Genomic DNA, 53,430 nt, shown 5'->3' on the forward strand with positions numbered 1-53,430 from the left:
GACGCGATCCTCGCGTCCATCGAACACGGCCTGTCCAACGGCCGGATCGAGTCCGTCAACGCGAAGATCCGCCTGATCACCCGGATGGCCTTCGGATTCCACTCACCCGACGCCCTCATCGCCCTGGCCATGCTCAGCCTCGGCGGCCACCGACCCCAACTACTCCGCCGATGACCACACACGGGCCTACACATCCGTCACAAGACCCATAAATATGACTCTGAGGCATCACGCTCACCGAGGTCATGCCCGACCCTGATCGAGCACCCGTGACCGGGACCGCGACCGGCGGGAGAACGGTGACCAGGTCAGGGCTGGGGCGACCGTCCCCGGCGGAGGGATCAAGCCTGACCGCCCGGAGCCGGGGACGGTCGCCCCAGTCCCACCGCAACCAAGGGCAGGCCGCGACCAAGGGCAGGCCGCGACCACCGGCGACCCGCGACCACCGGCCGGCAACGACAGACCGCCGCACCCGGAGGGGTACGGCGGTCTGCGGGGCGCGGGCCTCAGGAGCCGGGCGTGTTGCCGCCCTGCTTCGTGGTGGCCTTCAGGTAGTCGCGGTTGAGCCGCCCGATGGTGTTCAGCGGGATGCCCTTGGGGCAGACCACGGTGCACTCACCGGCGTTGGTGCAGCCGCCAAAGCCGGCCTCGTCGTGCGCGTCGACCATGCCGATCACCCGGGTGTAGCGCTCCGGCTGGCCCTGCGGCAACAGCGAGAGCTGGGTGAGCTTGGCGGCGGTGAACAGCATGCCGGAGCCGTTCGGGCAGGCTGCCACGCACGCGCCGCAGCCGATGCAGGCCGCGGACTCGAAGGCGGCGTCGGCGTTGGCCTTGGCGACCGGCGTGGAGTGCGCCTCGGGGGCGCTGCCGGTGGGGGCGGTGATGTAGCCACCGGCCGCGATGATCTTGTCGAACGCGTTCCGGTTGACCACCAGGTCCTTGATCACCGGGAAGGCGCGGGCCCGCCACGGCTCGATGTCGATCGTCTCGCCGTCGGAGAACTGCCGCATGTGCAGCTGGCACGCGGTGGTGCCGCGCTGCGGGCCGTGCGCGTCGCCGTTGATCATCAGGCCGCACATGCCGCAGATGCCCTCGCGGCAGTCGTGGTCGAACGCCACCGGCTCCTCGCCCTTGAGGATGAGCCGCTCGTTGAGCACGTCGAGCATCTCCAGGAACGACATGTCCGGGGAGACGTCCTCGACCTGGTAGGTCACCATCCGACCCTTGTCCTCGGGGCCCGACTGGCGCCAGATGCGCAGGGTCAGATTCACTTGTAGCTCCGCTGCGTGGGGTGGACGTATTCGAAGGTCAGGTCTTCCTTGTGCAGCACCGAGGGCTCGCCGGTGGCGGTGAACTCCCAGGCCGCGACGTACGAGAAGTTCTCGTCGTCGCGCTGCGCCTCACCGTCGGGGGTCTGGTGCTCGGCCCGGAAGTGGCCGCCGCAGGACTCCTCCCGGTGCAGGGCGTCGATGCACATGAGCTCGGCCAGCTCGAAGAAGTCGGCCACCCGGCCGGCCTTCTCCAGCGACTGGTTGAGCCCCTCGCCGTCACCGGGCACCCGGACCCGCTGCCAGAACTCGTCACGCAGGGCGCGGATCTCGTCGATCGCCTTGCGCAGCCCGATCGCGCTGCGCTCCATGCCGCAGTGCTCCCACATGATCTGGCCCAGCTCGCGGTGGAACGAGTCCACGGTCCGGTCGCCGTTGACCGCCAGCAGCCGCTGGATCCGGTCCTCGACGTCGGCACGCGCCTCGGCCGCCGCCGGGTGGCTGGCGTCGACCTTCTCCAGCGGGCCGGAGGCCAGGTAGTTGGCGATGGTGGCCGGCAGTACGAAGTAGCCGTCGGCCAGACCCTGCATGAGCGCCGAGGCGCCGAGCCGGTTCGCGCCGTGGTCGGAGAAGTTGGCCTCACCGATCACGAACAGGCCCGGGATGGAGGACTGGAGGTCGTAGTCGACCCAGAGCCCGCCCATCGTGTAGTGCACGGCCGGGTAGATCCGCATCGGGACCTCGTACGGGTCCTCGCCGGTGATCCGCTCGTACATCTCGAAGAGGTTGCCGTACTTGGCCTCGATGGCCGGGCGGCCGAGCCGCTCGATCGCGTCGGCGAAGTCCAGGTAGACGCCGAGCTTGGTCGGGCCGACGCCCCGCCCCTCGTCGCAGACGTTCTTCGCGGCGCGGGAGGCGATGTCGCGGGGGACCAGGTTGCCGAACGACGGGTAGATCCGCTCGAGGTAGTAGTCCCGTTCGTCCTCGGGGATGTCGCGCGGCGAGCGGTCGTCGCCCTTGGCCTTGGGCACCCACACCCGGCCGTCGTTGCGCAGCGACTCGCTCATCAGGGTCAGCTTCGACTGGTGGTCGCCGGAGACCGGGATGCAGGTCGGGTGGATCTGGGTGTAGCAGGGGTTGGCAAAGTACGCGCCCTTGCGGTGCGCCCGCCAGGTGGCGGTGACGTTGCAGCCCTTGGCGTTGGTGGAGAGGTAGAAGACGTTGCCGTAGCCGCCGGAGGCGAGCACCACGGCGTCGGCCATCTCGGTGGTGATCTCGCCGGTGACCAGGTCCCGCACCACGATGCCGCGGGCCTTGCCGTCGACGAGCACCAGCTCCAGCATCTCGTGGCGGGTGTTCATCTCCACGTTGCCGAGGCCGATCTGCCGCTCCAGCGCCTGGTACGCGCCGAGCAGCAGCTGCTGGCCCGTCTGGCCCCGGGCGTAGAAGGTGCGCTGCACCTGGGCGCCGCCGAAGGAACGGGTGTCCAGCAGGCCGCCGTACTCGCGGGCGAACGGCACGCCCTGGGCCACGCACTGGTCGATGATGTTCACCGACACCTCGGCCAGCCGGTGCACGTTCGACTCCCGGGAGCGGAAGTCGCCGCCCTTGACGGTGTCGTAGAAGAGCCGGTGCACCGAGTCGCCGTCGTTGCGGTAGTTCTTCGCGGCGTTGATGCCGCCCTGCGCCGCGATCGAGTGCGCCCGGCGCGGGCTGTCCTGGTAGCAGTAGGACTTGACGTGGTAGCCCTGCTCGGCCAGCGTGGCGGCGGCGGAACCGCCGGCCAGGCCGGTGCCGACCACGATCACCGTCATCTTGCGGCGGTTGGCCGGGTTCACCAGCTTGGCCTCGAAGCGGCGGCGCTCCCAGCGGGTTTCGATCGGGCCGTCGGGGGCCTTGGTGTCGGCGATCGGGTCGCCCTCGGTGTAGAGATCCATCATCACGCGACCAATCCGGTGAGTACGGCGAACGGGATCGCCAGGTAGCCGACGCTGATCGTGACGGCGAGGACCAGCGCGGCGGTGCGCGCCCGGCGCTCACCCTTCGGGGTCTGCTGGCCCAGGCTGCGGAACGCGCTGAAGGCGCCGTGGCGCAGGTGGAAGCCGACCGTGACGATCGCCAGGGTGTAGAAGAGCGTGACGTACCAGCGCTCGGGCGCGAAGTCGGCCACCACGGCGGCGTACGGCTTGGTCGGGTCGTCGGTGGGGTTCAGGTGACCGCTGGACAGGTCCAGCAGGTGGTAGATCACGAAGAGCAGGATGATCACCCCGCCCCAGCGCATCGTGCGGGCCGCGTAGCTGCCCTGGACCTTCGGGCGGTGCGCGTACCGGATCGGGCGGGCGGCGCGGGAGCGCCGGGCCAGCACCGTGGCGGAGGCGATGTGCGCCAGCACGGCGACGAGCAGCCCGGCGCGCATGATCCAGAGGAACCAGACGCCCGGCAGCAGCGGCTTGCCGAGGTCGCGCAGCCAGTGCGCGTAATGGTCGAACGAGGTTTCCCCTGCGAAGGCTTTCAGGTTGCCGACCATGTGCGCGATGAGGAAGAGCACCAGGAGGATGCCCGTCACCGCCATGACGGCCTTCAGGCCGACGTTCGAGCGGATGGGCGACCGAGTTTTCGTGATTACCACAGGACCGACGCTAGGAGGAGTTGGTCCAGTCGTCCAATGCATCGACCCCGCAGTGTTGATAGCCGTAGGCTATGCGAGTGCAGTTGCATCAGCTCAGGTACTTCGTCGCGGTGGCCGAAGTACGACATTTCACCCAAGCCGCCGACCTGGTGGGCATCACCCAGCCCTCGCTCAGTAAGCAAATTCACGCACTGGAGACCGACCTGGGGGCCCCGCTCTTCGAACGGGTAAGGGGCAACATCGCCCTCACCACCGCGGGCGAGGTGCTGCTGCCGTTGGCTAAGCGGATCCTCGCCGACGTCGAGACCGCCACCCGCGAGGTCCAGGAGCTGGTGGGGCTGCGCCGGGGGCGGGTCCGGCTGGGCGCCACACCCAGTCTGGCCACCTCGCTCGCCCCACCGGTGCTGCGCCGGTTCCGCGACGCGCACCCCACCGTCGACCTGCGCATCGAGGAGGGCGGGTCGCAGGACCTGGTGCGTGACCTGCTCCGCGGCGACCTGGACCTGGCCCTGATCATCATGCCGTCCCAGGGGGTCGTCGACCCCGGGCTGCGCGTCGACCCGATCCTGCGCGAGAGCCTGGTGGTCGCCTCGGTGGACGAGGTGCCGACCGCCTCGGCCAGTGGCGAGCTGCGCATCACCGACCTGCGCGGCCAGCCCATGGTGATGTTCCGCGAGGGCTACGACCTGCGCGACGCCACCATCAAGGCGTGCCGGGAGGCGGGCTTCGAGCCGACCTTCGCGGTGGACGGGGGCGAGATGGACGCCGTGCTCAGCTTCGTCGAGGCCGGGCTGGGCATCGCGCTGGTACCCGGCATCGTGCTGGCCCGACGACCGGGTGTGCGGATCACCCCGCTGGCCCCGCCCGGCGTACGGCGGGCCATCGCCGTGGCCCGCCGTCGGGACGTGGTGCCCACGCACGCCGGCCGGGAACTGCGCCGGATCCTGCTCGACTACGTGCAGACCGCGATCGACCAGGGCGACCTGCCCCCGGGCGTCGAGCCGCACTGAGCGCCGTCAGCGACCCTCGGCGTCGTCCATCGCCCGGTAGATCCGCTGCTCGGACACCGGGTACGGGGTGCCCAGCGCCTGGGCGAAGACGTTCACCCGCAACTCCTCGATCATCCAGCGGATCTGCCGGACGGCGGTCTCCTGCCGGCGGGCCGGCGGCAGCGCGGCGAGCAGGTCGGCGTACTCCTTCTGCACCACCGCGATCCGGTCCTGCTGCTGCTTGTCGCGCTGCGGGTTGCCGGGCAGCCGGTCCAGCCGGCGCTCGATCGCGGTCAGGTAGCGCAGCAGGTCGGGCAGGCGGACGTATCCGGCCTCGGTGATGAAGCCGGCGTGCACCAACCCCGCGAGCTGGTTGCGGATGTCGGCCAGGGCGGCCACCACGGCCAGGTTGCGGGTCGCGCCGAGCCGCTGCTCCACCGCGTACGCCGCGGCCAGCACCCGGCGGACCCGGTCCATCACCTCGACCACGGTGTCCACCAGGTCGGCGCGGACCTTGTCGCGCAGCGCGGCGAAGCCCTCGGCGTCCCACGCCGGCCCGCCCGCCTCGCCGATCAGCTTGTCGATCGCGGCACCCGCGGCGTCCTCGATGAGGGCCTGCACGCTGCCGTGCGGGTTGCGGCTCAGTGCCAGTTTCGCCTCGTTGCTCAGCCGGCCCTGGAGGAACTTCGCCGGGGAGGCGACGGTCAGCCGCAGCAGCCGCCGGGTGCCGGCCCAGTGCGCGGCGGCCTGCTCGGCCTCGGAGTCGAAGACCTTCACCCCGACCGTCGTGCCCTCGTCGACCAGCGCCGGGTACGCGGTCACCGCGTAGCCGGCGCGGACCTGCTCGATGGTGCGCGGCAGGGTGCCGATGCTCCACTCGCGCAGCCCGGTGCGGGCCACGTCCGGCGCGGCGGCCGCCACCACCTGGCGTACCTCCTGGCGGAGCTGGCGTTGCAGGGCCGGCAGGTCCTTGCCCTCGGCGACCGGCTTGTTCTCCTCGTCCAGCACCCGGAAGCTCACCCGCAGGTGGGCGGGGAGCCGGCTGGGGTCCCACGCGTCGCGGGGGACGGTGACCCCGGTCATCCGGCGCAGCTCACGGGTCAGCGCGTCGAGCAGCGGCTCGGCGCCCGCCGGCATCGCGGCCAGGGCGGCCCGGGCGTAGTCCGGCACCGGTACGAAGTTGCGGCGCACAGCCTTGGGCAGCGAGCGGATCAGCGCGATCACCAGTTCCTCGCGCAGCCCCGGCACCTGCCAGTCGAAGCTCTCCGCCGGCACCTGGTTGAGCAGCGGCAGCGGGATGTCGACGGTGACGCCGTCGGTCGGCGCGGTCGGGTCGAAGGTGTACGTCAGCGGCAGGGTGACCCCGTCGGCCTGCCACTCGTCCGGGTAGTCGGCCTCGTCCACCCCCGCGCGGCCGGCGTTGACCAGCAGCTCGCGGGTGAAGGTGAGCAGGTCCGGCTGCTCCCGGCGGGTCTTCTTCCACCACGAGTCGAAGTGCCGCCCGGAGACCACGTCGGCGGGGATCCGCTGGTCGTAGAACTGGAAGATCGTCTCGTCGTCGACCAGGATGTCCCGGCGCCGGGCCCGGTTCTCCAGCTCCTCGATCTCGGCGAGCAGCCGCCGGTTGGCGTCCCAGAACTGGTGGTGGGTCTGCCAGTCGCCCTCGACCAGCGCGTGCCGGATGAACAGTTCCCGGCTCAACGCCGGGTCGATCCGGCCAAAGTTGACCTTGCGAGAGGTGACCAGCGGGATGCCGTACAGCGTGACCTTCTCGTAGGCCATCACCGCGGCCTGCTTCTTCTCCCAGTGCGGCTCGCTGTAGCTGCGCTTGACCAGGTGCTGCGCCAGCGGCTCGACCCACTCCGGCTCCACCCGGCCGGCGATCCGCCCCCAGAGCCGGGACGTCTCCACCAGCTCGGCGGCCATCACCCAGCGCGGCGGCTTCTTGAACAGCGCCGAGCCGGGGAAGAGCGCGAACTTCGCCCCCCGGGCGCCCAGGTACTCGTGCTTCTGCGCGTCCTTGAGCCCGACGTGCGACAGCAGGCCGGTCAGCAGCGACTGGTGCACCTTCGGGGTGTCGATCTCCTCCGGCAGGTCCGCGGCCGGTCCGCGCCGGCCGCCGTCCCCCGTGGCCTCCGCCGCGCCGCGCCGCCCGCGCCCGCCGCCGGCCTGTTCCGGGGTACGCAGCACCTGGCGCAACTGGCTGACGATGTCCTGCCACTCGCGTACCCGCAGGTAGTTGAGGTATTCGGCCTTGCACATCCGGCGGAACGCGCTGGAGGACAACTCCCGTTGCTGCTCGCGCAGGTAGCGCCACAGGTTGAGCAGCGCCACGAAGTCCGACTCGCGGTCGGTGAACCGGGCGTGCGCCTGGTCGGCCTGCGCCTGCTTGTCGGCGGGCCGCTCCCGCGGGTCCTGGATGGAGAGCGCGGCGGCGATGACCATGACCTCGGTGGCGCAGCCGTTGCGCTCGCCCTCGACCACCATCCGGGCCAGCCGGGGGTCGACCGGCAGTTGGGCCAGCCGCCGCCCGAGCGCGGTGAGCCGCTTGGTCGGGTCGGTCTCGGCCGGGTTCAGCGCACCCAGCTCGTGCAGCAGGTTGACGCCGTCGGTGACGTTGCGCCGGTCCGGCGGGTCGATGAACGGGAACGCCGCGATGTCGCCCAGCTCGATCGCGGTCATCTGGAGGATGACCGACGCCAGGTTGGTACGCAGGATCTCCGGGTCGGTGAACTCCGGTCGGGAGAGGAAGTCCTGCTCGTCGTAGAGGCGGATGCAGATGCCGTCGGAGGTCCGGCCGCAGCGGCCCTTGCGCTGGTTGGCCGACGCCTGGGAGATCGGCTCGATCGGCAGGCGCTGCACCTTGAGCCGGCTGGAGTAGCGGGAGATGCGGGCGGTGCCCGGGTCCACCACGTACTTGATGCCGGGGACGGTTAGCGAGGTCTCCGCCACGTTGGTGGCCAGCACCACCCGGCGCGAGCTGTGCGCGGCGAAGACCCGGTGCTGCTCGGCGGCGGAGAGGCGCGCGTACAGGGGCAGGATCTCGGTGCCGAGCAGGGACCGCTTCTTCTCCACCAGCCGGGCCAGGGCGTCGGCGGTGTCCCGGATCTCCCGCTCACCGCTGAGGAAGACCAGGATGTCCCCGGGCCCCTCGGCGGCCAGCTCCTCCACGGCGTCGCCGATCGCCTGGATCTGGTCGCGGACGTTCTCCTCGTCGCCGTCCTCCTCGCCGTCGGCGAGTTCGACCAGCGGCCGGTACCGCACCTCGACCGGGTATGTCCGCCCGGAGACCTCCACCACCGGCGCGGGTACGCCGTCGGGCTGCTCGGCGGTGGCCGGCCCGGCGAAGTGCCGGGCGAACCGGTCGGTCTCGATGGTCGCCGAGGTGATGATCACCTTGAGGTCGGGCCGGCGGGGGAGCAGCTCCCGCAGGTATCCGAGGATGAAGTCGATGTTGAGGCTGCGCTCGTGCGCCTCGTCGATGATCAGGGTGTCGTACTGGCGCAGCATCCGGTCGTTCTGCAACTCGGCCAGCAGGATGCCGTCGGTCATCAACTTGACCAGGCTGCGCTCGCTGACCTGGTCGGTGAAGCGCACCTTGTAGCCGACCACGTCGCCCAGCTCGGTGCCCAGCTCCTCGGCGATGCGGTCGGCCACCGTCCGGGCGGCCAGCCGCCGGGGCTGGGTGTGCCCGATCAGGCCGTGCACGCCGCGCCCCAGCTCCAGGCAGATCTTGGGCAGCTGGGTGGTCTTCCCGGAGCCGGTCTCACCGGCCACGATCACCACCTGGTGGTCACGGATCGCGGCGGCGAGGTCGTCCTTGCGCTCGCTGACCGGCAACCCGGCCGGATAGGTGATCACCGGCACCGCGGCCCGGCGGGCGGCGAGGCGCTGCTCGGCCCGCGTCACGTCGGCGCCGATCTCGGTCAACGCCGCCTCCCGGCGCTGCGGGTCGCGCAGTCTCCGGACGCCGTCGAGGCGCCGCTGGAGCCGGCGCTGGTCGCGGAACATCAGGGAGTCGAGGCGGCGGTGCAGCTCGCGTACGGGATCGGTCGCGGCGGGTGCGGCTGGATTCTGCATGTCGTCGCCAAGAATAGGCAGGCGCGGGCCGGACCGCCCCTGGGTTACCGGCGGCCGGCCGGCGGCCGCGGTCGGCGCGGGCGAGTGCGAACGCTCCGACGCGGAAGCCGTGGCCCCCTGGCCTGCCGCACCACCGCCCCCGGCTGCCACCCAGGCCGGCCGCACCACCGCCCGGGCCGCCCCCGGGTCTGCCGCACCACCGGCCAGGCCGCCACCCAGGCCCGGTCCCTTTGCTCTGCTTCAGCCCAGGCAATACCGAAGCGCTCCCAGTGTTGCCGTCGCTGAAGCAGAGCAAAGGGGGTGGTGGGGGACACCCGGTCGCGGCGGCGGCGTGATCCGATCGGGCTAAGGTTGCCGCCGACCGAGGTCGACGAGGAGACGCCGATGACTATGCGGGACACCGACCGAGCGCTGGTGCAGGCCGCCACGGCGGTCGCCAAGCTGCGCTGCCGCAGTGCGAACCATACGGTCGCCACGGCCGTACGCACCTCGGACGGGCGGGTCTTCAGCGGCGTGAACATCCAGCACGTCACCGGCGGCTCCTGCGCCGAACTGGTCGCCGTGGGCGCCGCCGCCACCCAGGGCGTGACCGGGCTGGAGACGATCGTCACGGTGGCCGACCGGGGGCGCGAGGTCATCCCGCCGTGCGGCCGGTGCCTTCAGGTGCTGCGCGACCACCACCCGTCGCTGCGGTTCATTCTCGGGCCGCTGGACGCCCTGCGCGTGGTGCCCATCGGCGAGGTGTTGCCGGAGGGCCACGGCGACGCCGAGCAGCAGGTCGCCCCGGCCGCCCGGACCGCCGCCGACGGCTGACCGGCACCGCCCGCCCGCGGGCGTCAGTCGCCGGACGCCGCCTCCAGCATCGAGCGCGGCATCGGCACGCTCTCGAAGCGGACGTTGCCCTCCGGCACCATCCAGTTCATCACCTGCACCGCGAGCCGGCCGGCCCGTACCGCGGGGTCGTTGTGGTAGAGCTCCCGGGCCCGGTCGCGGTGCACGGCGAGCACCACGAACCCGCGCAGCCGGTCGTCGTCCGCGTCGACGAAGGGGCCGGCCGCGAGGACGAGGCCCTGCTCCACCAGCCCCGCCTGGTGAGCCAGGTGCGCGTCCTGCAACCGGTCGACCGCGTCCTGGGGCAGCTCCGGGGCATCGGCCGGCCGGACCAGGAGGACGACCGTGTGCTGGTCGAATCGCATGTCCCCACCCTAGGGGCGGTGCGGGTCCCTGGTCGGGCTGTCCGCCCTGGTCGTCCGCCCGGATCGACGACCGCCGGTTAGGTCACCCTCAGCGTGTCGGCTAAGGTAAGGCGAACCTAAGCGCGAACGTGCAGGAGACTCGTGACCACCCTCGCCACCCGGCCGACCCCGGCCCCGAGCCGGACCGGCGCCCGAGGTGGCCGCCGCGTGGCGGTCACCGTCGCCGCCGCGCTGGTGCTGCTGCTGACCGTCCTGGCCAGCTTCGCGCTCGGCAGCCGGCCGCTCGGCGTCGACCAGGTCTGGCACGCGCTGGTCGCCCCGGACGGCGGCGACGCCAGCACCATCGTCCGGGAGTTGCGGATGCCGCGTACCGCGCTGGGTCTCGCGGTCGGCCTCGCGCTCGCCGTCGCCGGCGTGCTCTTCCAGGCGCTGACCCGCAACCCGCTGGCCGAGCCACGCATCCTCGGCATCAGCGCCGGCGCGTCGTTCGGCGTCGTGCTGGCCATCTCCGTCTTCGGGGTGGGCACCCTCGCCGGGTACGTCTGGTTCGGCATCGCCGGCGCGCTTCTCGCCGGTCTGCTGGTCTTCGCCGTCGCCACCCAGGCCCGCGAGGGCGCCAGCCCGGTCACCCTCGCGCTGGTCGGCGCGGCGCTCGATGCCAGTCTCGCCTCCGCGGTGTACGCGCTGCTCAGCATCGACGCGCGCACCTTCGAGGAGTACCGGTTCTGGGTGGTCGGCGGGCTGGCCGGCCGGGATATGTCGGTCACCGCGCAGGTGCTGCCCTTCGTGCTCGCCGGTCTGGTGCTGGCCGCCCTCGTGGCCCGGGGCCTGGACGCGCTGGCGCTCGGTGACGACGTGGCCCGCGGCCTCGGCCACCGCATCGGCCTGGTCCGCCTCAGCGGTGGCGTCGCCGCGGTGCTGCTGACCGGGGCGGCGGTCGCCGCGGCCGGGCCGGTCGCCTTCGTCGGGCTCGCCGTGCCACACCTGGCCCGCGCCCTGGTCGGCGCGGACCACCGCTGGACCCTCGCGGTCTCCGCCCTGCTCGGCCCAGCGCTGCTGCTCGGCGCCGACATCGTCGGCCGACTGGTCGCGCCGCCCGGCGAAATCCCGGCGGGCATCGTCACCGCGCTGATCGGCGCCCCGCTGCTGGCCGTGCTGGTCCGCCGCGCCCGGGTGGTGACCGCGTGACCCCGGCCGTGCACACCGCCCCGCTGCCGGGCCGGTCGCTGGTACGCCTCGGGCCGGTGAGTCTGCAGATCCGGCGACGCTCGGTGCTGGTGGCCGTCGTGCTGACCGTGCTGCTCCTGCTGGCCGGCGTGCTCAGCCTCTCGCTCGGCACCCCGTACGTCGCCCCGGCCGACGTGCTGCGCGCGCTCTCCGGCGCCGGCACCCCGTACGACCTGGTGGTCTTCGACCTGCGGCTGCCGCGGGTCGTGCTGGCCGCGGTGGCCGGCGCGGCGTTCGGCGTGGCCGGCACCCTCATCCAGAGCGTCGCCCGTAACCCCCTCGCGAGCCCCGACGTCATCGGCATCACCCAGGGCGCCGGTCTCGCCGCGACCGTGGCGCTCACCAGCGGGGCCGCGGCGGTGCTGGTGGCCCCCACGGCGCTGGTCGGCGGGCTGGTCGCGGCGGTGCTGCTGTTCGCCCTCGGCGCCCGGCACGGGCTGGCCGCCCAGCGCTTCGTGCTCGCCGGGGTGGCGGTCGCCTTCGCCTTCCGCGCGCTCACCGAGGTCGTCATGCTCACCGCCGACCCGATCGACGGGCTGCGCGCGCAGATCTGGTTGATCGGCACGCTGGCCGGAAAGGGCTGGACGGAGGCGGTCTGGATCGCCGGCACGTTACTGGTGCTGCTGCCGGTGCTGGCGTGGGCCGGCTGGGCGTTGAACAGCACCGCGCTGGACGACGACACCGCGCGCGGGGTCGGGCTGCGCCCGGTGGCCCGCCGGGTCGGGCTGGCCGGCACCGGCGTGCTCGTCGCCGCGATGGTCACCGCGCAGGTCGGCGCGGTCGACTTCGTGGCGCTGGTCGCGCCGCAGGTGGCCCGGCGGCTGGTCCGCGCGGAACGACCGCCGCTGGTCTGCTCGGCGCTGCTCGGCGCGTTGCTGCTGGTGCTCGCCGACCTGGCCGGCCGCCGGATCTTCGCGCCCACCCAACTGCCGGCCGGCGTGCTGACCGCCGCGATCGGCGGGCCGTACCTCATGTTCCTGCTGCTGCGCGGCCGTCGGCGGTCCTCGTGACCACCACCGACTGCGGTCCCTCGAAGGAGTCGTGATGCTCTCCACCCGCGACCTGGTCGCCGGCTACGACGAGCGGACCGTGCTCGACGGGCTCGACCTCGACCTGCCCACCGACGCGTTCACCGTGATCGTCGGACCGAACGCGTGCGGCAAGTCCACCCTGCTGCGCACCATGGCCCGGCTGCTCACCCCCCGCCGGGGCACGGTGCTGCTGGACGGCACCGCCATCCGTGACCTGCCCACCCGGGACGTGGCCCGCCGGCTCGGTGTCCTGCCGCAGAGCCCGTTGGTGCCCGAGGGCGTCACCGTCGCCGACCTGGTCGGGCGCGGGCGCCAGCCGTACCAGCGGTGGTGGCGGCAGTGGTCGGAGGAGGACGGCGCGGCGGTGGACCGGGCCATGGCCCTCGCCGACGTGGCCGGCCTCGCCGACCGCCCGGTGGACAGCCTCTCCGGCGGCCAGCGGCAGCGCGTCTGGATCGCCATGACGCTGGCCCAGGACACCGAGGCGCTGCTGCTGGACGAGCCCACCACCTTCCTCGACCTGGCCCACCAGGTGGAGGTGCTGGACCTGCTGCACCGGCTGCGCGTCGAGCGGGGCCGCACCGTGGTCGCCGTCCTGCACGACCTCAACCAGGCCGCCCGGTACGCCGACCACCTGGTCGCGATGCGCGCCGGCGCGGTGGTGGCCGCCGGCCCGCCCCGGGAGATCCTCACCGCCGACCTCGTCCGGGAGGTCTTCGGCCTCGCCTGCGTGGTCGTGCCCTGCCCGGTGACCGGCGCCCCGCTGGTGGTGCCCGCGCTCACCGGCGGCGCACCCGCCGCACCCGCACCGCCCACCCGCTCCACCTCCGACGGCGACAGCAACCCGCTCGCCGGCTCGTACCCCTCGAAAGGAATCTGATGCGTCGTCTCGTCGCCGCTCTCGCCGCGGCCGCCGCCCTCGGCGTCGGACTCACCGCCTGCGGTGAGAGCGACCCGGTCGCCGGCACCACCACCGGGGAGACCCGGGAGATCACCCACGCCATGGGCACCACCAAGGTCCCGGTCGAACCCAAGCGCGTCGTCGTGCTCGACACCGACAAGATCGACACGGCGCTCTCCCTCGGGATCACCCCGGTCGGCGCGGCCACCGCCGGCGAGGCCAAGAGCTGGCCGACCTACTTCGGCGCGGAGAAGCTCGCCGGCATCAAGGAGGTCGGGGTGCTCACCGAGCCCGACCTGGAGGCGATCAACGCCCTGAAGCCGGACCTCATCCTGGGCAGCAAGTTCCGCCAGGAGAAGTTCTACGACGAGCTGGCCGCCATCGCGCCGACGGTGTTCACCGAGAAGGTCGGCATCACCTGGAAGGAGAACCTCCTCCTCGACGGCAAGGCGCTCGGCAAGGAGCAGCAGGCCAAGGACCTCCTGGCCAGCTACGAGAAGCGGGCGAAGGACTTCGGCGCCAAGCTCGGCGACGCCGCCGCGCGCAAGGTCTCCATCGTCCGGTTCATCCCCGGCAACATCCGGGTGTACGGCCCGGACTCCTTCTCCGGCATCGTGGTCGGCGACGTCGGCCTGGGCCGCCCGGAGCGGCAGCTGCTCGCCAACAAGGAGGACAAGCGCTTCGACCTGGTCAGCCCCGAGCGGATCAACGAGGTCGACGGCGACGTCATCTTCGTGACCGCGTACGGCGACAAGGCCGCCGCCGAGCAGGCCAAGGTCACCGGCGGCGCCCTGTGGAAGGGCCTGGGCGCGGTCAAGGCGGGCAAGGCGTACCCGATCTCCGACGAGGTCTGGATGACCGGCATCGGCGTCGGCGCCGCCAACAAGATCCTCGACGACCTGGCGAAGTACCTCCCGGCCGCCTGACCCACCCCCGGGCGTCCAGGTGGCGCTCGGTCCGGATTCGCCCCGCACCCCCTGAGGTAGTGGCCTCCCTCGCGCTTGGGAGGCCACTACCTGCATGTTCGGGCACGACCTGCCGCGAACCGGCCTTGGAGGTGGAAACCGCCCAAGTTTGCCGATACAGCTCGTAACCGCCCACATCTCCGGCCAGTTGTTCCAGCGATGCGGATGGCAATGGGGTGGGGAACGAATGACACGAACGGCCGTGCGACCTGAAGCCCGTTCCCAGGCTGGGTTCCGGGGTGACGTGGAAGGGCTACGTGCCCTCGCCGTGATCCTGGTGCTCGCCGGACATGCCGGCGAGCAACTGGTGCCCGGCGGCTTCGTCGGCGTCGACGTCTTCTTCGTCATCTCCGGTTTCCTGATCACCGGACTGCTGGTGGCCGAGGTGAATCGGACGGGCCGACTCTCCCTGACCGGCTTCTACGCGCGACGCGCCAAGCGGCTGCTGCCGGCCGCCGTGGTGGTTCTCATCGCGAGCCTGCTGCTCACGATCGCCTTCCTGCCGCGCACCCGGTGGTCGGCCACCGGCTGGGACGTCGTGCTCAGCGGCTTGTACGCCATGAACTGGCGGCTCGCCGAACAGTCCGTCGACTACCTGGCGAGCAACCAGGCGCCCAGCATCGTCCAGCACTTCTGGTCCCTCGGCGTGGAGGAACAGTTCTACCTGGTGTGGCCACTGCTCCTGGCCGCCGCGGTGTGGTTCGGCCGAGGCCAGTACGCCCGCACCGGATACCTGCTCGTCGCGCTCGCGCTGGTCGCTCTGCCGTCCTTCGCCTGGTCCGTCTGGCTGACCGAGGACAATCCCGCCCGCGCGTACTTCGTGACCACCACCCGGATGTGGGAGCTGGCCCTCGGAGGCTTCCTGGCCCTGCTGGCCGGACAACTGCAGCGCCTGCTGCCCCGGCTGGTCGCGGCCACACTCGCCTGGTGCGGCCTCGCCGCGATTGTGGCGTCAGCCGCTCTCCTGACGGAGGATTCCGCGTTCCCCGGGTACCTGGCGTTGGCTCCCACCCTCGGCACGGCAGCGGTCATCGCCGGCGGCCCGGCCGCGGGCGGCGTCGGACCGGCCATGCTGCTGGCGCTGCGACCGGTTCGGGCGGTAGGAGCGATCTCCTACTCCCTCTACCTCTGGCACTGGCCCCTTCTCGTCGTCGCCGAGGCTCGGTTCGGGGAACTCACCACCGCCGCCGGCCTCGCCGTTGCCGCGGTCTCGGTGGTGCCGGCCGCGCTCACCTACCGGTTCATCGAGAACCCGATCCGGATGTCGACCACGCTCGCGTGGGAACCGGCGCGGTCACTGCGACTCGGGGCGCTCTGCACCGGAGTGTCCCTCCTGGCGGGGCTGGCATTCCAGTTCACCGTGTGGCCGCCGGCTGGTTCGCCGGCGCCACCCGCTCTGGCTGTGCCGGCGGTCGCCGGTACCGGCGTCCCCGTGGCGGCGAACCCGACGGTGCGTGGCGCCGCGGCTCTGGGCCGCTCTCCGGCCACCAGCGACGCCGGGCTCCCGGTCGACCGGGTGGGACGCTTCGTGCCGGACCCGCTGGTGGCCAGCAAGGACGGCCCGGACGCGTGGCGGGACGGCTGCCATGTGGACCAGCGCAGCAGTGCCGTCAGGTCGTGCCAGTACGGGGACCCGGATGCGTCATTCACCGTCGCTCTCGCCGGAGACTCCCACGCTGGCCAGTGGCTGCCGGCGCTGCAGGGGGTAGCCGGGTCGAAGCAGTGGCGCCTCAAGAGCTACACCAAGTCGTCCTGCCCGTTCATCGACGGCGCGGTCGCGTTGGACAACCGGCCGTACCCCAGTTGCACGGAGTGGAACGACGAGCTTCGCGCACTACTGACCGGGGCCGAGCGGCCCGACGTGCTGGTGGTGAGCACGTCCCTCTATGTGATGATCCGGAACGGTGAGCCAGTCACCAGCCAGGCGCAGGCCGCCTTCGCGGACGCGCTCCGACGGACGTGGGCCGCGATGGCGGCAGCCGGGATTCCCGTGATCGTCTTGCGGGACACCCCGTACCACGACATGGACATCGCGGAGTGCGTGTCGGTGAACCCTCGGAAGTTGACTCGATGCGCCTCGCCGCGGGACAAGGTCCTCGCGGCTGGCGGAGGCCCGGCACACGAAGCGGCCGCCCGCGACAACGACAAAGTGCACCTGGTCGATCTGAACCCCGCGATCTGCCCGCGTGAGCGGTGCGCGCCGGTCATCGGCGGCGCGCTCGTCTACCGCGACAACAACCACATCACCGCCACGTACGCCGCCACCCTCGCGCCACTGTTGGCCACTGCGCTCGACCGCATACTCGGCTGAGTGCGGAGGTCGGCCACCTGCACCGTCAGGCCGCCCGAGCGCCGAGCCGCAGGTCAGCTGCGACAGGACGATCGGGCGGCGGCGTGGGTCAGGCGGCGGTGGACCAGATGGCGCGGAAGGCGGCGGCCTCGCCGGCCAGCCAGCGTTCGATCTGCTCGGGCTTGGCGTCGGTGGGCATGTGGTGGGCCTGGCCGCGGCGGACGTCGACCAGGACCGGCTCGGCGTGCGGGAGCACCGCGTCCATGTGCCGGGCCATCAGGTGCAGGGTGGCGAGCACCGCCTCCTCGCTCGGCGGGGTCTCGTCGAAGTGCAGCCGGATCGCCTCGGCCCGGCCGTCGGCGTGGCGTACCCCGAAGTGAGGGTTGATCTTGACGGGAAGGTCGCCCAGCATGGCCAGGGCGTCGCGGGTCTGGGCCAGGTCGACGGCGGAGGGCTCGCCCAGGGAGTGCAGCCAGGCCGTGGCGCCGGGCACCAGCGCCTGGTAGAGCGGGCGCCAACGCGGCTTGACCACGTCGACCACGCCGGTGAGGTGAGTGCCGCCGGTGTGGAAGGCGATGTCGGCCTTGAGGGCCTTGACGAACTGGCCGTGCGGGTTGAAGCCGGAGCGGCTGGCCCGCTGCTTGCGCAGGCCGCCCACGAAGGTCGCCTTGGTGGGGCCGTTGCGGTCGACGTAGCGGGTGAAGCCGAGCAGGGTGGCGTAGGGGGTGAGGGGCGTGGAGGCGGGCGCGGTCACGGGCGTCCTCCCAGGTCGTAATCTTGCAGGTCAGGATCTCGATTAGTACATACATTCTAATCGACGGGTCTGACATTGCCCAGCGAAGCCGGGGGTGGGAAGGAGCCATCCGCACGCCGCGCTCCGCGATGTACCCGACGAACTGGTCGCCGCCCGCGGCGGTCAGTCGGCCCGGGACGGTACCGGGGCCGTGAAGGCGGCGGTCAGGCGGATGATGCCGAACTCGAAGGCCTCGTCGAGGTCGCCGCCGAGGTTGAAGGCGCCCGCCAACTCCATGCTGACGAAGCCGTTGGCCCAGGCGGTGAACATGCGGGCGGCCTCCAGGGCGTGCTCGGGCCCGGCGAGGTCGGCGGCGACGCGCAGGGCGGGGGCGCTGGCCCTGGTGAGGGCGTCGAGGCTGGGCCGGGTCTCCGCGCGGCCGTTGGCGAAGATCAGCTGATAGCCGGCCGGGTGTGCGTGGGCGAACGTGCGGAAGGCGCGGGCCAGTTCGCCGAGGTCCCTGCCCGGGTCGCCGCTGCTGGCGACGGCGCTGAGCTTTTCGCCCAGGTCCTGGACGGTGGTCTCGGCGACGAGCCGGATCAGGGCGTCGCGGTTGCGGACCCGCTTGTAGAGCGACGGGGCGCGCACACCGACCCGCTCGGCGACCGCCTGCATGGTCAGGCGGGGGAGTCCGTCCGACTCCAGGATGTCGCGGGCGGCCTCGACGATGTCGGCGAGCGACGTCCGATCGGGGGTCGGCATGCGGGTGCTCCTTCCGGGCGGGCGACGGCCGTCACCATGATAGCTATAGCTTTTAGCCATCATAGCTATGTACCGTAGCCATGGACGTGACGTCACTTCGGGAGGCACCCATGAGGCTCGGCCCGCACCTGCACCGCATCGGCAACGACATCGTCGCCGCCTACCTGATCGAAACGGAGGAGGGCGTGACCGTCGTGGACGCCGGGCTCTCCGGCCACTGGTCGGAGCTGGTGGCGGAGCTGTCCGGCATGGGCCGTTCGCTCGCCGACGTCCGCGGCCTGATCCTCACCCACGGCGACACCGACCACATCGGGTTCGCCGAGCGGCTCCGGCGCGATCACGGCGTGCCGGTCCACGTGCACAGCGCGGACGCCGCCCGCGCCCGGGGCGAGGTCAAGCCCGAGGCGTCCTTCGGGAAGTTCAAGGTGGGTGCGACGGCGCGCTTCCTCTGGTACGCGAGCCGCAAGGGCGGGTTGCGCACGACCTACCTCACCGAGGTGACCGCCGTGGAGGACGGTCAGGTGCTCGACCTGCCCGGTGCCCCGCGCGTAATCGGGATGCCCGGCCACTCGCCGGGCAGCATCGCCGTGCACGTGCCGGTCGCCGACGCGGTGTTCGTCGGGGACGCGCTCACCACCCGGAACGTGCTGACCGGCCGGCAGGGTCCGCAGCCGGCGCCGTTCACCGACGACCCGGCGCTGGCGCTCGCCTCACTCGCCCGCGTCGAGGACCTGCGGGCGACGTGGATCCTCCCCGGCCACGGCGCACCGTGGAACGGTGGCGTCCGCGAGGCCGTGCGCCAGATCAAGGCGGTGGCGGAGGCCCGGTGAGTGGAGCCGGGCATCGCCGGTGGTGTGCGCAGCCCGCGCTTCGGAAACGCGTCAGAGCTGGCCGACGTCGGTGATCCGGATGACGGCGGCGCCGATCTCGTCCGAGGCGGCCAGGTCGACCTCGGCGCTGATGCCCCAGTCGTGGTCGCCGTCCGGGTCGTCGAAGATCTGCCGGACGGTCCAGCGCTCCCGACCCTGCTCGATCATCAGCAGCGCCGGGCCACGGGCGTCCGGGCCGACGCGGATCGAGTCGTACGACTCGAAGTACGGCGCCAGGGCGTCGGCCCACGCGTCGTAGTCCCAGCCGTCGGCGGCGTCCAGTTCGGCGAGCAGGTCCCAGCGCCGCAGCGCGGCCAGCTCGACCCGGCGGAAGAGCGCGTTGCGTACCAGCACGCGGAAGGCGCGGGCGTTGCGGGTCACCGCCGGCGGGCGGTCGTCCAGGGCGGCGTGGGCCTTCGCCACCTCGGCCACGTCGGACGGGTTGCGCAGCCGCTCCCACTCGTCGATCAGGCTGGAGTCGACCTGGCGGACCAGCTCGCCCAGCCACTCGATGAGGTCGATCAGCTCCTCGGTCTTGGCGTCCTCGGGCACCGTCTGCCGCAGCGTCTTGTACGCGTCGGCCAGGTAGCGCAGCACGAGACCTTCCGAGCGGGTCAGCCCGTAGAACTGCACGTACTCGGTGAAGGTCATCGCCCGCTCGTACATGTCGCGGACCACGGCCTTGGGGGAGAGCTGGTGGTCGGCGACCCAGGGGTGCCCCTGCCGGTACATCTCGTACGCGGCCTCCAGCAGCTCGGCGAGCGGCTTCGGGTGGGTGACCTCGTCGAGCAGTTCGAGGCGGGCCTCGTACTCGATGCCCTCGGCCTTCATCGCGGCGACCGCCTCGCCGCGCGCCTTGAACTGTTGCGCGGAGAGGATCTGCCGTGGGTCGTCGAGGATCGACTCGATCACCGACAGCACGTCGAGGGCGTACGACGGCGATTCGGAGTCGAGCAGCTCGATGGTGGCCAGGGCGAGGGGAGAGAGCGGCTGGTTCAGCGCGAAGTCGAGCTGGAGGTCGACGGTGAGTCGCACCCGGCGGCCGGTCTCGTCCGGCTCGGCCAGCTCCTCGACCACCCCGCCGGCGCGCAGCGCCCGGTAGATGGCGATGGCGCGGCGGATGTGCCGGCGTTGGGCCGCGGGCTCCTCGTGGTTGTCGGTGAGCAGGTGCCGCATCGCGGTGAACGCGTCCCCGGGGCGGCCGATGACGTTGAGCAGCATCGAGTGGCTGACCTGGAAGCTGGAGGTGAGCGGCTCCGGCTCGGCGTCGACGAGCCGGTCGAAGGTGGGCTGACCCCAGCCGATCGAACCCTCCGGCGGCTTCTTGCGGACCACCTTGCGCCGCTTCTTCGGGTCGTCCCCGGCCTTGGCGAGGGCCTTCTCGTTGTCGATCACGTGCTCGGGGGCCTGCACCACCACCCGGCCGATGGTGTCGAAGCCGGCCCGCCCGGCGCGACCGGCGATCTGGTGGAACTCGCGGGCCTTGAGCAGCCGGGTACGGGTGCCGTCGTACTTGCTCAGGCCGGTGAAGAGCACGGTGCGGATCGGCACGTTGATGCCCACGCCGAGGGTGTCGGTGCCGCAGATCACCTTGAGCAGGCCGGCCTGGGCGAGGGTCTCCACGAGCCGGCGGTACTTCGGCAGCATGCCCGCGTGGTGCACGCCGATGCCGTGCCGGACCAGCCGGGACAGCGTCTTGCCGAAGCCGGAGGTGAACCGGAAACCACCGATCGCCTCGGCGATCATGTCCTTCTCGGCCCGGCTGCACACGTTGACGCTCATCAGCGCCTGGGCCCGCTCCAGCGCGGCGGCCTGGGTGAAGTGCACGACGTACACCGGGGCCTGCTTGGTCTCCAGCAGCTCTTCCAGGGTCTCGTGCAGCGGCGTCATCGCGTACGAGAAGAGCAGCGGGACCGGCCGCTCAGCCGAGCGGACGACGGCGGTCGGCCGCCCGGTGCGCCGGGTCAGGTCGTCGACGAACCGGGTGGTGTCACCGAGCGTGGCGGACATCAGGATGAACTGCGCCTGCGGCAGCTCGATGATCGGCACCTGCCAGGCCCAGCCGCGGTCCGGCTCGGCGTAGAAGTGGAACTCGTCCATGATCACCTGGCCGACGTCGGCCCGGTCGCCCTCGCGCAGCGCGAGGTTGGCCAGGATCTCCGCGGTGCAGCAGATGATCGGGGCGTCGGCGTTGACGCTCGCGTCGCCGGTCAGCATCCCGACGTTCTCGGCGCCGAAGATCTCGCAGAGGGCGAAGAACTTCTCCGACACCAGCGCCTTGATCGGCGCGGTGTAGAAGGTCGTGCGGCTGTCGGCCAGCGCCGCGAAGTGGGCCGCGACGGCGACCAGGCTCTTGCCCGAGCCGGTCGGCGTGTTCATGATCAGGTTGGCGCCGGAGACGATCTCGATGACCGCCTCCTCCTGGTGGGGGTAGAGGTCGAGGCCGCGCTCCTTCGCCCAGCCGGCGAACGCGTCGAAGAGGGTGTCGGGGTCGGCGCTTGTCGGCAGCGCGGCGGTGAGCGTCATAGCGCGTCCATGGTGCCTGGATCATGCCCTCCGGCGCCAACCGGCTGGTGGCCGGACCCCCGTCCGGGCGAGCCGAACGTGCGCGCGGTCACCGCCGCCGGTAGATCAGGTCCGCGATCGGGCGGCCGGCGGTGAGTGCCCGCTGCTCGAACTTGGTCACCGGGCGGTGCGCCGGGCGGGGCGCGAAACCGCCGTGGACGTCGACCAGCTCCGCGTCGGCGTCCAGCGTCTCCCGCATCGCCTCGGCGTACTCCGCCCAGTCGGTCGCGCAGTGCAGTGTGCCGCCCGGTGCCAGCCGGGAGCGCAGCAGCGCCACGTGCGCCGGCTGGATGATCCGCCGCTTGTGGTGGCGGGCCTTGGGCCAGGGGTCCGGGAAGAAGACGTGCACCGCGTCCAGAGAAGCCTCGGGCAGCCGGCGGACCAGCTCCAGCGCGTCGCCCCGGGCCACCCGCACGTTGCCCAGGCCACGACCGTGTGCCAGGTCGAGGAGGTTGGCGATTCCCGGCGTGTGCACCTCGACCGCCAGATAATCTCGATCCGGGTCGGCGGCGGCCATCGCGGCGGTGCTGTCACCCATGCCCGAGCCGATCTCCAGCACCACCGGGGCCCGGCGACCGAACAGCTCGGCCAGGTCGACGGGCGGGCCGGACCCGTCCGGCACGTCCAGGCCGTACGCCGGCCAGAGCCGGTCGAGCGCGTCGGTCTGCCGGTCGCTCATCCGGCCCCGGCGCGGATGGAAGGTACGGATGGTCCGGCTCGTGGGCGCGGCTTCGGCGGCGTGGTCGGTGGAGGTCACAGCGACCCGAGCGTACGCGACGCCGCGGGCGGATCGGGTGTGATGTGCGACCGGGAGTGAGAGGATCCATCTCGTACGGCGAAGCGGGCGGTCCGCCGCCCGGGAGCGTCCTACGGCGTCGGGAGGGGGCATCGTGGCAGCGATCCGCGTGACCCTGTCGGTGGCGACCGCGCTGGCCGGTCCGCTGCTGGCCGTCAGCCCCGCCCTGGCCGCGCCGCAGCCCACCCCGTCCCCGCCCGCTCCGGTGGTGGACGTCTTCGTCGAGGTGAGCCCGGGCACCGTGCAACCCGGCTACCTGGTGGGCATCCGGGCCAGTTGCCGGGACAACTCGGTGGGCGCCATCGTGGTCTCCGACGCCTTCGGGCGGATCGCCGTGCAGCCGCAGGGCGGGGTGCTCACCGCCGCGCCGATGGTGCGCGAGCGCACCCGACCCGGCAACTACCGCGTCAAGCTGGAGTGCCGCGACGGCGAGACCGCGTCGACCATGCTCCAGGTGGTCAGGAAGGTGCAGCCCAGCCGCGGCCCGGCCACCGGCTTCGGTGGCGGTGCCGGTGGCATGACCGGCAACCTGCTGCTGCCCGGCGGCGCGGCGCTGACCATCACCGGGCTGGTCCTCGCCGTGCTGGCCCTGCGCCGGCCGCGTACCGTCCGTGGCGTCGCCCGCCGCTGAGGCCGCCATGGAGATCTTCCGACCCGCGTCCCCGCCCGCCGGCTCCCCGCCGGGCGGGTCTCCGCCGGTGGCGTCCCGCCCGCCGACCGCCGTCGCGCCGCGGCGTAGCCGCCCGCCCGGTCGTAGCCCCTGGTCGGTGCCGCTGGCCGTGGTGCTGGTGCTGGTCGGTGTCTTCGCCACCGGTGCGGGTCTGGGCCGCTCGGTGGACCCGCTCGACTGGGCGGCCGCCGGCGGCGACCGGCCCTCGCGCAGCGAGTCCGTCGGGCTGTCGGCCAGCCGTCCGATCCGGCTCTCCGTACCGTCGATCAGGATCGCCGCGCCGGTGGCGCCGGTCGGGCAGGCGGCCGACGGCTCCATCGCCGTACCGCCGCTGGAGCGGCACAACGAGACCGGCTGGTACGACCGCGGGCCCACCCCCGGTGAACCCGGCCCGGCGGTGATCGTCGGGCATGTGGACACCAAAAGCGGGCCATCGGTCTTCCACGACCTGGGCAAGGTGCGTCCCGGGGACCTGATCGAGGTGACCCGGGCCGACCGGTCGGTGGTGGTCTTCCGGGTCGACACCGTCGAGCACTTCCCGAAGGACCGGCTGCCGGCCGAGCGGATCTACGGTCACGACGGCCCGCCCGGCCTGCGGCTGATCACCTGCGGCGGCGACTGGGTGGGTGGCCGCACCGGCTACGCCGACAACATCATCGTCTTCGCCGCCTACCAGTCGGCCCGCCAGCCGTGACGCGCGCCGCGCCTAGTGGTGGTGCGGCCGGTTGCGGACCAGGGTCACCGCGAGCACCGCGGTGAGCAGGAAGAGGACGCCGTTGACCCGCAGTCCGGCCTGTACGCCGTTGGTCAGGGCCTCGGCGAGCGCCGTCCGCACCGGGTCGGGCAGCGGCTGGCTGCCGGTGGTGCCGGCGGCGGCCGCCGCCTGCACGGCGGTACGGGTGGGCTCGGCCACCTGGTGGGCGGCGAGCCGGCCGGGCAGGTCGCCGAGGAACGTGGTGGTGAGCAGGGTGCCCAGCACCGACGCGCCGAGCACGGCACCGATCTGACGGGCGGCGTTGACCGCGCCGGAGGCCATGCCCGCCTGGGCGGGCGCGACACTGGCGAGCGCCGCCGCGGTGGCCGGGGAGGCCACCAGGGCGCTGGCGACGCCGAACAGCGCCAGCAGCGGCCAGCGCTGGCCGAACGGGGTCGCCGGACCCTGGGCGGCCAAACCGAAGCTGGCCACGGCGCCGAGGACCAGACCGGCGGTGAGTGGCGCCTTGAAGCCGGTGTGGCGGACCGCCCGCCCGACGGCCAGCGCGACGACCGCGTAGGCGCCGAAGAGCACCAGCATCCGCCAGCCGGTGTCCAGCGGGTCGAGGGCCTGGGCGCGCTCGTGGAACAGGACGAGCAGGATCGACACCCCGGTGAAGCCGAACAGCGACACCGCGGCCACGACATTGACGGCGCTGAACGAGGGGGCCCGGAACAACCGCACGTCCAGCATCGGCGCGGTGGCGCGCAACTCGACGAGCACGAACCCGACCAGCGCGGCGGCGGCGACGAGCCAGGTCACGGCCACCGCCGGGCTGGTGTAGCCGTCACGACCGCCCCGGATCAGGGCGTAGACGCAGGCGGCGATGGCGAGGGTGCCGAGCAGCAGGCCGGCCACGTCGAGGCGGCCCGCGCCCTGCCGGGACTCAGCGACCCCGATCGCGGTCACGATGAGGGTCACCACGCCTAGCACGATGGTCGACAGGAACGCGCTGTGCCAGTGGTGGTGCCGCAGCAGGGCGCCAGCGACCAGCGGGCCGATCGACAGGCCGACGCCGGAGGCTCCCGACCAGGCGGTGATGACCTCGGTACGGCGGTGCGGATCGGTGAAGGTCGCGCCGAGGATCGCCAGGCTGTTCGGCAGGATCAGCGCCCCGCCGAGACCGGCCACCAGCTGGCCGGTGATGACCCAGGCCGGGTTGGGGGCCAAGGTCAGGACGGCGCCGCCGAGGATCATGGCGATGACGCCGGTGGCGAACATGCGCCTGCGCCCGTACCTGTTGCCCAGCGTCGAGGCGGACAGCACCAGGCTCGCCACCATCAGGGTGTACGCGCTGGGGATCCAGACCAGGGTGGTCGGGCTCACGTGCAGGTCCCGCTGGATGGTGGTCAGGCTGATCACGGTCGCGGTGAGCTGGAAGAACACGATCAGGGAACCCAGGCACATGGCGACGAGGGTCACCGCGTGGGAGCCGCGAACGGGGGGTCGCCGGGTGGCGGACGGCGCGGCTTCGCTCGCCTGCCGCGGGGTTGCTGATCCGGCCGGGGCCGTGGTGATGCGTTGCTCGGTCACGAGGGATCCTGACGGGTCGGTCCGCGCCGGCAGCCGGTGCGTGCGGCAGCGGGCGGGGAGGCGGGTGGAGCCGGTCATGGCCGCCACGGGCAGCACCGGACGGGCCGAGCTGACTTGCGCATAGGAAAGCTAGCCACGGCCCAGTGAAGCACCTGACTAGCGATTGCGCAAGTCAGCTCGTACGCTGGATGGCATGAACGAGCTACGGGAGAACCGGGACGCCTGGTCGTCGGAGAACTGCTCGATCGCCCGCGCGATGGACATCGTGGGCAGCAGGTCGACGATTCTGATCATGCGCGAAGCCCTGCTCGGCACGCGCCGTTTCGACGACTTCGTCCACCGGGTCGGGATCGGTGAGCCCGCGATGGCGGCCCGACTCAAGGAGATGGTCGCCGCGGGCGTACTCGAACGGATCCCCTATCGGGAGCCGGGACAGCGCACCCGCCACGAGTACCAGCTCACCCGCAAGGGCCGGGAGCTGATGCCGGTCATCACCGCGCTGCGCAACTGGGGCGACACCTGGGCCGCCGACGAGGCCGGCCCCTCCGTCCTCGCCACCCACCGCGACTGCGGCGAGCCGGTCCGCGCGGTCATCCGCTGCGCCGCCGGCCACGACGTCGTCGACGGCGAGGTAGACATCGCCGCCGGCCCCGGCCTCATCCGCCGCGTCTGACGCTGGGTGGCCCACCCGAAAGGCGCATGACCTGGCCGTCTGTTCAATGATCGCGGCGGACCTCGCGGTCGAAGGCGCTCGCTGACGGCCGCGGGCGACGTCATGCCCGACTGGGTACCGGGTCACGACAACCGCCCCGACCGTGCCACCGGCGTCTAGGGCTGGGGGACGTGCAGGGCCACCTCGAACTCCAGGAGGGTGGCGCCCGAGGCGACCGGAGGGCGCTGCTGCTCGCCGGGGCCGCTGGCGTGCGCGGCGCGGGACGGGCCGGCGGCCCAGGCCTGGTACGCCTCCTCGCTCTCCCAGCGTGTGTAGACGAAGTAGCGGGTCTCCCCGGCCACCGGCCGGAGCAGCTCGAAGCCGAGGAAGCCGGGGGAGTTCTCCACCGTTCCGGCTCGGGCGGCGAACCGCTTCTCCAGCTCCGCGCCGGCACCCGGCGGAACGTCGATCGCGTTGATCTTCACGACTGCCATGTCCCCACCCTAGCCAGCGCCGGTGGGCTCAGAACCCCTCGACGGCGGGTACCAGCTCCGCGTCGACCACGATCGGGGCGTGATCGGAGGGGCCCTTGCCCTTGCGGGCCTCCCGGTCCACGTACGCCGAGCGGACCGCCCGGGCGAACGGCGCGGACGCGTACACCAGGTCGATCCGCATGCCCTTGTTCTGGTGGAACATCCCGGCGCGGTAGTCCCAGTACGTGAACGGGTGCGGCCCCTTCATGGGGGTGGGCACCACGTCGGTGAGCCCCAGGTCGCGCAGCGCGGCGAGGGCCGCCCGCTCGGCCGGGGTGACGTGGGTCGAGTGGGTAAAGACCGCCGGGTCCCAGACGTCCGCGTCGGTCGGGGCGACGTTGAAGTCGCCGCAGACGGCCAGCGGGCGCCCGCCGGCCAGTTCCGCGTCCAGCGCGTCGCGCAGCGCGGCGAACCAGGCCAGCTTGTACGCGTAGTGCGGGTCGTCCGGCGCCCGGCCGTTGGGCACGTACACCGACCAGACCCGCACCCCGTCGCAGGTGGCCGAGATGGCCCGGGCCTCCGGCTCGGGAAAGCCGGGCTCGGCGGGGAAGCCGACCGCGACGTCGGTCAGGCCGACCCGGGACAGGATCGCCACCCCGTTCCACCGGCCGTCGCTGTGGCTGGCCACGGTGTAGCCCAGCTCGCCCACCTCGGCCACCGGGAAGGCGCCGTCCGGGCACTTGGTCTCCTGCAGGCAGACCACATCCGGCCCGGTGCCGGCCAGCCACTCCAGCAGCCGGGGCAGCCGGGCCTTCACCGAGTTCACGTTCCAGGTCGCCAGACGCATGTCCCCAGCCTGCCGCATCCGTCGCTCGGACGCCGGGTCAGCGGCCGGGGTGTCGCGCCGACCCGGCCGTCCCCGGTGGCCGCGGCCGGGCCGGCGTGGTCAGCTCCCGGGCGTGTCGCCGGGGCGGGTCTGTTCGGCCAGGAACCGCTCCAGCTCCGCGCCCAGCTCGTCGGCGGTCGGCAGCGGGCCGGTCTCCGGGGCGAGCAGGCTCTTCTCGCCGCGACCCCGGGCGAACGCGTCGTACTGCTCCTCCAGAGCCTGGACCAGCGCGGCGGCGTCCTCGGTCTGGGCGACCTGCCGGTCGATCTCCACCCGGACCACCTCGGCGGCGGAGCGCAGCCCGTCGCTGGGCAGCAGCAGCCCGGTGCTGCGGGACACCGAGGCGAGCAGCACCTCGGCGGCGGCCGGGTACTCGGTCTGCGCCACGTAGTGCGGCACGTGGGCGGCGAAACCGAGCGCGTCGCGGCCCTGCTCGCCGAGGCGGTACTCCAGCAGGTGGCCGACGCTGCCCGGCACCTGCACCCGCTGCAACCAGGGCTCGTACCCCGCGATGAGCTCGCGCCGGGTGGCGTGCGCGGTCACTCCGGTGGGCCGGGTGTGCGGCACCGCCATCGGGATCGAGTTGAGCCCCACGGTGAGCCGGACGTCCAGCCGCGCGGCGAGCCCGGCGACCGCAGCCGTGAACCGCTCCCACTGCAGGTCCGGCTCGGGGCCGGTGAGCAGCAGGAACGGTGTCTCGTCGTCGTCGTGCAGCAGGTGCAGCTCGAGCTTCGGCGCGTCGAAGCTCTCCCAGTGGTCCTCGACGAAGGTCATCACCGGCCGCCGGGAGCGGTAGTCGAAGAGCTGGTCGACGTCGAAGGTGGCGATCGGCCGTGCCTCCAGCGAGGTGAGCAGCTGTTCGCGCGCGAGCCGGCTGGCGTTGCCGGCGTCCACGAACCCGGTGAGGGCCTGGATCAGGACCGGTTGCCCGAGGTCGGGCAGATCGTCGGTGAGCTGGTAGAGCTCGTGTGGGTCGAGCACCGGTGCGGACCTCCCTGGAATGTGCCTACGGGTTGCCGACACGACGGACGGCACCCGTTCGGGCAACGTACCCGCCATCCTCGTGCATTCCTGCGGCGGCCGATCCGCCGCCCGGCGGGCGCGGCGGGTCGGACGAATGCCTCGAATCCCTCGATCCGGCCGGCCCGGCACTCCGTTCGGGGGAGGGTCGGATCGGCCGGACGGGTGAGTTTGGCGATCATGGACCTCGCTGGGGCGCGATGCCCCGTCCTGCCGCCACTGCGGTCGCCCCGCGTGCCCGATCCCATTTTTCCGGTACGTGAGGTGTGTTCCCCGGGCGGGTCGACCCGCCCCGCTCGTCCACCACCGCACCCCCGAGGTGTGGCCGACGCCACATGATCACCGTGGGTAATCGCCGCGGGCATCTGCCTAGCCTCGGCTGATGCGTGACGACGGCACCCTCGATGACCCGTACGCCCCGAGTGAACCCACAACCCGTACGGAGGATGGCACCTCAACCGAACGGACAACCACCCCGCGCCGCCTCCGGGCGTACGCGACGGAGCTGGTGGGCGGCGCCGGCCGCGCCCGGGTGGCCCTCGCCACCGGCGTGGTGTGCTGCCTCGGCCTGACGGCCTTCGCGCAGGTCCACTCGGCGAACGCCGGTGCCCGGGTACACCCGGTGGCCGCCGGCGCGGAGCTGGCCCAGCGCACCGAGCAGCAGACCGCGTCCCGCGGCCACGACCGCGGCCACGACCGCACCGCCCCCACGGCGACCGCCGCTGTCTCCGCCACGGCGACCCCCGCCGACCCGGACACCACTCCGCGCGCCCGCAAGGTCACCCCGACTCGGCCGAGCGCCCCGGCCCCCGTGGCCGGGCTGGACCGGACACAGATGCGGAACGCCGAGGCGATCGTGCGGGCCGGCCGCGAGATGGGCGTGCCCCGCCGCGCGCTGGTCATCGCCGTCGCCACCGCGATGCAGGAGAGCAACCTCTACAACGTCGCCAGCGGCGTGCTGCCCGAGTCGATGGACCACCCGCACCAGGGCGTCGGCTGGGACCACGACTCGGTCGGGCTGTTCCAGCAGCGGTCCAGCAGCGGCTGGGGCCCGGTGGGCGACCTGATGGACCCGGAGTTCGCCACCCGGCAGTTCCTCACCGCCCTCGAGCAGGTGCCCGGCTGGCAGCAGATGCGGCTCACCGACGCCGCGCAGGCGGTGCAGGTCTCCGCGTACCCCGAGTACTACCAGCAGCACGAATGGCGGGCCACCAGGGTCGTCGACGCCATCGTGCCGAGCGAACGGTAACCTGCGACCACAGTGGACGGTAGGGGTTGCCGCTGGGTGATCCCGGGTACATCCCTTGCGAGTTCGGGGTACACATGACGCAGGGATCACCGACCGGAGGACGCCATGTCACTGATGCAGCGGATCACCACCTTCCTCAGATCACCGAAGGGGCAGCAGTTGGTCGACAAGGGTCGGCGCGAGCTGGCCAAGCCCGAGAATCAGCAGAGGCTCAAGGGTCTGGCGGGCCGGCTGTCCAACCGCCGCCGCTGACCGTTGCGCCGGCCGTCCTGCCCGCCGTGCCGACCCCCTCGGGAGACCCGGTGACCGATTCCCCACCCGCCAACGGCCAGTCCGGTCCGCCCGCCCCCCAGCCGGCCGCGGAGCTGCCCGCCCCACCGCCGGAGGTTCCGGAAGGGCCGCCGGCCCGGCTCTGGGACCGGATGCGTGACGATCCGCAGTACGCCCCGGAGCACCTCGCCCTGGAGGCGGTACGCCGGCTCGGTCCGGAGGCCGCGCAGTGGGCGCGGCGGGCCCGGGCCGAGCAGCCCGGCGTCTCCGCCGACGCGCTGGCCGACCAGGTGGTACGCCGGTTCGTCAACCGCGCCCGCCTGTCCGGGGCGGTCTCCGGCGCGGCCGGCCTGCCCGGCGCGGTGCTCGACGTGGGCGTGCTCGCCTGGACACAGGCGCGGATGGTGCTGCACATCGCCGCCGTGTACGACGTCGACCCGCTGCACACCGACCGGGCCACCGACCTGCTGGTGCTCCAGCGGGTGCACAAGGTCGCCGAGAGCGCCCGGCTGGCGCTCGGGGTGGCCGCGGGCCGGGAGCGCGCCGACGCGTTGTTCGGCGTCGGTGGGCAGCGCCCGATCGGCAAGGTGATGCTGCGCCTCGGTGTCCGGCTGGCACAGATGGCCGGCGTCCGGGCGGCCAAGCGGGTGGCCGCCAAGATCGTGCCCGGCGCGGCGATCGTGCTCGGCACCTGGGCCAACTCCTCGGCCACCAAGGACCTCGCCGAGCGGTCCCGGGCGCTCTACCGCCCGCGGGGCACCGTCGTGCCGGAGCCCCGCCACTGGTGAGCGCGGGGCGGCCCGCTGGCGTGTACGCTCAGTCGGCCAGGCCGGAGGAGCGCCAGGTCACCTCGGCCAGCCGGCCCTGCCCCGCGGCGTTGGGGTGGAACCAGTCCAGCGGATTCACCAGGTCCAGGGTGAACCGCACCTTGTGCACCGCGCCGCCGTCGTGCCGGCAGCGCGAGCCGTACGCCCGGCAGGCGGCCACCAACTGCGCGTTGTACGCGTCGATGCGGTCCCGCACGGCGGCCCGGCGGGCCCGGTCGGCGGGCGCCGTGGAGGTCGGCTCGGCCAGCAGCGCCGGGCAGACCCCCCGCCGCCAGGCGCGCACCGCACGCGGGTCGCCGTGCCCGACCTCCCAGAGCCGGTAGAGGTCCGGAATGCTCACCACCAGCACCCGGGCCTTCGGCCGGCCGGTCCGCAGCGCCCGCAGGCCCCGGTCGATGTCGGCCCGGAACTCGGCCACCGGCGTCATTGCGTCCACCCCGCCCCGGCAGACGTCGTTGGCCCCGATCAGCACGGTGACGTAGTCGACGCGGTCGCGTACCGCCGCCCGGGCCTGGCCGGCCAGGGCGTCGGCGCGGGCGCCCGGCCGGGCGTGGTTGTGGGTCCGCCCCCGGATGGCCGGATCCTGGTCGAGCAGGCGCCGGTAGTGGCTGCGCACCCGCATGCCGTCGCAGGTCGACCAGGAGTTGCGCTCGCAGGAGGTGAGCACCAGGCAGGAGGCGAAGCCGGTGCTGATCGAGTCGCCGAGCGCCGCGATGCCGCCCGGGCCGCCGGGCTGGGCGCTGCGGGACGGGCGGGGAGTCGCCGACGTGCCCCCCTCGCAGGCGAGCGCGACCAGCGCGGCGAGGCAGGCCACGGCGGCGACCCAGCGTCGAGGCATGATTCCCCCCGTCTTGCAGCACAGAGCAACGGCGTGGTAACTCTATGCGCAGGACGCGGCCGGTCGGAGAGTCGCTGTCGGCTATGCGGCAGAGCACCACCGCCGGCGCCTCCGAGGTGCTATGAGCTGCGCCAGGGAGCCGTCTGGCCGTGCAGCCACCAATGCAGCGCCCGGGTGATCCGCGGCAGCACCAGGTAGGTCATCAGCGGGGTCAGGCAGAGTGTCATCAGCAGCACCCGGGCCGCCAGCGGCACCTCGGCGAGGAACCGGCTCGTCAGCAGGGTGGCGGTGAGGCTCAGCGGAAAGAACGCCAGCCAGATCGTCACCGCCTGCTTCCAGCGCGGCGGCGACGCCGGCGCGATCGGCTCGACCGGGTCCACCCAGTGCTCCACCGGCGGGTCGAACCAACCCTCGATCCCGGTACGCCGCTCGACCCGGGCGTGCTCGACGATGCCCTGCGCCGAGCTGAGCCACCAGTGCCGCTGCGGCGACTCCTCCCAGCGGTGCAGCGTCTCGGCGTCGGCGAAGCGGTAGAGCATGTGCCACTCCGAGGAGCCCGGGCCGCTCTGCACCCAGCCGGCGCCGAGGAACCCTGGAAACGCCTCGGCCAGCGCGGTGCCGGCCCGCATCCAGGCCACCATCTCGCTGGCCCGGGCCGGATCGGCGCGTCGGGCGATGGCGACGGTCACCGGCACCGCGTGGGTCGTGGTCATGGGCCCATCCTCCGGGCGGGGATCGATCCTGGCGAACGGATGTAACCGAGCCCACCGGAGCGGCCCGCTGGCCGGTTAACGCCGCCGATCGGGGGTAGGTCGGGAACATGACGAGATCGCAGCCCCGGCGCGCCCGTGGCACGGTCGGGCACGCGTACAGCGCGTTGAACCTCCGGCTCGCCCTCGCCGCGTTCGGGCTGGTGATCATGGTGCTCTTCGCGGTGCTGGCGTTCCGGGCCGACGTGATCGTGCTCGGCGTACTGTGCGTGATCTTCGCGGTGGTCGCCGTGGTCGACCTGGTCATCATCCAGCGCCGCCGCGCCGCGCGCCGGCGCGAGGAGCCCGGCGTACGGCACTCACTGTTCGAGTGACTGGAGGACGAGATGCCCATCGCCACCACCAACCCCGCCACCGGACAGGTGCTCAAGACGTTCGAAGCGATGTCCACCGAGCAGCTCGACGCGGCCATCGAGCGCACCGACCTGGCGTACCAGCAGCTGCGCGGCACCACGGTCGACCAGCGCGGCCGGTGGCTGACCGCGGCGGCCGACCTGCTGGAGGCCGAGCGTGACGAGATCGCCCGGATCATGACCACCGAGATGGGCAAGACGTACGCGTCGGCGAAGGCCGAGGTGACCAAGTGCGCCGCAGCCTGCCGCTTCTACGCCGCCAAGGCACCGACCTTCCTCGCCGACGAGCCGGCCGACGCCGGGGCGGTCAAGGCCACCCGGGCGTTCGTCCGCTACCAGCCGATCGGGCCGGTGCTCGCGGTGATGCCGTGGAACTTCCCGCTCTGGCAGGTGATGCGCTTCGCCGCGCCGGCCCTGATGGCCGGCAACACCGGCCTGCTCAAGCACGCCTCGAACGTGCCGCAGACCGCGCTGCTCATGGAGGACGTGTTCCGCCGCGCCGGCTTCCCGGAGGGGGCGTTCACCACCCTGCTGGTCGGATCCGAGGCGGTCGAGAAGATCCTCAGCGACCCCCGGGTACGCGCCGCCACGCTCACCGGCAGTGAGGGGGCCGGCCGCTCCATCGCCCAGATCGCCGGTCGGGAGCTGAAGAAGACCGTGCTGGAGCTGGGCGGCAGCGACCCGTTCGTGGTGATGCCCTCGGCCGACCTGGACCGGGCCGCCGAGGTGGCCACCACCGCCCGCTGCCAGAACAACGGCCAGTCGTGCATCGCCGCGAAGCGGTTCATCGTGCACACCGACGTCTTCGACGCCTTCGCCGAGAAGTTCGCCGCCAACATGTCCGCGCTGCGGGTCGGCGACCCGATGGACGACGACACCGACGTCGGCCCGCTGGCCAGCGAGCGTGGCCGCGACGAGATCCACGCCCAGGTACGCGACGCGGTCGAGCAGGGCGCCACCGTGCTCTGCGGCGGCGAACTGCCGGCCGGCGCCGGCTGGTACTACCCGCCGACCGTGGTCACCGATCTCACCCCGCAGATGCGGATGTGGGCCGAGGAGGTCTTCGGCCCGGTCGCCGGCCTCTACCGGGTCTCCTCGTACGAGGAGGCGATCGAGGTGGCCAACGGGACCGCGTTCGGCCTCGGCTCGAACGCCTGGACCAGCGACCCGGCCGAGCAGGAGCGCTTCACCGTCGACCTGGACGCCGGCAACGTCTTCATCAACGGCATGACCACCTCCTATCCGGATCTGCCGTTCGGCGGGGTGAAGAACTCCGGCTACGGGCGGGAGCTGTCCGCGCTGGGCATGCGGGAGTTCTGCAACACCAAGACGGTCTGGGTGGGCGAGGGGGCCGCCTCGGCCGGCGCCGGGGCGCACGCGGAGTAGCCGGACGCCGTCCTGGGTAGGAACTGCGCTCATGACGGTGTTCGGCTTCCACGCGTCCCACGAACAGGTCCACCCCCGCGCCCTGCTGGAGGCGGTGATCCACGCCGAGCGGGCCGGCTTCGGCGCCGCCATGTGCTCCGACCACTTCTCCCCGTGGAGCGCCCGGCAGGGCGAGTCCGGCTTCGCCTGGTCCTGGCTGGGCGCCGCGCTCCAGGCCACCGGCCTGTCGTACGGAGTGGTCAACGCGCCCGGCCAGCGCTACCACCCGGCGATCATCGCGCAGGCGATCGGCACCCTGGGCGCGATGTACCCGGGGCGGTTCTGGGCGGCGCTGGGCACCGGCGAGGCCAGCAACGAGCACATCACCGGCGACGGCTGGCCGCGCAAGGACGTGCGGAACGCCCGACTGCGCGAGTGCGTGGACGTCATCCGGGCGCTGCTGGCCGGCGAGGAGGTCAGCCACGACGGGCTGGTGCGGGTGGACCGGGCCCGGCTGTGGACCCGACCCGAGCAGCCGCCGGCGCTCGTCGGCGCCGCGGTCAGCGTGGCCACCGCCCGCTGGTGCGCCGAGTGGGCGGACGGCCTGATCACCGTGAACGCCCCGGTCGAGCACCTGCGGCAGATGATCGACGCGTACCGGGACGCGGGCGGGCGCGGTCCGCTGCACCTCCAGGTGCACCTGAGCTGGGCGCCGGAGCAGGCCGAGGCCGAGGCGATCGCGTACGAGCAGTGGCGCAGCAACGTCTTCGCCCCGCCCATCTGCTGGGACCTGGAGACCGCGGAACACTTCGACGCGGTCTCCGCGGACGTGCCACCGGCGCGGGTCGCCGAGGTGGTCAACATCTCGGCCGACCTCGGCCGGCACGTCGGGTGGCTGGAGGAGTACGTGGCTCTCGGGTTCGACCAGATCGCCCTGCACCACGTGGGGCGGCAGCAGCGCGGGTTCATCGACGCGTTCGGCGCGGAAGTGCTGCCGAAGCTGCGTCCGACGGGCTGATCGCGCCGCCCCCTAGGCTCGTACCTCATGGAAAGCCTCTTCCCGGTCGTCGTCTTCCTGGCGATCGCCACCTTCGGCGCGGCGCTGGCCCGCAGGCTGGGTCTGCTCGCGCCGATCCTGCTGGTCGTGCTCGGCCTGGCGCTCTCCTTCGTGCCGGGCTTCCCGCAGGTCGAGCTCGATCCGGAGCTGGTGCTGATCGGCATCCTGCCGCCGCTGCTCTACGTCGCCGCGCTGGAGACCTCGGTGCCGGCGTTCAAGAACAACATCCGGCCGATCCTGCTGCTCGCCGTCGGCCTGGTGCTGTTCACCGCGTTCGTGGTCGGGCTGGTGGTGCACCTGCTGCTGCCGGCGGTGCCGTTCGCTGTCTGCCTGGCCCTCGGCGCCGTGGTGGCGCCCCCGGACGCGGTGGCCGCCACCGCGGTCGCCCGGCGGGTCGGACTGCCCCGCCGGGTGGTCACCATCCTGGAGGGCGAGAGCCTGATCAACGACGCCACCGCGCTGGTGCTGCTGCGGGTGGCGACGCTGGCCACGATCGGCTCGGCGGTCGGCACCACCGAGGTGGCGATCGAGGTGCTCCGGGCCACCGGCGGCGGCATCCTGATCGGGGCGATCGGCGCGCTGATCTTCGGCTTCCTGCACCGGCGGATCAACGACCCGCTGCTGGACAACGCGCTGTCGCTGATCATCCCGTTCGCGGTGGTGTTCGCCGCCGAGGAGGTGCACGCCTCCGGCGTGGTCGCCGTGGTGGTCACCGGGCTGGCCCTGGGCCACAAGCTGCCCCGGCTGATGTCGGCGGCCTCCCGGCTCCAGGTCGGCGCGTTCTGGCGGCTGGCTCGCTTCCTGCTGGAGGGGCTGGTGTTCCTGCTGGTCGGGCTCCAACTGCCGGAGGTGCTGCGCGACCTCGACGAACCGCTCGGCTCGCTCACCACGGTCACCCTCGCGGTGCTCGCCGCCGTCATCCTCACCCGGTTCGTCTGGGTCTTCCCGGCCACCTACCTCGCCCGGCTGGTGCCCCGGATCCGCCATCGCGACCCCGCCCCGTCGGCGAAGTTCCCGGTCGTGATCGGCTGGGCCGGCATGCGCGGCGTGGTCACCCTCGCGGCCGCGTTGGCCCTGCCGCTGACCCTGGCCGACAACGCGCCGTACCCGCGGGCGCTGTTCATCTGGCTGGCGTTCGCGGTGATCGTGGTGACGCTGGTCGGCCAGGGAGCCACCCTGCCGTTCGTCGCCCGTCGGCTCCGGCTGCCGCCCGACGACCCGGTACAGGACGCGCTCTCCGCCGCTGGCGTGCAGCAGCAGGCCAGCCGGGCCGCCCGGGACCGCCTCGACAAGCTGGCCGACAGCGCCCCGGCGGCGGTGGTGGACCGACTGCGCCGGGTGCTGGACGACCGCACCAACCTGGCCTGGGAACGGCTCGGCGGCACCGGGCGGGAAACCCCCTCGCAGGCGTACGGTCGGCTGCGGCAGGAGATGATCGACGCTGAGCGGGAGGTGTTCCGGGCCGCCCGGGACGCCGGCCGTATTCCGGAGGAGGTGCTGGTGCGGGCCTATCGTGATCTGGACCTGGAAGAGTCGTTGCTGCACCAGGAGGTGGAGAAGTGAGCTGTACGCACCTCACCGAGGCCGGCGCCGCCGAGCCCAGCACCACCGACGAGTGCCCCGACTGCGTCGCCATCGGCGACGCCAACTGGGTGCACCTGCGCGCCTGCCTGACCTGCGGGCACGTCGGCTGCTGCGACTCGTCGCCGAACCAGCACGCCACCAGGCACTTCCAGTCCGTCGGCCACCCGGTGATGCGCTCGGTGGAGCCGGGCGAGGCGTGGCGCTGGTGCTTCATCGACGAGGAGATCGGCTGAGCGGCCCTACCGCCACGAGATCGGCGGTCAGTCGAGCCGCCGGACGAGGAGCTGGCCGGGCCACGGCTCGCGTCCCGGGCGCGTGACGGTGAACGGGTCGGTGGCGGTGAAGCCGCAGCCCTCGTAGAAGCGGACCAGCGCCCGGTCATCGCCGCCGTAGCAGTCCACCCGCAGCAGCCCCAGCCCGCGCGCCCGGGCCAGCTCCGCGGCGTGGTCCAGCAGCCGCGCCCCGATCCCCAGGCCGGCATGCGCCCGATCGGTGACCAGCAGCCGCACGTAGAGCTCCGGCTCGGTGGCCGGTGGAACGTCCTCGGTGGCGGCGCCGACGACCAGCGCGCCGACCGGAGCATTGCCGAGCATCGCCAGGTACAGGCCGCCGCCGGACGCCCAGGCGTCGGCCTGGGCGATCCGGCGCGGATCGGTCGACGCGGGCTGGGTGCCCCACTGGCCGGTCCGGCCGCGCGCCACCAGCCAGGCGGTCGCGCCGTCGAGCAGCCGCAGCACGGTGCCGGCGTCGTCCGGCCCACCGGGATGGACGTCGATGGTCTGCCTCTCGGTCATGCCGGCCATGCTGCTACAGCGGTTCCCCGCCGACGGGCACCCGGACCACGCCCGCCGTGTCGGCTGCCGGACGGGTGGCCAGCGCCCATCGGACCAGGGCGGGGCTGGCCAGGCCCACTCCGGTGAAGAGCCCGGCGACGGCCAGCCAGCCGGGCACCCCACCGTGGAGGACCACCAGCGTCAGCAGCGCCGGGCCGACCGCCCGGGCCAGACCGGCCAACATCCCGTCCGCCCCCTGGTACGCACCGACCGCGTCCGGCGGCGACAGATCGTAGGCCAACCCCGCCCCGGCGGTGCCGTGCCACAGGTCGCCGACGGTGAAGACGACGGTCGCGACCAGCAAGAACGCGATCGCTCCGGCGGTGGGCAGGCCGGCCGTGGCCGAGTACAGCAGCATCGCAGCAGCCAGCACCAGGCCCGCCCGGCGCAGCTGCCGGGCCGCTGGGGCGGCGGTGTCCGCGCCCCGGCTCAGGCGCACCGCCAGCAGGACGGTGAGCGCCGTGTTGGTCAGCAGCACCGCCGACACGACGGGCGGGGGCGCCCCGACAATGGTCACCGCCCAGAGCGGCACGACCAGCGTGAGCACCGTCTGATGCAGGCCGAGCACCGCCGACGCGGCGCTCACCGCGAGGAAACGACCGTCGCGCAGCGCCCGCACCCGGGGTGTGGCGGAGGCCGTCGAAGGCCGCCGCACCGGCGGGTAGGCCGGCAGCCGCAGCAGCAGCGCCGCCGACACCAGATAGGTGGCCGCGTTGCCGGCCACCAGGATCTGGTACGCCAGGTGCGTGTCGGCGGCCAGCGCGAACCCGCCCAGCCCAGCCCCGACCGCGATGCCCAGGTTCGCCACCGCCCGCAGCGTGGCGAAGGCGCGCACCCGTCCCTGCGGGCCGGCGACGGCGGCGACCAGCGCGGCGCGAACCGCCAGGTTGCCGGAGGCCAGCAGCAGTTCGAGCACCGCGACGATCAGGAAGACCGGGAACGAGCCGACCAGCAGGTACGCCGCGGCGACCGCCGCCTGACCCAGTTGCAGGACCGCGCGCAGCGTACGCGGATCACGCCGGTCCGCGAGGCCGCCGAGCGGCACGCTGGCGGTCAACCCGACCAGCCCGGCGACGCTGAGCCCGGTGCCCACCTGGACCGCGGAGAGCCCCACGTCCCGGGTGAGGTAGAGGGCCGCCCCGGTCAGCCACAGCCCCGACCCGACGGTGTTGGCCAGGGTGGCGAGGGAGAGGGTGCGCAGCCGCCCCGGCGGCGGCAGCGGCGAACAGCCCCGCATCAGCGCGAGGTAGGCACGGCCGCGGAGACCGCGGTGATCAGCTCGGCGACCCGGTCGCCCCAGTGGGAGGCGAGGTGGCGCTCCATGTCGTCGATGCCCTCGGTCGCCCGCTCGACCTGCCGGGCGACGGCGACGCGCACCGCGTCCAGGTCGAGGGCCACGTCCCCGTTGACGGTCATGCTGCCGACGTTAGGCAGGCCGGGTGGGGATGGCAGCCCCGAACGACGCGAGGCCGGTCACAGTGGACGTGCGAAGTCGTCCCGCGTCGGGTACGCGCGGGCCTCGCCGGACGGCGTGCAGGGGTCAGGGCATGCCGCCGGAGTCGCTGGTGACGCCCGCGCTGCTGGCCTGGCCGTCGTCCCCGCCGTACCCCTTGCCGCGCATGCTGCCGCGGCGCCGGCGGCGCTGGTCGTGGCGGCTCCGCTGGATCGCCCGGCGGGCCCGGCGCATCGCCGCGTCGGGCTCGTCGACCGGGGTACGACGCCGTCGCAGCACGACGACCAGCAACGCGGCCACCGACAGGGCAGCCGCTCCGATGAGGATCCACGCCCGTCCATCCATGTCCGCGATGGTAGGTGCGCCGCTCCAGCCGCCGTGGCGCTCGGCGCGGGTGCCGCCGGTGGACTCCTCAGGAGCGGGAGGCCACCGGCTCGACGACTATCGGTCAGGAGGCGGTGCAGGCTGCGCCGTTGACTGTGACCAGGCCCGGATCGGGGTTGGCCCCGCCGGCGGTGGTCGCGTTGAAGCCGAACGTCACCGTGCCACCCGGCTCGATCCTCGCGTTGTACGACTCGTTGCGCGCGGTGACCGTCGCGCCGGACTGGCTGACCTTTGCCAGCCACGCCTCGCGGACCTTCTGGTCGCCGGTGAAGGCGAACCGGGCGGTCCATCCGCTGACGGTGGTGGCACCGGTGTTGCGGATGGTCAGCATGACTGGGAGCGCTCCCGGTATTGGTTCGATGTTTCCAGCGTCACTGCGTCGTGTCAATCGATCCGACTGGATGGGATCTGGTGCGGGACGAGGGCGGTCGCCGACGGCGGGCGACGCCTTCCGGCGGGACCGCCCGGGTCGCCCGGGGCGTGAGATTCGCCGCGCCACGCGCCGTCGTCCTGATCTCCTAGAGACAACTGCGCCCTTCGCCTGGCAGGCTGCCTCCCATGACCCTGAAGCTGCGTTCCGTGGGAACGAGCGACCGTGGGCTGATCCGTAGCGGTAACCAGGACGCCCTGCACGCCGGCACCTGGCTCGTCGCCGTCGCCGATGGCATGGGCGGGATGGCGGCGGGCGACCTGGCGAGCGCGCTCACCATCGACGCGGTCGCTCCGTTGGACGTGGAGACCCCGGAGGACGCGCTGGTGGCCGCGCTGCAGAGCGGCATCGAGCTGGCCACCGAGCGGATCCGCCAAGCGGTCGTCGAGGACCCCGAGCGGCAGGGCATGGGCACGACGTTGACCGCCCTGCTCTTCGCGCGTACCGGCACGTGCCTGGCGCTGGCCCACATCGGCGACTCCCGGGCCTACCTGTTCCGGGAGGGGGTGCTCAAGCAGATCACCCGCGACGACACCTTCGTGCAGATGCTCGTCGAGCAGGGTGTGATCACCGCCGACCAGGCCAGCAGCCACCCCCGGCGAGCCGTGGTGACCCAGGCGTTGCAGGGCGACGTTGTCTCCCCGTCGTACGCCACGATGGTGCCCCGGGCGGGCGACCGATGGCTGCTGTGCAGCGACGGACTCTCCAACGTGGTCCGTCCGGACACCCTCACCGAGGTGCTGGCCGGCTACCCGGACCGGGCGACGTGCGCGGCCAAGCTGATCGACCTGGCGCTGCACGCCGGCGGGCCGGACAACATCACGGTGGTCATCGCCGACGTGGTTGCGGAGTGACCGACGTTCAGCGTCGGCGCGGGCTGGCATGCCGGGTGGGCGGGGCGGTGCCCGGGTCCTCCGGCCACGGGTGCCGCGGGTAGCGCCCGCGCAGCTCCGAGCGCACCTGCGGGTAGCCCGAGCGCCAGAAGGACGCCAGGTCGGCGGTGACCGCGACCGGACGACCCGCGGGTGAGAGCAGGTGCAGCAGTACCGGCACCCGGCCGCCGCCGATCCGGGGCGCCTGCGGCCAGCCGAAGGTCTCCTGGAGCTTCACCGCCAGCACCGGCGCGTCCGGATCGGCGTAGTCCACCCGGATCCGCGAGCCGCTGGGCACGGTGATCCGCTCCGGGGCCAGCTCGTCCAGCCGGGCCGCCTGCGCCCACGGCAGCAGTCGGCGCAGCGCACCGGCCACGTCCACCCGGGCCAGGTCGGCACGGCGCCGGGCGGCGGACAGCTCCGGACCCAGCCAGGTCTCGGCGGCGGCGAGCAGCGCCTCGTCGCCGACGTCCGGCCAGTCGCCGCCGAGCTGGTGATGGCAGAACGCCAGTCGTTCGCGCAGCGCGCGGGCCGCCGGCGTCCAGCCCAGCAGCCCCAGCCCCTCGCGGTGCAGGCCGGTCAGCAGCGCAGCCGACACCTCGGCCGGGTCCGGGCGGTCCAGCCGGCGCTCCCGCAGCTCGATGGCGCCGAGCCGGACCACCTCGCGGGCCACCACGTCGCCGTCGGACCAGCCGACCTCCCGCTCGGTACGCAGCAGTAGGCCGGCCGCCTCCCGGGCGGTCGCCTCGTCCAGCGGCGTGGCCAGCCGGATCCGGGCCGCCGGAGCCCCGGGGGAGCGGTCCGCGACGGCCACCGCGAGCCAGCCGCTGCCGGTCAGCCCCGAACCGGCCGACAGCTCCGCGGCGGTCCCGCCCGTCATCAGGTACGCCGAGCCGCCCGGCCGCCGGACCCGGGCCAGCCGTTCCGGGTACGCCAGCCCGACCAGCAGGCCGGCGGCGAGGTCGTCACCGAGCGCGCCCGAGCCGGCGCGGTCCCCGTCCGCCCCGGCGGGCAGCGCCGCGCGCAGGCGGCGGACCTCGGTGCGCCAGCGGGCAGTGGCCCCCGGGTCCGTCCCGGCGCGTAGCCGCCGCCAGCCGGCGACCAGGTCGTCGCCCGGCCCGGTCACCGTGTTCTCGGCCAGCAGGGCCACCACCTCGGCGGCCCGGTCCGCGCCGACCCGCCCGGCCCCGTCGAGCAGTGCCCGGGCCAGCCGTGGGTGCGCCCCGGCGGCGGCGATCGCCCGTCCCCGCCCGGTGATCCGGCCGTCCGCGTCGACCGCGCCGAGGGTGCGCAGCGTGTCCCGCGCCACCGCGAGCGCGACCGCCGGGGGCGGGTCGGGCAGCGCCAGGCCGCTGCCGTCGGGCCGTCCCCAGGCCGCCAGCTCCAGCGCGAACCCGGTCAGGTCGGCGGTGGCGATCTCGGGCTCCGCCCGGGCGGGGAGCCGCTCGTGCGTAGCCGCCGACCAGCAGCGGTAGACGTACCCGGGAGCCTCCCGGCCGGCCCGGCCGGCCCGCTGGGTCGCGGCGGCCCGGGAGACCGACACGGTAACCAGCGCCCCGAGCCCGCGCGCCAGGTCGGTCCTGGGCACCCGGGACAGCCCGGCGTCCACCACCACCCGCACGCCCGGCACGGTGAGGCTGGTCTCGGCCAGCGCGGTGGCGAGCACCACCCGGCGGCGCGCGGCCGGCCGCAGCGCCGCGTCCTGCTCGGCGCCGCGCTGACGGCCGTGCAACGGCAGCAGCGCGACGGTGTCCCGCAGGTCGGCCAGCCGGCTGGCCACCGCGGCGATCTCACCGGCGCCGGGCAGGAAGACCAGCACGTCGCCGTCGCGTTCGCGCAGCGCCCGGCGGACGGTGGCGGCCACGTGGTCGAGCAGGGCCCGGTCCACCGGGCCGGCCCCCGGCGGGGCGACGGGTCGCGGCGGCGGCGTCCAGATCCGCTGCACCGGATGCAGCGCCGACTCCGCCCGCACGACCGGAGCCGGGTTGGTGCCACCGAGCAGCGCGGCGAACCGGTCCGTGTCCGGGGTGGCGGACATCGCCAGCAGCCAGAGGTCGGGACGCAGCGTGCCGCGCGCCTCGACCGCGAAGGCCAGCGCGAGGTCGGCGTCGAGTTGCCGCTCGTGGCACTCGTCGAGCAGGACCGCCGCGGTGCCGGGCAGCTCCGGGTCGTGGTGCAGCCGGCGTACCAGCAGCCCGGTGGTGACCACCTCGACCCGGGTGGCCGGCCCGACCCGACGCTCACCGCGCACGGCGTAGCCGACCCGTTCACCGACCCGCTCGCCCAGCAGTTCCGCCATCCTGCGGGCGGCGGCGCGCGCGGCCACCCGGCGGGGCTGTGCGATCACCACCCGGCCGGCGACCCGATCGGCCACGGCCAGCGGTGCCAGGGTCGTCTTGCCGGTGCCCGGCGGCGCCACCAGCACTCCGGCGCCGGCCGCGTCGAGCGCGGCGACCAGCGCCGGCAGCACCGGGCGGACCGGCAGGTCCAGAGCGACGTCGGAGAGCACGGCCCAGTCTCGCACCGGCGCCGGCCGGGCGGCCCGGCCGGCCCGGCGTGCGGAGCCCGGCCGGGACGGGGCGCGGTGGATCAGGCTGCGCGAAGGCTGTGGATCAGGCGGGGTCGTGTGTCGGCACGTCGCGCACGAAGGAGCGCCACGCCGACGGCGGGAAGGCCAGCACCGGGCCGGACCGGTCCTTGCTGTCCCGGACGGCGACCTGACCGGCGGCGGCCGCGACCTCCACGCAGTTGCCGTTGCCGCTGCTGCGCGTGCTGGTTCGCCAGTCCGCCCGGCCCAGGTCGAGCGCCCTCATCCGTGATACCCCTCGTCCGCGTCGGCGTGCCGCAGATGCAGTCACGCAAAGTTACGAGAAGCCTCCTCCAAACGGGTCAGCGACGCCGCCGGATCGAGTGCCATCCGGCACAGCTCCTCGTGTAGGAGGCTATACCCGCGCACATGGTCGGCTCCCTCCAGCGCCAGCCCCATCGTGAGGTTATCCAGGTAAACCACGGACGCGTCGGCCGCGTCGGCGAAGGTGAGGATCACGTACGGCGTGCTCATCGCCGGATGCCCGCCGGACGCGAACGGAAGTACCTGGATTGTCACGTTGGGTAGTTGCGCGACCTGGCCCATGTGGGCCAGCTGGGCGGCCATCACGGCCGGTCCGCCGACCGGGCGCAGCAGCACCGCCTCGTTGAGCACCACCGAGAGCTGGACCGGATCGTCGCGACGCAGCACGTTCTGCCGGTGCAACCGGGCGGCCACCTTGCGCTCCAGGCCGTCCTCGCCGGCGGTGCGTCGGTAGATCTCCCGGGCGTACTCCTCGGTCTGCAGCAGCCCGGGCACCGACTCGGCCTCGTACGTGCGCAGCGAAGCCGCCTCGGCCTCCAACCCGACGTAGAACTCGAACCACTCCGGCAGCACGTCGCTGTAGTTCTGCCACCAGCCGCGCTGCTGCGCCCCCCGGGCGATCTCGATCAGCGCCTCGGCGTCGGATCCGGTCACCTGGTAGAGCGCCAGGGCCGCCCGCACGTCACGCGGCTTGATGCCGATCTGCGCGTTCTCGATCCGGGAGAGGTTGCTCTTGGACATGTCGAGCTGCCGAGCGGCCACATCGAGGGTCATGCCCGCGCGTTCCCGGAGCTGGCGCAGCTCCCGGGCGATGCGCCGGCGGCGGACGGTAGGGCTGTGCGCGGAGCCGTTGGCGGTTCGGGCGGTGGGGCTGGCGGTCACCGTCCGAGTCTGACACGACAAGATCCGCAGGTCGCATCAGTACGGAGTGCAACCATCAAATGTGGGAGTTGCATTGCGGTAGCGGTCGGTGCATCCTTTCCCGGTTGCGATCACTGTGGACACAGCCGTGCGGGAGGACCGTTGCTCATCGCCGACGAGTTCTTCCTGATCGCCCACAACGACAGCCGCGGCAAGGCCAAACTGCACCCCGCCGCGACCGGACTCGGACTGGCCGGAGGGCTGCTCGGCGAGCTGCTCCTCCATGGACACATCACGGTCTCGGCCGGTCAGGTCACCGTGCTCGACCGGCGTCCCCCGGCCGACGCGCTGGCGCACACCGTGCTCGACCAGTTGGTCGGCGAGTCCCAGCACCAGGCGGTGCGTACCTGGCTCAGCTTCCTGGGGCAGAGTGCGACGGCCTCGGTGGGGGAGCGGCTGGCCCGCGCCGGCGTGCTGCGCCGCCAGGAGAGCCGCCGGCTGCTCCGTACCTCGGTCACCTACCTGCCGATCGACCTCAACGCGGTGGCCTGGCCGGCCACCCGGCTGCGCGCCCTGCTGGACCGGCCCGATCCGCCGACCGTTCCGGACGCCCTGCTGCTGGGCCTGGTCGTGGCCGCCGGGCTCACCGGGGAGGTGCTGTGGAGCGCCGGCCCCCGGGCGCACCACCGGTTGAACGTGCTCATCCCGGCGTTGCCCGCGCCGCTGAAGGAACTCGTCGCGCACACCGAGGCCGCGGTCGGCGCGGCCGTGCTGCGCGGCGTCCCGTGATTCCCCGGTAACCCCCCTTCCCCCTCGACGACCGGAGTAGTCGCATGCCCCCGACATCGACAGTCGAACGACCCAGCAACGTCTCCGATGCCCTTGCCCGAGGCCGCCTCGGCGTCCCCTCGGTGATCTTCTTCGTGCTCTCCGCCGCCGCGCCGCTGACCGTGGTGGCCGGCGTGGTCACCACCGGCTACGGCGTCATCGGCGTCACCGGCATCCCCCTGGCCTTCCTGCTGGTCGCCGCGGTGCTCGCCCTGTTCTCGGTGGGCTACGTGGCGATGTCCCGCCGGGTGGAGAACGCGGGTGCGTTCTACGCCTACATCTCCCGCGGCCTGGGCCGACCCGCCGGCGTCGGCGCCGCCTGGGTGGCGCTGATCGCGTACAACGCGCTGCAGGTCGGGCTGTACGGCACCATCGGCGTCGCCGCCGAGCCGGTGCTGGACCGGATCTTCGGCGGGCACCCGCACTGGTCGGTCGTCGCGCTGGTGGCGTGGGCGCTGGTCGGCGTGCTGGGCCTGCTCCGGGTGGACATCAACGGCCTGGTGCTGGCCGCGCTGCTGGTCGCCGAGATCGTGGTCATCCTGGTCTTCGACCTGGGCCAGCTCGGCAACCCCGCCGAGAGCGGGGTGAGCTTCGCCGCGCTGTCGCCGGACAACCTCTTCGTGCCGGGCGTTGGCGCGGTGCTGGTGCTGGCCATCCTCGGGTTCGTCGGCTTCGAGTCCGCCGTGGTGTTCAGCGAGGAGAGCAAGGACCCGAGGCGGACGGTGCCGCTGGCCACGTACCTCTCGGTCGGGATCATCGCCGCGCTCTACGCGCTCTCCTCCTGGACCATGACGGTCGCCGTCGGACCGGACCGGATCGCGGCCGAGGCGGGGGAGCAGAGCGTCGGGCTGATCTTCAACCTGGCCGGGGCGCACCTGGGCGACACGGCCGTCACCATCGGCCAGGCGCTCTTCCTGACCTCGGTGCTGGCCGCGATGATCTCGTTCCACAACACCACTGCCCGGTACGCGTTCGCGCTCGGCCGGGAGCGGGTGCTGCCCGCGGTGTTCGGGCAGACCTCGCCGCGTACCGGCGCGCCACGGGCGGCCTCGGTGGCGCAGAGCGTCCTCGGACTGCTGGTCATCCTGCTCTACGCGGTCAACGGCTGGGACCCGGTGGTGAAGCTCTTCTTCTGGGGCGGGACCACCGGCGGCTTCGGCGTGCTGCTGCTGATCACCACCACCTCGGTGGCCGTGATCGCCTACTTCGCCCGCTCGGGCGCGGGCGAGACGGTCTGGCGACGGCTGATCGCGCCCGGCCTGGCCACCGTGGCGCTCGCGGTGATCGTCTGGCTGGCGGTGGCGAACTTCGCCGACCTGCTCGGCGTCGCTCCGGACTCGCCCCTGCGCTGGGCGCTGCCCGCGGTGTACCCGGTCGCCGCCCTGCTGGGCATCGGCTGGGCGCTGGTGCTGCGCGGCAACCGCCCGGACACGTACGCCCGGATCGGGCTCGGCGCGGCCAGCTCCGCCGCCGTGCTCCCGACGCCGTCGGCCGAGGCGGAGGTGGCCCGGTGAGCATCGCCGTGGAGCGGCTCGGGCCGCAGGAGACCGCGCTGGTGGCCGCCCGGATCGCCGAGGCGTTCGTCGACCTGGAGGTGACCAGCTGGCTGGTGCCCGACCCGAGCAAGCGGGAGGCCGTCCTGGCCGGAGACTTCGAGATCCTCGTCGGGCACGCGATGCGGCACGGGATGGTGCACGCCACGGCGGACCGGTCGGGGGTCGCGGTCTGGTTCCCGTCGGTCGGTGAGCCGCCACCGCCGCCGGAGGAGTACGACGCCCGCCTGGCCGCCGCCTGCGGCGAGTGGACCGACCGGTTCCGCCACCTCGACGAACTGTTCGAGGCGAACCACCCGCACCCGGACCACCACCACATGGCGTTCCTGGCGGTCCAGCCCGGCCGGCAGGGGCAGGGGATCGGCTCCGCGCTCATGCGCCACCACCACGCCTGGCTGGACGCCAACGCGATGCCGGCCTACCTGGAGGCCAGCAGCCCCCGCAGCCGGGACCTGTACGCCCGGCACGGCTACCGGGCCGGCGAGCCGTTCCGGGTGCCCGACGGCACGCCGTTCTGGCCGATGTGGCGGGATCCGGTCACCCACTGACGAGACCGGCCGGGCCGCTGACACCGCACCGGGGGGCGGCCCGGCCGGCGCGACTCCTTGTCACGCCTACGTGACGAGGGGTGGCGGAAACGTGTGGTGGCCGGGTCCGCCAACCCGGCCACCACACCCACCACCACTCAGTACGTGCCGTCGAGCTGACCCCGCAGCTTGGTCAGCGCCCGGGCGAGCAGCCGGGACACGTGCATCTGCGAGACGCCGATCTGCTCGGCGATCTGCGACTGGGTCAGGTTGCCGTAGAAGCGCAGGGTCAGGATCTTCTGCTCCCGCTCGTCGAGGGTGGCCAGCGCCGGGCCGAGCGCGACGCGCAGCTCGGCCAGCTCGAACTCGCTGTCCTCGCCGCCGAGCATGTCGCCCAGCTCGGTGGCCCGGTCGCCGTCGCCGGTCGGCGTGGACAGCGACACCGCGTTGTACGCGCGGGCGCCTTCCAGGCCTTCGAGGACCTCTTCCTCGGTGAGCTTGAGGTGGGCGGCGATGTCGGCGACCGTCGGAGAGCGGCCGAGGGTCTGCAGCAGTGAGCTGTTGGCGTCGGAGATGGCCAGGCGCAGCTCCTGCAGCCGGCGGGGCACCCGGATGTCCCAGGTGCGGTCGCGGAAGTGCCGCTTGAGCTCACCGATGATGGTGGGGATGGCGTAGCCGGCGAAGTCGACGCCGCGCGACGGGTCGAACTTGTCGATGGCCTTGATCAGGCCGACGGCGGCGGTCTGCGCCAGGTCGTCGGTCGGCTCGCCCCGCCCGCTGTAGCGGTGGGCGAGGTGGTTGGCCAGCGGCAGCCACGCCTCGATGGCCCTGTCGCGCAGCGCGGCGCGCGACGGGTGGCCGGCGGGCAGCGCCGCCATCGCGTTGAGCACGTCGGCGGCGCTGTCGGTGAGCGCACGCGGGTCGAGCTTGTCGGCGGTCTGCGCTGCGGTGCTCGTCTGATCGCTGATCGTTGGCGCGGTCATGGGTGGTCCTCCCTGCACCTCGTCCGCGGATAAAAAGACGTGACGCTGTGGTTTAGCTTCAGATGGGCCGTTCGGGACTCACCTTAGCCTGATCGTCTCCCGGAAATCTAGCCGAAAGGCTGATGTACTTAAGCCGTTTCCAGCCATAAAAGCCCCAGAAGGGGCGCAGCCCTGGTGGATTGTGAGGACGGTTACCGGTTTTTGGGCCGAGGTGCCGCTGCCCGGTCATCCCACTCGCGCTCGACCGCCCGGCGCGCGCGTCCGTCCGCGCGGGCAGCACGATCGGCCGGGCGGTCAACGCGGAATCCGACATGGGGACACGAGTGTCGACTTTCCGTCGTTGTCCCGTGCACAGGACTGACCGTAGCGTCGGCTGTACAGACCCGGTTCGGAGGCGCCGTGCTCGATCCAGCCGCTCCCCAGCTCGTCGTGAACAGTCGCGCGCTCTACTTCAGCTGGCTGCCAGCGGATCCGGACGCGGTCGCCGCGATGGTGCCGGCCGGGCTGCGTCCCCGTCCCGACCGGCAGGTCTTCCTCAACCAGTACGTCGTCGACGACGAGACCCAGACCTCCGGGTTCGGCGCCTACTCGCTCACCTACCTGGGCGTCTCGCTCACCGGTGCGGACGCCCCCGGCGGGCTCAGCCCGGGCGGCTGGTGGACCCACTACGTGTCCTCCAGCCGGCAGGTCCGGGAGTACGCCACCGCCCGCGGCGCCCCGGCGGTCGCCGGCCGCACCCGCATCGAGGTGCGCGGCGGCACGCTGGTCGCCGAGACCGAGGCCGACGGGGCGCCGTTGATCCGGGCCCGGTGCCGGGTGGGGGAGACCGGCCACGTGATCAGCAGCGGCCACCACCGCTACTTCACCCGCCGCGACGGCCAACTGCTCAGCTCGGTCTACCCCTACGTGGCGGAACCGGTCACGCCCTTCGAGATCGAGTCGGTGGAGTTCCTGGAGCCCGGGCACCCCATGTACGCGCTACGCCCCGCCAACCCACTGGTCATCGGCTTCGGCTTCTACTCGCCGCGTGCCTCGTTCGCCTACCCCGGTGGGCTCAGCGTGCACCCGGGCGGCGCCAGCGCGGCGGAGTCGGCCCGGTCGCCTCACCAGGTGCCGGCCCGCCGGGCCCGCAGCGGCCTGCCGTCCGGGTCGTAGACGAGCCGGTACACCGGCAGCGCCCAGGCCCGGGTGTACCAGGGCAATCGCTCGGGGCGGTGCGGGCGCAGCCGGCCGGGAGGCCGGGGGCCGACCTGCCCGCCGTCGTACCACCGTTGCAGCGCGTCGGCGGCGGCGGTGACGGCCGCGACCGCGTCGGCCGGATCCAGCAGGTCGGCGTCGTCCGCGCCGCCCGGGTCGCGGTCCAGGTGCTCGCGCCAGAGTCGCAACCGCAGCTCGCGGGCGAAGGCCCGCGCCCCGTCGCCCTGCCCGGTCGGGTCCGTGGGCGTCCGCTCGTCGCGGGTCTCGTCGAGCACCGCGCAGGAGAGCTCGCTGTCGTGTGTCCAGGAGCGACGGTTGAAGTTGTCGCTGCCCACGCTGGCCCAGATGTCGTCGACCACGCACACCTTGGCGTGCACGTAGACCGGGTCGCCGGCCGGGTTCTCCAGGTCGAAGACGTGCACCCGCTCGGGCGCCGCCCGCTCGCAGAGCGAGAGCGCCTGCTCCCGGCCGACCATGTTCGGCGGCAGCGCGAGCCGACCGTCCACATCCGGGTGCCGCGGCACCACGGCGATCAGGTGCAGGTCCGGATTGTCCCGCAGCGCGTGGGCGAACAACTCGGCCACCTCGGTCGACCACAGGTACTGGTCCTCCAGGTAGATGAGCCGCCGGGCCCGGCGTACCGCCTTGGTGTAGCCCCGGGCCACCGTCCGCTCGCCGTTGGGGGCGAACGAGTAACGCGGCCGCACGGCCGGGTAGGTGCGCAGCACCTGGATCTGGTGCGGGCCGCAGGGCGGCGGGTCGGCCGGCTGGTCGGGTAGCGGATCCGGGCGCAGGTCCGCGCCGCGCAGCCGGTCGCGCAGGTACGCCGCCGGGTTCTCGGAGTCCAGCGGCATCGGGTCGGTCCAGCGCTCCCGGAACACGGTGTCCAGTGCGCCGACCACCGGGCCGCGCATCGCAAGCTGCACGTCGTGCCACGGCGGGCGTGGGCCGTAGCGGGCGGACATTCCCACCGGCTGCGGGTCACCCCGGTGCGCGGCGTCGTCGCGTCGACTGTGACACAGGTCGATCCCGCCGGCGAAGGCGATGTCCCGTTCGGGGGCGTCCGGATGCCGCAGCACCACCAGCTTCTGGTGGTGTGAGCCGCCCCGTCGGACCCGCTGGTCGAGCAGCACCTCACCCCCGGCGGCGGAGATCGTCTCGCTGAGGTCGCGATTCTCCTTCTCGCTGTAGGCCAGCGCGTCCAGGTGTGAGCGCCAGATCAGGCCCTTGACCACCACGCCGCGCTGGGCCGCCTGGGCGAAGAGCTGGGCCACGGTCGGCCCGTCCGGGCGCATCAGCTGGTCCGGGTCGCCCCGCCAGTCGGTGAAGAACAGGTGGTCGCCGGCGACCAGCGCCTCCACCTCGGTGACCAGCCGGTCGAAGTACGCGGCGCCGTGAATCAGTGGCTCGGCGAGGTTTCCAGTGGTCCAGACGGGTAACTCTGAGACCGGGTTGGCCCGTTCGGGCGCGGTGAGGAACCAGTCCTGCAACGACACGTCCAGCCCCCCGAGGTCGACAACGTCCTCACGGTAGGACCCCCGCCGTGGGTCCGCACGCCCGGCCGGCACACCGGTGACCTGGCCGACGAATCCGTTCGACGCGACAACCGAGGAGGCCACACCATGCCTGGCGACACGACGAACCCCGTGACCGAGTACCGCGAGCCGGCGGTGGAGAGTGAACGGGGGGCGCTCGTGGCCGTCTTGGTGATGGTGATCCTCGGGGTGGCCGGCATCTTCGCGGTTTCCTGACGCACGCCGGCGCCCCCGGTGTGCAACCGGGGGCGCCGGTGGTGCGGTGGGACCTGTGGTCAGGGCCGGCGGCGCTTGCCGTCGGTGTGCGGCACGCGCTTGGCGGGGATCACGCCGAGCTTTCCGGCCTGGAAGTCCTCGAACGCCTGCACCAGCTCGGCGCGGGTGTTCATCACGAACGGGCCGTAGTGCGCCACCGGCTCCCGGATCGGGCGGCCGCCCATGATGAAGAGGTCCAGCGCCGGGGTGTTGCCGTCCTGACCGGCGGCAGCGGCGAAGCGCAGCGCGTCGCCCTCGCCGTGCACCGCGAGCTGCCCGGTGTGGATCGGCCGTCGATCGGTGCCGACCGTGCCGCGCCCCGCGAGCACGTAGACCAGGGCGTTGAACTCCGGCCGCCAGGGCAGGTCGACCTGCGCCCCCGGCTGCACCGTCACGTGGGTGACGGTGATCGGGGTGAAGGTGGAGCCCGGCCCCTGGTGCCCGGCGACGTCGCCGGCGATGACCCGGATCAGCGCACCACCGTCGGGCGTGGTGATGAGCGCCGACTCCCGGCCCCGGATGTCCTGGTAGCGGGGCGGGTTCATCTTGGCGCTGCGGGGCAGGTTGACCCAGAGTTGGGTGCCGTGGAAGAGACCACCGCTGGTCACCAGGTGCTCCGGCGGGGCCTCGATGTGCAGCAGGCCGCGGCCAGCGGTCATCCACTGGGTGTCACCGTTGCTGATGGTGCCGCCGCCGCCGTGCGAGTCCTGGTGGTCCATGATCCCGTCGATCATGTAGGTCACCGTCTCGAAGCCGCGGTGCGGGTGCCACGAGGTGCCCTTCGGCTCACCCGGGGCGTAGTCGACCTCGCCCATCTGGTCGAGGTGGATGAACGGGTCGAGCTGGTCCATCGGCACGCCGGCGAAGGCCCGGCGCACCGGGAAGCCCTCGCCCTCGAAGCCGCTCGGTGCGGTGGTCAGCTTGCGGACCGGCCGGAAGCTGGTGGACTCGTCGAGCCGGGGCAGGCGCGGCAGGACCAGGACGTTGTCGACGGTGATCGCGGGCATCGGTGGCTCCTAACTCGTGGCGTGGGTGGTCGAGGTGGCCCGGGCCGCCCGCAGGCGGTCACCGAGCCGTTCGAAGACCCGGGTGAGGCAGGCGACCTCGGCGTCGTCGAGGTCGTCCATCAGGTGGGTGCGCACCGACGCCAGATGGTGGGGTGCGGTTTCCCGCAGGGTGAGCAGCCCGGCGGCGGTGAGCACCGCCTCGCTGCCCCGCCGGTCGTCCGGGCAGGCCTGCCGGGCGACCAGGCCGCGGCGTTGCATCGAGGAGATCTGGTACGTCAGCCGGCTGGGCGAGAAGACCAGCCGACCCGCCAGCTCGCCCATGCGCAGCCGCTGCCCCGGCGCCTCGGAGAGCAGCACCAGCACGTGGTAGTCGGCGAAGCTGAGGTCGGCGCGGGACCGCAGGTCCTCCTCGATCTGGGTGAAGAGCCGCTGGCTGGCCTCGATGTAGGCGCGCCAGGCAGCCAGTCGTCCAGGGTCCAGGCTCTCGGTCACGCCCCCGACAGTAGCACTCTTTAAAAATTAAACTACCCGTCTGGAGGGTTGCCTCCGTCACGTCCGGAAGCAGTCAGCGCTTCCTCGAAAACCGTTCCTCGTCCGGTTGTGCAGCTTTGAAGAAATGTCACCCGTTAATTCGGGGGCAGCGCCCGGGACCGGTGTGCCAGACTCCGCCGTCGTGGAGGATCTGGAACTCACCGCCGGCGACCTGCTGCTGCGTCCCTGGCGGGAGGCGGACGCCCCAGCGGTGCGCGACGCCCTGCGCGACCCCGCGATCGCCCAGTGGAACCCGCAGGGCGGCCAGGTCGACGACGAGGCCGCTCTGCTCTGGGTACGGCGCCGGGCCGACTGGTCCGCCGGCGACCACGTCTCGCTCGCGGTCACCGCCGCCGGCGGCACGCTGCTCGGCTCGGTGTCACTGCACCACATCCAGGGCGACCAGGCCGGCATCGGGTACTGGACCGTCCCGGCGGCGCGCGGCCGTGGGATCGCCGCGCGGGCGGTCGTACGGCTCACCGGGTGGGGCTTCGCGGAGCTTCGGCTGCACCGGGTCGAGCTGTGCCACGCGGTCGCCAACCCGGCCTCCTGCCGCGTCGCGGAGCGGGCCGGCTACCCGGCCGAGGGGACGCTGCGCGAGTCGTTCCGCTACGGCGACGGACGCCGCTACGACGAGCACCTGCACGCCCGACTCGCCACCGACAGCTAGACGAGTAAGTCCTAACTCAGGACGGGGCTGCGGACGCAGCGAAGGGTGTTGATGATCC

The 53,430-nt window shown here is 73.0% G+C and carries 54 protein-coding genes; 27 read left to right on the plus strand and 27 right to left on the minus strand.

Going from position 1 to position 53,430, the window contains the following annotated elements; genetic code table 11:
- The coding region (locus ACFOW4_RS02320) for a transposase (RefSeq protein WP_377524060.1) at nucleotides 1-174 on the plus strand (174 nt) is incomplete at its 5' end.
- Nucleotides 175-506: 332 nt separating this feature from the next.
- On the opposite strand, the gene ACFOW4_RS02325 is transcribed toward ACFOW4_RS02320, so the two are convergent.
- Genes ACFOW4_RS02325 through ACFOW4_RS02335 form a run of 3 tightly spaced genes read right to left on the minus strand, consistent with a single transcriptional unit; the run spans nucleotide 507 to nucleotide 3,939 of the window.
- Complete coding sequence (locus ACFOW4_RS02325; RefSeq protein ID WP_377523979.1) at nucleotides 507-1,271, minus strand: succinate dehydrogenase/fumarate reductase iron-sulfur subunit; 765 nt, start codon at nucleotides 1,269-1,271, stop codon at nucleotides 507-509.
- The gene (locus tag ACFOW4_RS02330) at nucleotides 1,268-3,205 is read right to left on the minus strand and encodes a fumarate reductase/succinate dehydrogenase flavoprotein subunit (protein ID WP_377524062.1); all 1,938 of its coding nucleotides are present in this window, start codon (nucleotides 3,203-3,205) and stop codon (nucleotides 1,268-1,270) included. The genes ACFOW4_RS02325 and ACFOW4_RS02330 overlap by 4 nt, the downstream gene beginning before the upstream one ends.
- A 2-nt stretch (nucleotides 3,206-3,207) precedes the next feature.
- Entirely contained in the window at nucleotides 3,208-3,939 is a 732-nt protein-coding gene (locus tag ACFOW4_RS02335) for a succinate dehydrogenase cytochrome b subunit (RefSeq protein WP_377523981.1), read from the minus strand.
- Between the two features lie 29 nt (nucleotides 3,940-3,968).
- On the opposite strand from ACFOW4_RS02335, the gene ACFOW4_RS02340 reads away from it, so the two are divergent.
- Complete coding sequence (locus ACFOW4_RS02340) at nucleotides 3,969-4,907, plus strand: LysR family transcriptional regulator (RefSeq protein ID WP_377523982.1); 939 nt, start codon at nucleotides 3,969-3,971, stop codon at nucleotides 4,905-4,907.
- 6 nt (nucleotides 4,908-4,913) lie between these two features.
- Here ACFOW4_RS02340 and hrpA read toward each other — a convergent pair whose 3' ends face one another.
- Nucleotides 4,914-8,966: an ATP-dependent RNA helicase HrpA gene (hrpA, locus tag ACFOW4_RS02345; RefSeq protein ID WP_377523984.1), complete on the minus strand. Its 4,053-nt coding sequence runs from the start codon at nucleotides 8,964-8,966 to the stop codon at nucleotides 4,914-4,916.
- A 384-nt stretch (nucleotides 8,967-9,350) separates the two neighbouring features.
- Between hrpA and ACFOW4_RS02350 the strand changes: the two genes are divergently transcribed.
- Nucleotides 9,351-9,779, plus strand: coding sequence for a cytidine deaminase family protein (locus tag ACFOW4_RS02350; RefSeq protein WP_377523985.1), 429 nt, complete (start codon nucleotides 9,351-9,353; stop codon nucleotides 9,777-9,779).
- 23 nt (nucleotides 9,780-9,802) lie between these two features.
- On the opposite strand, the gene ACFOW4_RS02355 is transcribed toward ACFOW4_RS02350, so the two are convergent.
- Nucleotides 9,803-10,162 (minus strand): YciI family protein, encoded by a 360-nt coding sequence (locus tag ACFOW4_RS02355; protein ID WP_377523987.1) that lies wholly within the window; start codon nucleotides 10,160-10,162, stop codon nucleotides 9,803-9,805.
- A gap of 141 nt (nucleotides 10,163-10,303) precedes the next feature.
- On the opposite strand from ACFOW4_RS02355, the gene ACFOW4_RS02360 reads away from it, so the two are divergent.
- The 5 genes from ACFOW4_RS02360 (at nucleotide 10,304) to ACFOW4_RS02380 (ending at nucleotide 16,597) form a co-directional block, all read left to right on the plus strand.
- Nucleotides 10,304-11,350 (plus strand): FecCD family ABC transporter permease, encoded by a 1,047-nt coding sequence (locus ACFOW4_RS02360; protein ID WP_377523988.1) that lies wholly within the window; start codon nucleotides 10,304-10,306, stop codon nucleotides 11,348-11,350.
- A complete protein-coding gene (locus tag ACFOW4_RS02365; protein ID WP_377523990.1) occupies nucleotides 11,347-12,399 on the plus strand; it encodes a FecCD family ABC transporter permease in 1,053 nt (350 codons plus the stop codon). Before ACFOW4_RS02360 ends, ACFOW4_RS02365 begins: the two co-directional genes overlap by 4 nt.
- A gap of 34 nt (nucleotides 12,400-12,433) precedes the next feature.
- Complete coding sequence (locus tag ACFOW4_RS02370; RefSeq protein WP_377523991.1) at nucleotides 12,434-13,300, plus strand: ABC transporter ATP-binding protein; 867 nt, start codon at nucleotides 12,434-12,436, stop codon at nucleotides 13,298-13,300.
- Nucleotides 13,300-14,247, plus strand: a complete 948-nt coding sequence (locus tag ACFOW4_RS02375; RefSeq protein ID WP_377523993.1) for an ABC transporter substrate-binding protein — start codon at nucleotides 13,300-13,302, stop codon at nucleotides 14,245-14,247. The genes ACFOW4_RS02370 and ACFOW4_RS02375 overlap by 1 nt, the downstream gene beginning before the upstream one ends.
- A 283-nt stretch (nucleotides 14,248-14,530) precedes the next feature.
- Nucleotides 14,531-16,597 (plus strand): acyltransferase family protein, encoded by a 2,067-nt coding sequence (locus ACFOW4_RS02380; RefSeq protein ID WP_377523995.1) that lies wholly within the window; start codon nucleotides 14,531-14,533, stop codon nucleotides 16,595-16,597.
- Nucleotides 16,598-16,685: 88 nt separating this feature from the next.
- Here ACFOW4_RS02380 and ACFOW4_RS02385 read toward each other — a convergent pair whose 3' ends face one another.
- Nucleotides 16,686-17,330, minus strand: coding sequence for a hypothetical protein (locus tag ACFOW4_RS02385; RefSeq protein ID WP_377523996.1), 645 nt, complete (start codon nucleotides 17,328-17,330; stop codon nucleotides 16,686-16,688).
- A gap of 162 nt (nucleotides 17,331-17,492) precedes the next feature.
- The gene (locus ACFOW4_RS02390; protein ID WP_377523997.1) at nucleotides 17,493-18,071 is read right to left on the minus strand and encodes a TetR/AcrR family transcriptional regulator; all 579 of its coding nucleotides are present in this window, start codon (nucleotides 18,069-18,071) and stop codon (nucleotides 17,493-17,495) included.
- Nucleotides 18,072-18,181: 110 nt separating this feature from the next.
- Here ACFOW4_RS02390 and ACFOW4_RS02395 point away from each other — a divergent pair, with 110 nt between their 5' ends.
- Complete coding sequence (locus tag ACFOW4_RS02395; RefSeq protein WP_377523999.1) at nucleotides 18,182-18,901, plus strand: MBL fold metallo-hydrolase; 720 nt, start codon at nucleotides 18,182-18,184, stop codon at nucleotides 18,899-18,901.
- A gap of 51 nt (nucleotides 18,902-18,952) precedes the next feature.
- On the opposite strand, the gene ACFOW4_RS02400 is transcribed toward ACFOW4_RS02395, so the two are convergent.
- Together ACFOW4_RS02400 and trmB are read right to left on the minus strand one after the other, a co-directional pair.
- Nucleotides 18,953-21,466 (minus strand): DEAD/DEAH box helicase, encoded by a 2,514-nt coding sequence (locus ACFOW4_RS02400; RefSeq protein ID WP_377524000.1) that lies wholly within the window; start codon nucleotides 21,464-21,466, stop codon nucleotides 18,953-18,955.
- 88 nt (nucleotides 21,467-21,554) lie between these two features.
- Nucleotides 21,555-22,184 (minus strand): tRNA (guanosine(46)-N7)-methyltransferase TrmB, encoded by a 630-nt coding sequence (trmB, locus tag ACFOW4_RS02405; RefSeq protein WP_377524063.1) that lies wholly within the window; start codon nucleotides 22,182-22,184, stop codon nucleotides 21,555-21,557.
- Between the two features lie 211 nt (nucleotides 22,185-22,395).
- On the opposite strand from trmB, the gene ACFOW4_RS02410 reads away from it, so the two are divergent.
- Complete coding sequence (locus ACFOW4_RS02410; protein ID WP_377524002.1) at nucleotides 22,396-22,932, plus strand: hypothetical protein; 537 nt, start codon at nucleotides 22,396-22,398, stop codon at nucleotides 22,930-22,932.
- A 7-nt stretch (nucleotides 22,933-22,939) separates the two neighbouring features.
- On the plus strand, nucleotides 22,940-23,665 hold the full coding sequence (locus ACFOW4_RS02415; RefSeq protein ID WP_377524003.1) for a class F sortase: 726 nt from the start codon (nucleotides 22,940-22,942) through the stop codon (nucleotides 23,663-23,665).
- A 12-nt stretch (nucleotides 23,666-23,677) separates the two neighbouring features.
- On the opposite strand, the gene ACFOW4_RS02420 is transcribed toward ACFOW4_RS02415, so the two are convergent.
- Nucleotides 23,678-25,132 (minus strand): MFS transporter, encoded by a 1,455-nt coding sequence (locus tag ACFOW4_RS02420; RefSeq protein ID WP_377524005.1) that lies wholly within the window; start codon nucleotides 25,130-25,132, stop codon nucleotides 23,678-23,680.
- A 319-nt stretch (nucleotides 25,133-25,451) separates the two neighbouring features.
- Here ACFOW4_RS02420 and ACFOW4_RS02425 point away from each other — a divergent pair, with 319 nt between their 5' ends.
- Nucleotides 25,452-25,931: a winged helix-turn-helix transcriptional regulator gene (locus ACFOW4_RS02425; RefSeq protein ID WP_377524006.1), complete on the plus strand. Its 480-nt coding sequence runs from the start codon at nucleotides 25,452-25,454 to the stop codon at nucleotides 25,929-25,931.
- A gap of 155 nt (nucleotides 25,932-26,086) precedes the next feature.
- Here the strand turns inward: ACFOW4_RS02425 and ACFOW4_RS02430 are convergent, their stop codons facing one another.
- The 3 genes from ACFOW4_RS02430 to ACFOW4_RS02440 all read right to left on the minus strand — a co-directional run bounded on the left by ACFOW4_RS02430 (nucleotide 26,087) and on the right by ACFOW4_RS02440 (nucleotide 28,250).
- Nucleotides 26,087-26,404: an antibiotic biosynthesis monooxygenase family protein gene (locus ACFOW4_RS02430; protein ID WP_377524008.1), complete on the minus strand. Its 318-nt coding sequence runs from the start codon at nucleotides 26,402-26,404 to the stop codon at nucleotides 26,087-26,089.
- Nucleotides 26,405-26,432: 28 nt separating this feature from the next.
- Nucleotides 26,433-27,230: an exodeoxyribonuclease III gene (locus ACFOW4_RS02435; RefSeq protein WP_377524009.1), complete on the minus strand. Its 798-nt coding sequence runs from the start codon at nucleotides 27,228-27,230 to the stop codon at nucleotides 26,433-26,435.
- 99 nt (nucleotides 27,231-27,329) lie between these two features.
- Nucleotides 27,330-28,250 carry a proteasome assembly chaperone family protein gene (locus ACFOW4_RS02440; protein ID WP_377524011.1) on the minus strand — a complete coding sequence of 307 codons (921 nt, stop codon included), beginning with the start codon at nucleotides 28,248-28,250 and terminating at the stop codon, nucleotides 27,330-27,332.
- A 421-nt stretch (nucleotides 28,251-28,671) separates the two neighbouring features.
- Here ACFOW4_RS02440 and ACFOW4_RS02445 point away from each other — a divergent pair, with 421 nt between their 5' ends.
- From ACFOW4_RS02445 to ACFOW4_RS02455, 3 genes are all read left to right on the plus strand, one after another.
- Nucleotides 28,672-29,538 (plus strand): peptidase M23, encoded by an 867-nt coding sequence (locus tag ACFOW4_RS02445; protein WP_377524013.1) that lies wholly within the window; start codon nucleotides 28,672-28,674, stop codon nucleotides 29,536-29,538.
- A gap of 105 nt (nucleotides 29,539-29,643) precedes the next feature.
- Complete coding sequence (locus tag ACFOW4_RS02450) at nucleotides 29,644-29,790, plus strand: hypothetical protein (RefSeq protein WP_377524015.1); 147 nt, start codon at nucleotides 29,644-29,646, stop codon at nucleotides 29,788-29,790.
- A gap of 50 nt (nucleotides 29,791-29,840) precedes the next feature.
- Nucleotides 29,841-30,596, plus strand: a complete 756-nt coding sequence (locus ACFOW4_RS02455; RefSeq protein ID WP_377524016.1) for an EcsC family protein — start codon at nucleotides 29,841-29,843, stop codon at nucleotides 30,594-30,596.
- Nucleotides 30,597-30,624: 28 nt separating this feature from the next.
- On the opposite strand, the gene ACFOW4_RS02460 is transcribed toward ACFOW4_RS02455, so the two are convergent.
- Nucleotides 30,625-31,473 (minus strand): GDSL-type esterase/lipase family protein, encoded by an 849-nt coding sequence (locus ACFOW4_RS02460; protein WP_377524018.1) that lies wholly within the window; start codon nucleotides 31,471-31,473, stop codon nucleotides 30,625-30,627.
- Between the two features lie 119 nt (nucleotides 31,474-31,592).
- Nucleotides 31,593-32,186: an antibiotic biosynthesis monooxygenase gene (locus ACFOW4_RS02465; protein WP_377524020.1), complete on the minus strand. Its 594-nt coding sequence runs from the start codon at nucleotides 32,184-32,186 to the stop codon at nucleotides 31,593-31,595.
- Between the two features lie 107 nt (nucleotides 32,187-32,293).
- Between ACFOW4_RS02465 and ACFOW4_RS02470 the strand changes: the two genes are divergently transcribed.
- Genes ACFOW4_RS02470 through ACFOW4_RS02490 form a run of 5 tightly spaced genes read left to right on the plus strand, consistent with a single transcriptional unit; the run spans nucleotide 32,294 to nucleotide 36,835 of the window.
- Entirely contained in the window at nucleotides 32,294-32,557 is a 264-nt protein-coding gene (locus ACFOW4_RS02470) for a DUF6343 family protein (protein WP_377524022.1), read from the plus strand.
- 12 nt (nucleotides 32,558-32,569) lie between these two features.
- Entirely contained in the window at nucleotides 32,570-33,982 is a 1,413-nt protein-coding gene (locus ACFOW4_RS02475; RefSeq protein ID WP_377524023.1) for an NADP-dependent succinic semialdehyde dehydrogenase, read from the plus strand.
- 31 nt (nucleotides 33,983-34,013) lie between these two features.
- Entirely contained in the window at nucleotides 34,014-34,979 is a 966-nt protein-coding gene (locus ACFOW4_RS02480; RefSeq protein ID WP_377524026.1) for a TIGR03885 family FMN-dependent LLM class oxidoreductase, read from the plus strand.
- 27 nt (nucleotides 34,980-35,006) lie between these two features.
- Nucleotides 35,007-36,581, plus strand: a complete 1,575-nt coding sequence (locus ACFOW4_RS02485; protein WP_377524028.1) for a Na+/H+ antiporter — start codon at nucleotides 35,007-35,009, stop codon at nucleotides 36,579-36,581.
- Nucleotides 36,578-36,835, plus strand: a complete 258-nt coding sequence (locus ACFOW4_RS02490; RefSeq protein WP_377524031.1) for a UBP-type zinc finger domain-containing protein — start codon at nucleotides 36,578-36,580, stop codon at nucleotides 36,833-36,835. The genes ACFOW4_RS02485 and ACFOW4_RS02490 overlap by 4 nt, the downstream gene beginning before the upstream one ends.
- A 27-nt stretch (nucleotides 36,836-36,862) precedes the next feature.
- Here ACFOW4_RS02490 and ACFOW4_RS02495 read toward each other — a convergent pair whose 3' ends face one another.
- From ACFOW4_RS02495 to ACFOW4_RS02515, 5 genes are all read right to left on the minus strand, one after another.
- The gene (locus ACFOW4_RS02495) at nucleotides 36,863-37,396 is read right to left on the minus strand and encodes a GNAT family N-acetyltransferase (RefSeq protein ID WP_377524033.1); all 534 of its coding nucleotides are present in this window, start codon (nucleotides 37,394-37,396) and stop codon (nucleotides 36,863-36,865) included.
- A gap of 13 nt (nucleotides 37,397-37,409) precedes the next feature.
- A complete protein-coding gene (locus ACFOW4_RS02500) occupies nucleotides 37,410-38,672 on the minus strand; it encodes an MFS transporter (RefSeq protein ID WP_377524036.1) in 1,263 nt (420 codons plus the stop codon).
- Nucleotides 38,672-38,851: a hypothetical protein gene (locus tag ACFOW4_RS02505; protein ID WP_377524037.1), complete on the minus strand. Its 180-nt coding sequence runs from the start codon at nucleotides 38,849-38,851 to the stop codon at nucleotides 38,672-38,674. The genes ACFOW4_RS02500 and ACFOW4_RS02505 overlap by 1 nt, the downstream gene beginning before the upstream one ends.
- A 124-nt stretch (nucleotides 38,852-38,975) precedes the next feature.
- The gene (locus ACFOW4_RS02510; protein ID WP_377524039.1) at nucleotides 38,976-39,233 is read right to left on the minus strand and encodes a hypothetical protein; all 258 of its coding nucleotides are present in this window, start codon (nucleotides 39,231-39,233) and stop codon (nucleotides 38,976-38,978) included.
- Nucleotides 39,234-39,336: 103 nt separating this feature from the next.
- Nucleotides 39,337-39,603, minus strand: coding sequence for a cellulose binding domain-containing protein (locus ACFOW4_RS02515; RefSeq protein ID WP_377524040.1), 267 nt, complete (start codon nucleotides 39,601-39,603; stop codon nucleotides 39,337-39,339).
- A gap of 227 nt (nucleotides 39,604-39,830) precedes the next feature.
- Between ACFOW4_RS02515 and ACFOW4_RS02520 the strand changes: the two genes are divergently transcribed.
- Entirely contained in the window at nucleotides 39,831-40,556 is a 726-nt protein-coding gene (locus ACFOW4_RS02520; protein ID WP_377524042.1) for a PP2C family protein-serine/threonine phosphatase, read from the plus strand.
- Between the two features lie 7 nt (nucleotides 40,557-40,563).
- On the opposite strand, the gene hrpB is transcribed toward ACFOW4_RS02520, so the two are convergent.
- The 3 genes from hrpB to ACFOW4_RS02535 all read right to left on the minus strand — a co-directional run bounded on the left by hrpB (nucleotide 40,564) and on the right by ACFOW4_RS02535 (nucleotide 44,238).
- Nucleotides 40,564-43,083: an ATP-dependent helicase HrpB gene (gene hrpB / locus ACFOW4_RS02525; RefSeq protein ID WP_377524065.1), complete on the minus strand. Its 2,520-nt coding sequence runs from the start codon at nucleotides 43,081-43,083 to the stop codon at nucleotides 40,564-40,566.
- A gap of 103 nt (nucleotides 43,084-43,186) precedes the next feature.
- Nucleotides 43,187-43,387, minus strand: a complete 201-nt coding sequence (locus ACFOW4_RS02530; RefSeq protein ID WP_377524043.1) for a DUF397 domain-containing protein — start codon at nucleotides 43,385-43,387, stop codon at nucleotides 43,187-43,189.
- A gap of 41 nt (nucleotides 43,388-43,428) precedes the next feature.
- Complete coding sequence (locus tag ACFOW4_RS02535; protein WP_377524066.1) at nucleotides 43,429-44,238, minus strand: helix-turn-helix domain-containing protein; 810 nt, start codon at nucleotides 44,236-44,238, stop codon at nucleotides 43,429-43,431.
- 210 nt (nucleotides 44,239-44,448) lie between these two features.
- On the opposite strand from ACFOW4_RS02535, the gene ACFOW4_RS02540 reads away from it, so the two are divergent.
- Genes ACFOW4_RS02540 through ACFOW4_RS02550 form a run of 3 tightly spaced genes read left to right on the plus strand, consistent with a single transcriptional unit; the run spans nucleotide 44,449 to nucleotide 47,215 of the window.
- On the plus strand, nucleotides 44,449-45,075 hold the full coding sequence (locus ACFOW4_RS02540; RefSeq protein ID WP_377524045.1) for a GPP34 family phosphoprotein: 627 nt from the start codon (nucleotides 44,449-44,451) through the stop codon (nucleotides 45,073-45,075).
- 44 nt (nucleotides 45,076-45,119) lie between these two features.
- Complete coding sequence (locus ACFOW4_RS02545; protein ID WP_377524046.1) at nucleotides 45,120-46,628, plus strand: APC family permease; 1,509 nt, start codon at nucleotides 45,120-45,122, stop codon at nucleotides 46,626-46,628.
- Nucleotides 46,625-47,215 (plus strand): GNAT family N-acetyltransferase, encoded by a 591-nt coding sequence (locus ACFOW4_RS02550; RefSeq protein WP_377524048.1) that lies wholly within the window; start codon nucleotides 46,625-46,627, stop codon nucleotides 47,213-47,215. Before ACFOW4_RS02545 ends, ACFOW4_RS02550 begins: the two co-directional genes overlap by 4 nt.
- A gap of 137 nt (nucleotides 47,216-47,352) precedes the next feature.
- Here the strand turns inward: ACFOW4_RS02550 and ACFOW4_RS02555 are convergent, their stop codons facing one another.
- The gene (locus tag ACFOW4_RS02555; protein ID WP_377524049.1) at nucleotides 47,353-48,177 is read right to left on the minus strand and encodes a SigB/SigF/SigG family RNA polymerase sigma factor; all 825 of its coding nucleotides are present in this window, start codon (nucleotides 48,175-48,177) and stop codon (nucleotides 47,353-47,355) included.
- 399 nt (nucleotides 48,178-48,576) lie between these two features.
- On the opposite strand from ACFOW4_RS02555, the gene ACFOW4_RS02560 reads away from it, so the two are divergent.
- Nucleotides 48,577-49,332, plus strand: a complete 756-nt coding sequence (locus ACFOW4_RS02560; RefSeq protein ID WP_377524051.1) for a hypothetical protein — start codon at nucleotides 48,577-48,579, stop codon at nucleotides 49,330-49,332.
- On the opposite strand, the gene ACFOW4_RS02565 is transcribed toward ACFOW4_RS02560, so the two are convergent.
- Nucleotides 49,281-50,870, minus strand: coding sequence for a phospholipase D family protein (locus ACFOW4_RS02565; protein WP_377524052.1), 1,590 nt, complete (start codon nucleotides 50,868-50,870; stop codon nucleotides 49,281-49,283). The two genes, ACFOW4_RS02560 and ACFOW4_RS02565, sit on opposite strands and share 52 nt — an antisense overlap.
- Before the next feature lie 126 nt (nucleotides 50,871-50,996).
- Between ACFOW4_RS02565 and ACFOW4_RS02570 the strand changes: the two genes are divergently transcribed.
- Nucleotides 50,997-51,125, plus strand: coding sequence for a hypothetical protein (locus ACFOW4_RS02570; RefSeq protein ID WP_377524054.1), 129 nt, complete (start codon nucleotides 50,997-50,999; stop codon nucleotides 51,123-51,125).
- A 59-nt stretch (nucleotides 51,126-51,184) separates the two neighbouring features.
- Here ACFOW4_RS02570 and ACFOW4_RS02575 read toward each other — a convergent pair whose 3' ends face one another.
- Together ACFOW4_RS02575 and ACFOW4_RS02580 are read right to left on the minus strand one after the other, a co-directional pair.
- Nucleotides 51,185-52,171 carry a pirin family protein gene (locus tag ACFOW4_RS02575; RefSeq protein ID WP_377524055.1) on the minus strand — a complete coding sequence of 329 codons (987 nt, stop codon included), beginning with the start codon at nucleotides 52,169-52,171 and terminating at the stop codon, nucleotides 51,185-51,187.
- A gap of 9 nt (nucleotides 52,172-52,180) precedes the next feature.
- Nucleotides 52,181-52,663: a MarR family winged helix-turn-helix transcriptional regulator gene (locus tag ACFOW4_RS02580; RefSeq protein ID WP_377524056.1), complete on the minus strand. Its 483-nt coding sequence runs from the start codon at nucleotides 52,661-52,663 to the stop codon at nucleotides 52,181-52,183.
- Between the two features lie 181 nt (nucleotides 52,664-52,844).
- Between ACFOW4_RS02580 and ACFOW4_RS02585 the strand changes: the two genes are divergently transcribed.
- Nucleotides 52,845-53,372 carry a GNAT family N-acetyltransferase gene (locus ACFOW4_RS02585; RefSeq protein WP_377524059.1) on the plus strand — a complete coding sequence of 176 codons (528 nt, stop codon included), beginning with the start codon at nucleotides 52,845-52,847 and terminating at the stop codon, nucleotides 53,370-53,372.
- Nucleotides 53,373-53,430: the final 58 nt, after the last annotated feature.

It is taken from the genome of Micromonospora sp. GCM10011542 (assembly GCF_042650685.1).
Lineage (GTDB): Bacteria > Actinomycetota > Actinomycetes > Mycobacteriales > Micromonosporaceae > Micromonospora.

What these genes read in the sequence shown, in the direction of transcription:
- ACFOW4_RS02330 (WP_377524062.1), bottom strand. Translation starts at nt 3,205, where the DNA reads ATGGATCTCTACACCGAGGGCGACCCGATCGCCGACACCAAGGCCCCC.
- ACFOW4_RS02335 (WP_377523981.1), bottom strand. Translation starts at nt 3,939, where the DNA reads ATGCATTGGACGACTGGACCAACTCCTCCTAGCGTCGGTCCTGTGGTA.
- ACFOW4_RS02340 (WP_377523982.1), top strand. Translation starts at nt 3,969, where the DNA reads ATGCGAGTGCAGTTGCATCAGCTCAGGTACTTCGTCGCGGTGGCCGAA.
- hrpA (WP_377523984.1), bottom strand. Translation starts at nt 8,966, where the DNA reads ATGCAGAATCCAGCCGCACCCGCCGCGACCGATCCCGTACGCGAGCTG.
- ACFOW4_RS02350 (WP_377523985.1), top strand. Translation starts at nt 9,351, where the DNA reads ATGACTATGCGGGACACCGACCGAGCGCTGGTGCAGGCCGCCACGGCG.
- ACFOW4_RS02355 (WP_377523987.1), bottom strand. Translation starts at nt 10,162, where the DNA reads ATGCGATTCGACCAGCACACGGTCGTCCTCCTGGTCCGGCCGGCCGAT.
- ACFOW4_RS02370 (WP_377523991.1), top strand. Translation starts at nt 12,434, where the DNA reads ATGCTCTCCACCCGCGACCTGGTCGCCGGCTACGACGAGCGGACCGTG.
- ACFOW4_RS02375 (WP_377523993.1), top strand. Translation starts at nt 13,300, where the DNA reads ATGCGTCGTCTCGTCGCCGCTCTCGCCGCGGCCGCCGCCCTCGGCGTC.
- ACFOW4_RS02390 (WP_377523997.1), bottom strand. Translation starts at nt 18,071, where the DNA reads ATGCCGACCCCCGATCGGACGTCGCTCGCCGACATCGTCGAGGCCGCC.
- ACFOW4_RS02395 (WP_377523999.1), top strand. Translation starts at nt 18,182, where the DNA reads ATGAGGCTCGGCCCGCACCTGCACCGCATCGGCAACGACATCGTCGCC.
- ACFOW4_RS02400 (WP_377524000.1), bottom strand. Translation starts at nt 21,466, where the DNA reads ATGACGCTCACCGCCGCGCTGCCGACAAGCGCCGACCCCGACACCCTC.
- trmB (WP_377524063.1), bottom strand. Translation starts at nt 22,184, where the DNA reads ATGAGCGACCGGCAGACCGACGCGCTCGACCGGCTCTGGCCGGCGTAC.
- ACFOW4_RS02415 (WP_377524003.1), top strand. Translation starts at nt 22,940, where the DNA reads ATGGAGATCTTCCGACCCGCGTCCCCGCCCGCCGGCTCCCCGCCGGGC.
- ACFOW4_RS02420 (WP_377524005.1), bottom strand. Translation starts at nt 25,132, where the DNA reads ATGTGCCTGGGTTCCCTGATCGTGTTCTTCCAGCTCACCGCGACCGTG.
- ACFOW4_RS02425 (WP_377524006.1), top strand. Translation starts at nt 25,452, where the DNA reads ATGAACGAGCTACGGGAGAACCGGGACGCCTGGTCGTCGGAGAACTGC.
- ACFOW4_RS02430 (WP_377524008.1), bottom strand. Translation starts at nt 26,404, where the DNA reads ATGGCAGTCGTGAAGATCAACGCGATCGACGTTCCGCCGGGTGCCGGC.
- ACFOW4_RS02435 (WP_377524009.1), bottom strand. Translation starts at nt 27,230, where the DNA reads ATGCGTCTGGCGACCTGGAACGTGAACTCGGTGAAGGCCCGGCTGCCC.
- ACFOW4_RS02445 (WP_377524013.1), top strand. Translation starts at nt 28,672, where the DNA reads ATGCGTGACGACGGCACCCTCGATGACCCGTACGCCCCGAGTGAACCC.
- ACFOW4_RS02450 (WP_377524015.1), top strand. Translation starts at nt 29,644, where the DNA reads ATGTCACTGATGCAGCGGATCACCACCTTCCTCAGATCACCGAAGGGG.
- ACFOW4_RS02460 (WP_377524018.1), bottom strand. Translation starts at nt 31,473, where the DNA reads ATGCCTCGACGCTGGGTCGCCGCCGTGGCCTGCCTCGCCGCGCTGGTC.
- ACFOW4_RS02465 (WP_377524020.1), bottom strand. Translation starts at nt 32,186, where the DNA reads ATGACCACGACCCACGCGGTGCCGGTGACCGTCGCCATCGCCCGACGC.
- ACFOW4_RS02470 (WP_377524022.1), top strand. Translation starts at nt 32,294, where the DNA reads ATGACGAGATCGCAGCCCCGGCGCGCCCGTGGCACGGTCGGGCACGCG.
- ACFOW4_RS02475 (WP_377524023.1), top strand. Translation starts at nt 32,570, where the DNA reads ATGCCCATCGCCACCACCAACCCCGCCACCGGACAGGTGCTCAAGACG.
- ACFOW4_RS02480 (WP_377524026.1), top strand. Translation starts at nt 34,014, where the DNA reads ATGACGGTGTTCGGCTTCCACGCGTCCCACGAACAGGTCCACCCCCGC.
- ACFOW4_RS02485 (WP_377524028.1), top strand. Translation starts at nt 35,007, where the DNA reads ATGGAAAGCCTCTTCCCGGTCGTCGTCTTCCTGGCGATCGCCACCTTC.
- ACFOW4_RS02495 (WP_377524033.1), bottom strand. Translation starts at nt 37,396, where the DNA reads ATGACCGAGAGGCAGACCATCGACGTCCATCCCGGTGGGCCGGACGAC.
- ACFOW4_RS02500 (WP_377524036.1), bottom strand. Translation starts at nt 38,672, where the DNA reads ATGCGGGGCTGTTCGCCGCTGCCGCCGCCGGGGCGGCTGCGCACCCTC.
- ACFOW4_RS02505 (WP_377524037.1), bottom strand. Translation starts at nt 38,851, where the DNA reads ATGACCGTCAACGGGGACGTGGCCCTCGACCTGGACGCGGTGCGCGTC.
- ACFOW4_RS02510 (WP_377524039.1), bottom strand. Translation starts at nt 39,233, where the DNA reads ATGGATGGACGGGCGTGGATCCTCATCGGAGCGGCTGCCCTGTCGGTG.
- ACFOW4_RS02515 (WP_377524040.1), bottom strand. Translation starts at nt 39,603, where the DNA reads ATGCTGACCATCCGCAACACCGGTGCCACCACCGTCAGCGGATGGACC.
- ACFOW4_RS02520 (WP_377524042.1), top strand. Translation starts at nt 39,831, where the DNA reads ATGACCCTGAAGCTGCGTTCCGTGGGAACGAGCGACCGTGGGCTGATC.
- ACFOW4_RS02530 (WP_377524043.1), bottom strand. Translation starts at nt 43,387, where the DNA reads ATGAGGGCGCTCGACCTGGGCCGGGCGGACTGGCGAACCAGCACGCGC.
- ACFOW4_RS02545 (WP_377524046.1), top strand. Translation starts at nt 45,120, where the DNA reads ATGCCCCCGACATCGACAGTCGAACGACCCAGCAACGTCTCCGATGCC.
- ACFOW4_RS02555 (WP_377524049.1), bottom strand. Translation starts at nt 48,177, where the DNA reads ATGACCGCGCCAACGATCAGCGATCAGACGAGCACCGCAGCGCAGACC.
- ACFOW4_RS02570 (WP_377524054.1), top strand. Translation starts at nt 50,997, where the DNA reads ATGCCTGGCGACACGACGAACCCCGTGACCGAGTACCGCGAGCCGGCG.
- ACFOW4_RS02575 (WP_377524055.1), bottom strand. Translation starts at nt 52,171, where the DNA reads ATGCCCGCGATCACCGTCGACAACGTCCTGGTCCTGCCGCGCCTGCCC.